This window comes from Gordonia sp. AC31, from assembly GCF_031844505.1.
Lineage (GTDB): Bacteria > Actinomycetota > Actinomycetes > Mycobacteriales > Mycobacteriaceae > Gordonia > Gordonia hongkongensis.
The window spans coordinates 1-56201 of the sequence record NZ_JAUZVK010000012.1 but is presented as its reverse complement, the minus strand read 5'-3'; the positions used below and the strand labels follow the sequence as shown (position 1 = coordinate 56201).

Sequence of the window (56201 nt, the reverse complement as noted above, 5' to 3'; positions counted from 1 at the left end):
CTGGGCGGGGGTGCGGCCGTCGCGGTCGGCGGCGGCTGTCAGGGTGTCGGGGTCGGCGGTGCCGGCCGGGCCTTGGGGCGAGTGGGGGTCGTCGGGGTTGTTGAGTCCGGGTTTGCCCCAGACGGCGAACATCATCGTCAGCCGGGCGTGGAGTTCGGGAGTGAGGGTGCCCGATATTTTGGCGGTGCCGTCGGCGCGTTGCCGGCCGATCCACAGGCCGCGGCGTCGTTTCTGGTCCGAATCGTCGGCGAGGGTGCCGTCGGGGTCGAGGTGAGCGAGCAGCCGGGCACCGAGTTGGGTGATGTCAGCAGGTGTGTGGTCGGCGGCGATCTCGGCCATCTGTCGTTCGGCGGCGACCTTGATGTCGTGGTCGATGGCGACTGGGATGCGGTCGAGGACATCCAGGGCGGCCTGCACGTGTCCGGAGCCGACCGCTCCTGCGGCGAACGCTTCAGCGAGGCACGGATGTTCGGGCTCCAGGATGTCGCCGCCGAGGCTGGTCCGGTGGGTGGTGGCGTCCATCTGCTTGCGGCGCCGCATCGGGTTGGAGACCCGCAGCCGGTGGGTCATGTACTGCATGAGTGTTCGGCAGCCGGTCTTGCGGGGGAGGTCTCGGGCCTCGGCCTGATCGATCTGCCGGTCACCGGCCACGGTCAGCCGGGCGATCGCTTTCTCGGTGTCGGCCGCCAGATCGGCCAACTCGGTATCGGTGCACGGCGCCAGGTCCACGGTCTGTAGTTCGTCGAGGATGCGGTGGAGGTCGGCCACCAGCTCGACGGCACGTGGTTGCGCCGTGGTGGTTTCGTCAGACATGGTCACCTCCCCCGAGAACCGTTGCTGCGAATGTACGTTCGAGTGTACACGGCCATCGGTCGCCGTCAATACCAAAAATGTTGTCGTGCAACAGAACTGAGCGCCTACATCTTGTCGGTGTCGTGTGATAGGCGTCCGCCGCGTGTCGTGGCCGTGCTCGCCGTGTACCGGGCCGTACCCGGATGCACCCTGCTGCTCGTTGGTGTGCGACGGTCGCAGTCAAGCGAGGGCCAGATCTACCGAGGCCCGGCAGCGGCCCGGGTGGTCCCCACTCGCCTCCTGTGGTCTCGTCGGCCGGCGGTTTCCGCGATACCCGGCTGCTGTCGGGCACAACGCGGGCGCCGCGTCGCGGGTCCCAGCGCCCGGTGGGGGCGCATCCCGGGCCGTCGGCGGCCCGTTCGCTCTCGGCGTAGACGGCGGGGAACACAGCCCCGGCCTGCGCAGTTGTACTGGGCACATCCCCGCCGCAACGGGGGATCCATGCACTCTGCGCAGGCGTTAACTGCAGGTGCACCCCAGACGACCTCTAGAGTGGAAGCAGGCTGGTCGTCGTCTATCCGCACCGGTTGTCCTCCGGGACCTCCGAGGTGGTCTCCGCGGCGGCCGGGGCGCTAGCAATGTGAGGGAGAACAATGTTCGAACGGTTCACCGACCGCGCGCGTCGGGTTGTGGTTCTGGCCCAAGAAGAAGCGCGCATGCTCAACCACAACTACATCGGTACCGAGCACATACTCCTCGGCCTCATCCACGAGGGCGAGGGCGTGGCGGCCAAGGCGCTCGAGTCGCTCGGGATCTCGCTCGAAGGGGTTCGCAGCCAGGTCGAGGAGATCATCGGCCAGGGCCAGCAGGCGCCGTCGGGACACATCCCGTTCACCCCGCGTGCCAAGAAGGTGCTGGAGCTCTCGCTGCGCGAGGCCCTGCAACTCGGCCACAACTACATCGGTACCGAGCACATCCTGCTCGGCCTGATCCGCGAGGGCGAGGGCGTCGCTGCCCAGGTGCTGGTGAAGCTCGGCGCCGACCTCAACCGGGTCCGCCAGCAGGTCATCCAGCTCCTCAGCGGATACCAGGGCAAGGAGCCGCAGGAGGCGGGCACCGGCGGTCGCAGCAGCGAGTCCGGCACCCCGTCGACCTCGCTGGTCCTCGACCAGTTCGGTCGTAACCTGACCGCCGCGGCCTCCGAGGGCAAGCTCGACCCGGTCATCGGCCGGGAGAAGGAAATCGAGCGCGTCATGCAGGTGCTCAGCCGCCGCACCAAGAACAACCCGGTGCTGATCGGTGAGCCCGGCGTCGGCAAGACCGCCGTCGTCGAAGGCCTGGCGCAGGCCATCGTGAACGGCAAGGTCCCCGAGACCCTCAAGGACAAGCAGCTCTACACCCTCGACCTCGGTTCGCTGGTTGCGGGCAGCCGCTACCGCGGTGACTTCGAGGAACGCCTCAAGAAGGTGCTCAAGGAGATCAACACCCGCGGCGACATCATCCTGTTCATCGACGAGCTGCACACGCTCGTCGGCGCAGGTGCCGCCGAGGGTGCCATCGACGCCGCCAGCATCCTCAAGCCGAAGCTGGCCCGCGGCGAGCTGCAGACCATCGGCGCGACGACCCTCGACGAATACCGCAAGTACATCGAGAAGGACGCCGCACTCGAGCGCCGCTTCCAGCCCGTGCAGGTGGGCGAGCCGTCTGTCGAGCACACCATCGAGATCCTCAAGGGCCTGCGCGACCGGTACGAGTCGCACCACCGCGTCTCGATCACCGACGGCGCGCTGGTCGCCGCCGCCACGCTGGCCGACCGCTACATCAACGACCGGTTCCTGCCGGACAAGGCGATCGACCTCATCGACGAGGCCGGCGCGCGCATGCGCATCCGCCGGATGACCGCGCCGCCAGACCTGCGTGAGTTCGACGACCGCATCGCCGATGCGCGCAAGGAGAAGGAAAGCGCGATCGACGCGCAGGACTTCGAGAAGGCCGCCAGCCTCCGCGACAAGGAGAAGCAGCTGGTCGCCGAGCGCGCCGAGCGCGAGAAGCAGTGGCGCAGCGGTGACATGGACGTCGTGGCCGAGGTCGACGACGAGCAGATCGCCGAGGTCCTCGGCAACTGGACCGGCATCCCGGTGTTCAAGCTCACCGAGGAGGAGACCACGCGTCTGCTCCGCATGGAGGAGGAGCTGCACAAGCGGATCATCGGGCAGGAGGACGCCGTCAAGGCGGTCTCGAAGGCGATCCGTCGTACCCGTGCCGGCCTGAAGGATCCGAAGCGGCCGTCGGGCTCGTTCATCTTCGCCGGTCCGTCCGGCGTCGGTAAGACCGAGCTCTCCAAGGCGCTGGCGAACTTCCTGTTCGGCGAGGACGACGCCCTCATCCAGATCGACATGGGCGAGTTCCACGACCGCTTCACCGCGTCGCGTCTGTTCGGTGCCCCTCCCGGGTACGTCGGCTACGAAGAGGGCGGGCAGCTCACCGAGAAGGTGCGCCGCAAGCCGTTCTCGGTGGTGCTGTTCGACGAGATCGAGAAGGCCCACTCGGAGATCTACAACACCCTGCTGCAGGTCCTCGAAGATGGTCGTCTGACCGACGGTCAGGGTCGCACGGTCGACTTCAAGAACACCGTGCTGATCTTCACCTCGAACCTCGGTACCTCGGACATCTCCAAGGCCGTGGGCATGGGCTTCTCGTCGAGCGACGGGACCCAGTCGAACTACGAACGGATGAAGCAGAAGGTCAACGACGAGCTCAAGAAGCACTTCCGCCCCGAGTTCCTCAACCGCATCGACGACATTGTCGTGTTCCACCAGCTCACGCGGGAAGAGATCATCCAGATGGTCGATCTCATGCTGACCCGCGTGGAGGGTGCGCTGAAGAACAAGGACATGGCTCTCGAGGTCACCGACCGCGCGAAGGCCCTGCTGGCCAAGCGCGGCTTCGATCCGGTGCTGGGTGCGCGTCCGCTGCGTCGCACCATCCAGCGCGAGATCGAGGACCAGCTCTCGGAGAAGATCCTGTTCGGCGACATCGCTCCCGGACAGATCGTCCTGGTCGACGTCGAGAACTGGGACGGCGAGGGCGACGGCGACGACGCCCGGTTCGTCTTCACCGGCTCGGAGAAGCCGCGCATGGTTCCCGACGCACCGGTCGAGCTCACCAAGGCCGGCGAGGCCGACGCGAGCTGAGCGCAGCCCGTCTGAGCTGATCTGACACCAGCGGCGGCGTCACCCGACAGGGTGGCGCCGCCGTTGTGTTGTGCCCGGCTGGTGCGCGGTTCCGCGGATTGACACAGCCGACGCGGAGTGTCCCAGCGCCCGATAGCATCGATCTGTGACGAGCGATACATCAGAGGTCGGGCGCAAGTCCCGACAGGACCAGCCCACCATCACCGTCGAGCGAGATGGGGAGATCGCGATCTTCCGGCTCAATCGACCCGACCGGCTCAACGCCTTCACCATGCAGATGGGGGAGGAACTGCGGGCCGCGTTCGACGACACCGACGCTGACGACTCCGTTCGTGCCGTCGTGCTGACCGGCAACGGCCGCGCGTTCTGCGCCGGCGCCGATCTCGAGGCGGGCGGGTCCACGTTCGACGCCTCGTCGGTGGTGGACTCAGACGAGGTTCCAGCGGACGAGGGCGGGAAGTTGACGCTGCGGATGTTCGCCTCGCTCAAGCCGATCGTGGTGGCGGTGAACGGTCCGTCGGCCGGCGTCGGCGTCACGATGACGCTGCCCGCCGACGTCCGGATCGCCGCGGAGGACGCGAAGTTCGGGTTCGTCTTCGCCGCCCGCGGCCTGGTGCCCGAAGCCGCGTCGAGCTGGTTCCTGCCGCGGCTCGTCGGGTTGCCGACCGCACTGCAGTGGACGATCGGCGCGAAGATGGTGCCCGTCGCCGAAGCCCATGAACGCGGGCTGATTCAGCAGGTGGTCCCCAAAGACCAGGTGCTCGAGACCGCGATCGCCGTCGCCCGCGAGATGACCGCGAACAGCGCCCCCGTCTCGGCGGCGCTGACCCGACAGCTGTTGTGGCGGATGGCCGGTGCGCCCAGTCCGCTCGATGCCCACCACGCCGACTCGAAGGCGATCTTCTACCGCGGGCAGTCCGGTGACGTGTACGAAGGCGTCATGTCGTTCCTGGAGAAGCGTCCGGCGACCTACCCCAACACCGTGTCGGAAGATCTACCCGAGATCTTCTGATCACTCAGTCGAGGGTCCCGGCCTGGATGCCGATCTCGAGTACCACGAAGATCATCGCCAGCTGGATGGCGCAGCACCACGCAGCGGCCGGCCAGGCCGGGAGTCCTCGGCGCACGCGGCGGACGACGAGGGTCACCGACACCGCCACCAGCACCACGGCCGACCCGATGCCCACCCCGATGGCGACCTCGGTCCAGACCGGACTCCCGCACTCCTCGTAGGCGCACGCGTCGGTGACGAAGACCGTCAGACCCGCGACGGCGATCGTGATCAGCGCCAAGACGGCGTGCACCAACCCCAGCACCACCGACGCGAACGCGTCAAGGGTCGACACGGGTGGCTGCGGAGGTGGATTCTCGGCGGTCTCCTCGGTGGGCATCCGCCGACGATAGCGTCGGACATTGTCCCGCGGGACCGGCGCGCGGTGAAAAACTCCTGCAAACAGCCCGTGTGAACTGGGTGAACATCCGAACACGCCGGACATAAACGGTGGCAGCGTCCATCGACCGCGGTTATCGTGGCGACAGAGCAGGCCCGACCAACGAGAGGAGGTGACGCAGATGTCGATGGGTGACAAGGCTTTCGCCGGCGAGTGGCGGACGGCCCCCTCCGACCGTCCGTGCGGACTGAAGTCCGACGGAAGGCCGGGACCGATCACATCACGCGTCACCAGTTCCTGAGGTCATGAACCTCGGTGGTCGGCGAACTCACTCGCCCACGCATCGAGGAGCTGTCATGACCATCTTCGTCACCAACGCCGGACTGCAGATCCTGGCGCGCGTCACCTGGCGTCGCGCCGCGGTTCTGTTGACCACCGAGGTCGCGCGGAACGTCGAGGGCACGCCGCTGGTCCGCGTCGTCCATTCGCCGACGCTGTCCCTGCCGATCCACAAGGTGGTGGCGATCAAGCGAGATGCCTACCGCCCGTTCGCCGGTAAGACGATGGACTCCTACGCGTCGAACGCGACCATCCTGCGGCGCGATCAATGGATCTGCGCCTACTGCGACGGTCCCGCCGACACCGTCGATCACATCGTCCCGGTCTCGCAGGGTGGGCCGAGCACTTTCGGAAACCAGGTCGCGGCGTGCAAGTCCTGCAACGGTTTCAAGGCCAACCGGACGCCGCGCAAGGCGGGCATGGCGCTACGGCACGCCCCGTTCGTCTACGACCCCTGGGCGGCGGACCAGAAAGAGGTGTGGGAGATGTTCATCCTGCATCCGAAGACGGACTAGACGTTCGATCCGTTGCCGCCTGCGATCAGGTCGGCAACGGATCGGCGCCACGTTCGGCGAGGAGCATGGTCATGAGGCCGATCTCGTCGCCCTGGTCGCCGATCATCATGAGCGCGAGGTCCTTCGTCGCGGAACCGGTCCGCTCGTCGTTGTATGCCGCCTGGGCCATCGACATCCCGCCACGGTGGTGCCGAATCATCAACTGCAGGAACAAGATCTCCGCCTCGCCGAGTGGCAGGGTGGAAAGGCGGCCGATCTCGTCGATACTCGCCATGCCCGGCATCGGCGGAGGGGAGTCGTCGTGATGGGTGCCCTCGTGGTGAGGGTCCCCGCCAGACATCCACGACATCGGTTCGGTTGCCGTCATCGGTTCGTCGAACCACTGCAACCAGCCACGCATCGTGGCGGTTTCGGCGGTCTGCGTGTGGACGATCCGGTCGGCGAGGCCGCGGATCTCCGCGGTGACCCCCGGTACCGCGCCGATCGTCCTCGCCATGAGGATCGCCTGGTCGTGGTGCGCCGACATGTCCTGCGCGAAGCCGATGTCGGACACGCTCATCGCGGATGAGTCGTGATCGCGTCCCTGCCACACCGCCCCGACGACGACACCCATGGTGACGAGCAGGGCCGCGGTCACGCCGAGGACCATCGCGCGCACCAGCGGGACGCCGAGGCGAGAAGCGCTCATCCGATCGAGGAGTTCTGGTCCGGCGGTGGCGTGTACACCGCGGGACTCAACCGCAACACCTGGAAGCCGCCGTCGGAACAGGTGACCCGCAGCTCGTTTCCGCGGAACTCGGGTGGGGACATGCACCAGTCCGTCGACATGTCACCGCCGACGATCATCCCGCTACGTGGACCGACCATCTCGTTCAACCGGACCTTGCCGTTCGCGATCGACATACCGAGGCTGAGGAATTCGACGGCGGGCAAGCCCATCAGCGAGCCGACGACGTGCGGCGAGTTGGGTGACTCCGCGATCGTGGTGCCCTTGCGGGCCGGCGGGTTGTAGTAGGCGATCTCGCGAATCCGGTCGAAGTCGCGGATGTCGAAGACCCGGATACCCGACGATTCCCAGCCGCACGCGAGCGCGGTGGGATCGGTCGCTCGGTCCACCGTGCAGTAGTGCGGATTGCTGCTGAACAGCGACCCGCCGGTCGACGACCGCAGATTGGTGTCGAGGTGCTCGGGGAGATTGATCTCGAGTTTGATCTGCGCGGTGTACCGGGGCTTGTTCACCCGCGTCACGTCGAAGATCTTGACGCCGCCCGAACCTGCTTCGTCGGCGGTGACGATGTGGGGCCGGCCCCGGTAGGTGATCGGGATCGAGTGCTGGTTCAGCTGGCCGTCGGGCCAGAGATAGGCCGCGGTGTGCGGGACCTGCGGGTGCGGCCGGCGCTCCTGGACGTCGCTGACGTCGAGCACGGTGACGCCGGCCATGTTGGACAGGTACATCCGGTTGCCGTCCGGGGACATGCCGAACCCGTGCCCGAGGAACGAGTGCAGACCCTGCCAGATCACGCGGGGCGACCGGGGATCGGCGATGTCGATGGCGCTGAGGTGCCCGGGGAACACCCCGGACGCCCAATAGGTGCGGCCGTCGGGGGAGAAGCCGCCCTCGTGCGAGGTGAACGGCAGGGGCGTCGACGTGCCCGGACCGGTGTTCAGGAGCTTGGGTCGGGTGCAGTCGGAGATGTCGTACACGGCGAAGAAGCCGCCGCCCCAGAGCAACGGCACCGACGTAGCGGCCAGGAGCTTGCGTTCTTTGTTGACCTTCAGCGTCTCCCACGTGCCGCCGCGCATCGCCGGATCCGTCAGGGACCCGACGACTCGCGGCGCGCTCGGGTCGGATGCGTCGATGACCTGTACGCCCGGCGGGTTCACCCAGTTGTTTCCGGGGAACAGGCTGCCGGTGTAGCTGCAGTGCTCGAAGTTCGCCGACACGATCCCGCCGCCGGCGCCGCGGACACCGCCGATCCGCGTGATGTTGCAGCGGTAGCCGCGCATGCTGCGTCCGGACAGGCGGTCCTCGGCGCTGACGTCCCCCTGCAGGCCCGGTTCGGGGAGCGAGCCCGGTCCGCAGTCCGCCTGGGGAACCGCGACCTCGGAGATGTCGGGGAAATAGTGGTTGGCCGCGCCGGCCGGGGCCGCGACCAGCATCGTCGAGAGAAGCGTCGCACCGGCCAGGAGGCAGGTGACGGCATGGCGACGACGGCGCCGGCGGACCCCCGAACGGACCCTGTGTCGCGCGTCGAAACGAGTAGGCATCATCGCATCCCCCGATCGTGATCTGAGTCAGGCTAGTGGGCGAGGCGAGACGACATCGCGGAATCGTCGAATCCGGTCTCACGAACAGAGCCGGCCCGGGTCTCCGGGCCGGCTCGTGTCGGGTGCGTCAGACGTCAGACGGCGTCGCCGCCGTCGATGCTGCCGAAGTCGCCGACCTCGACGTTGCCCTCGTCGTCGACGGCGGTGTCGAAGGTGCCGTCGCCGTCGGTGTCGGCGACGGCGATGTCGGTGTAGCCGTCGGCGTCGGTGTCGGCTTCGATGATGTCGATCTCGCCGTCGGCGTTGGTGTCGTAGGCGATGGAGTCGGCCTGGCCGTCGCCGTCGGTGTCGAGGATGGCGTCGGTGGTGCCGTCACCGTCGACGTCGGTGAGTGCGGCGTCGACGGCTCCGTCGCCGTCGGTGTCGACGAGAACGGCGTCGGCGGGGATCTCGGTGCTCATTGGTATGTCCTTCCAAGTGGGGTGAGTGCTTCTGGGCGGTTCATGTACTTGGAGGCGACGTCGAGGACGAATGTTCCCGGGGTGCCGGGAGTCGTTCGGATGACCGATCCGGCGACCGGCTACCGTTTGGTCTCGTATCACTCGACTTCGGAGGTTCACTGTGCAACAGATCGGCGTCATCGGCGGAGGCACCATGGGAGCGGGCATCGCGGAGGTGTGTGCGAAGGCCGGCAGCGATGTCGTGATCGTGGAGGTCAAGCAGGAGTTCGCCGACGCCGCGCGGGCGCGGGTGGAGAAGTCGCTGGCCAAGGCGGTCAGCAAGAACAAGCTGGCGCAGGACGACGCCGACGCCGCCCTTGGACGTCTGCGGGTGACGACCGACTACGCCGACCTCGCCGATCGCGAGCTGGTGATCGAGGCGGCCCCGGAGATCGAGGAGCTCAAGCGGCAGATCTTCGCGAACCTCGACGAGGCGACCGGCGCGAACACCATCCTCGCGACCAACACGTCGTCGATCCCGATCATCAAGGTCGCGACCGCGACCAAGACCCCCGAACGCGTTGTCGGCGTGCACTTCTTCAACCCGGTGCCGGTGATGCCGCTGGTCGAGATCATCTCCACGCTGACCACCGCGCCGGAGACGGCCGACGCCGTGAGCGCATACGTCACCGACACCCTCGGCAAGACCGCGGTCCGCGCGGGTGACCGTTCCGGCTTCATCGTCAACGCGCTGCTCATCCCGTACCTGTGCCAGGCCATCCGGATGTTCGACTCGGGCTACGCCTCAGCCGAGGACATCGACCTCGCGATGAAGGGTGGCTGCGGCTACCCGATGGGGCCGCTCACCCTGCTCGACACCATCGGCCTCGACGTGACGCTCTCCGCCGCGGAGTCGCTGTACGCGGAATTCGCCGAACCCCATTACGCGCCGCCGGCGCTGCTGCGTCGCATGGTCGACGCGGGACGCCTCGGACGGAAGACCGGTCGCGGTTTCTACACCTACTGACTGGCGCGATCGCCGACGCCGAACCCCGGCTCACCTTCGGGTGAGCCGGGGTTCGTCGTATGAGGGGGTCCTCCGGGTGCGGGATTGTCGGCCCGCGTGCGCCCCGCTAAGCTTGCAGCAATCAGACAACAAGCGTTATCAGAATGGGTGGGGGTCATGACGCAATCCGACGAGCGGATGTCGCGGGTGGAGATGGACAACATCGACAGCAGCTTCTTCGCGCGCTCGCTGCTCTCGATGGGACAGACGATGAGCACGACGAACGTCATCATGCAGCTCGCCAATCCGGCGGTCGGCTACGGTGTCGCACACAGCAAGGTCGAGAACGGGCGGCTCGACAAACATCCGGTCAAACGCGCACGGACCACCGCGTCGTATCTGGCGGTCGCGATCCTCGGCAACGCCGACGACCGGCGCCGGTACCGGCATGCCGTCAACCGCCAGCACGCGCAGGTGCGCTCGGACGAGAACAGTCCCGTGGAGTACAACGCGATGAACATCGACCTGCAGCTCTGGGTCGCGGCGTGCCTCTACTTCGGGTGGGAGGACATCTACGAGCGTGTCCACGGACCGCTGCAGGGTGCGGATCGCGAGAAGTTCTACCAGCAGGGCAAGGTCTGCGGGACGACGCTGCAGATGCCGGCCGAGGCGTGGCCCGCCACGCGCGACGAGTTCACCACCTACTGGGACGACCAGGTCTCGCGCATCGAGATCAGCGACGAGATCCGGGACTTCCTGCTCGACATCGCCAATTTCGGTTACGCGCCGGAACGCATCCAGGAGAAGTACGGTCCGGTCAAACTGCGCCGGACCATCGGCTATCTGCCGCAGCCGTTCCGCGACGCACTCCGGGTCGAGTGGACCGACGAAGATCAGAAATGGTTCGACGGCTACGTCGGCCGGCTGGTGGAGAAGGAGCGTCGCACTCCGCTGTGGGTGTCGCAGTTGGGTTTCCGGCTCCTGCTGGCTGATGTCCGGCTCCGGGTGAAGATGGGGCGGCCGCTCGTCTAGGACGCGGTACCGCTCCGGCGTGCGGCCAGGAAGGCGAGCGACCCGGCGGCCAGGCACGCGACGGCTCCGACCGCGAGACCGACACGCGCACCGAATGTCTCGATGATCGCGCCGACGATCGGGCCGCCGATGGGCGTCGAGCCCATGAACGCCACCGACCACAACGCCATCACCCGGCCCCGCATCCGCGGTTCGGAATTGAGCTGCAGGGTCGCGTTTCCCGTCGACATGAAGGTGACACTCAACCAGCCGACCCCGAAGAGCGCGCAGATCGCCGTCGGGAGGTTCGGGGCGAGTGCGGTCGCAGCGACGGCGACCCCGAAGCCGAAGGCCGCCAGCGTGAGTGGCCGCAATCCGGTGTTCCCGCGGGCCGCGACCACGAGTCCGCCGACGACCGCACCGACTCCCATCGCCGACGTCATGAAACCGAGGGCTTGTGGCCCGCCGTCGAACACGAAGTCCGCGGCGGCGGGCAGCGTGACCGGGAAGTTGTACGTCAGGGTCCCGACGAGTGCCATCGTGGCCAGCGGGATCCACAGCGCGGGGCGACTCCGGACGTATCGAAGACCCTCGCGCAGCTGACCTTTCGCGCGCGGAACCGGTGATTCCGCGGTGATCTTCGACGAGTCGAGCGCGAGCAGGGACGCGACCACGGCGATGAAGCTGACCGCGTTGATCGCGAAGCATAGACCCGAACCGACGAGGGCCAGGATCACCCCGGCCACCGCCGGACCCACCGCGCGAGCGGCGTTCACCATGACCGAGTTGAGGGTGACCGCGTTGCGGATGAGGTCTTTGCCGACGATCTGATGGATGAACGCCTGCCGCGCCGGCTGTTCGAAGGCGTGCCCGAGCCCGAGCATCACCGCCAGCACGCCGACGTGCCAGACCTGCACCACCCCGGTGAGGGTGATGGCGGCGAGCGCCGCGGCCAGCAGCCCCATCATCGACTGCAGGACGATGAGCAGGCGTCGACGATCGACGCGGTCGGCGATCACGCCCGCGTACGGCCCGATGAGCAGGACCGGTAGCGCCTGCAGGGCGACGATGAGTCCCAGGACGGACGCCGATCCGCTCAGCGTCAGCACGAGCCACGCCTGCGCCGTCGCCTGCATCCACGAACCCGTCATCGAGACGGCCATGCCGGCGTAGAACAGGCGGTAGTTGGGGATGCGCAACGACGCGAACATGCTCGTCCGGTCGGCGTCGTCGGGGCGACGACCGCCCGGTTCGCGCTCCCGCGGCACGTCTTCGATCTCGGGAACACGGTCGTCGGTCATCGCCGACCATCGTAGGCGCGTGCGCCTCCACCCACGGTCCCGCCTCCAGTAGGGTCGGCGGGATGACGCAGACGGTGATCGTGTCGGGCGGGACGGGCGGCCTCGGGTCGGCGGTCACCCGCACGTTGCTCGACGACGGATGGCGCGTGGTGGTGCCCGGGCGCACCGAAGCCGGGTTGTCACGCCTCCCGGAATCGAACCGGTTGGTCGGTGTGCACGCCGACCTCTTCGACGAGGCGTCGGTCGCCGAGGTCGTGGCGATCGCCGCGAGCGACGCGTCGGCGCCGGTGACCGCGGTGGTGAACCTGGTGGGCGGGTTCGCGATGGGGGAGCGGGTCGACGCGACACCGGTCGACGAGTTCGAGCGACTGCTCCGGCTCAACCTGCGGCCGTTGTATCTGCTGTCCGCGGCGGCCATTCCGTTGATTATCGAGGCCGGCGGCGGGTCGATCGTCGGGGTGTCGGCCAAGGCGGCGTTCGCACCCTTCTCCGGTGCGGCCGGGTACATCACGTCGAAAGCCGCGGTGTGGGCGTTCATCAGTGCGCTCGCCGCCGAGTACAAGTCCGACGGCATCCGGGCCAATGCGATCCTGCCGTCGGTGATCGACACCCCGGGCAACCGCGCTAGTCAGCCGGATTCGTCGCGGGCGGGCTGGGTGTCGCCGGAATCGATCGCGCAGACGATCTCGTTCCTGGTCTCCGACGCCTCGAGTGCGATCACCGGCGCGCAGGTCCCCGTGCCGGGCGTCGGCTGAGCTCCGCGCGATCAGCGGATCGGACGCACAGTCGACGGGTTGTGAAAGCTGTTGGGGTGCTGACGGTCAGGCTTCAGTGGTCGCGCGACTTGGCCGGGCGTGCACATACGCTTCGACGACGGTGCGCATCACCGGTTTTCCGTCACCGTTGCGCAGCTCCGCCGACGAGGTGACCAGAGCGCGGGCACGGTCATCGAACTCGATCGCGTCGATGACGGTCGACCCGGTGAGGGTGTCGCCGGGGCGGACGGGACGCAGGAATTCGACGTCGCCCAGTCGCTTGCCCGCGATCACCCGCCAATTGTTCAGCACGCCGGTGACATTGAGCCTCTGGTAGATCGACATCGTGTGCAACCCACTGGCGATCAGCCCGCCGTAGGGGCCGCGTTCGGCAACGGCCTTGTCCACGTGAAAGTCCTGCGGATCCCATGCGCGGGCGAAGTCGAGCAGTTCGTCTTCGCTGACGTGATGCGTGCCGAACTCGAAGATCTGGCCCACGGACAGGTCATCGGCCCACAAGCGGTCCGATGCGTCGCTCACCTCAGGTCTGCCGCGATCTTCGGCCAGGTGGTCTCGAGGTCGCGTTCCCAGTAACCCCAGGAGTGGGTGCCGCTCGGCCGGAAGGTGACCTCGTGCGGCACCTTGAGCGCCCGCATGCGCGACACCATCTGCTTGGTGCACTCGTTGACCGCGGCCTCGATGATGCCGCCGATGACCATCTGGTTGGCCAATGTCAGCGGATCGCCGGCGACCAGCGGTGCCTCGAGCCGGTCGAACTGTCCGGGCATGCCGGTGCCGCTGGTCATGTAGACCTTGGTGCCGCGCAGCTTGTCCGCGTGGATGTACGGGTCGTTGTCCCGCCACCCGGCCGAATTGACCGGTCCCCACATGTTGTTCAGGTTGCCCTGCCCGCGGTCGGCGACGACCATCCGGATGTAGGCCTGTCCCACCGGGTCGCTGGTACGCGCGCACCCGCTGTAGGCGGCGGCTGACCGGTAGAGCTTCGGTGCGGCGATCGCGAGGTTGAGCACCGACGTCCCGGCCATCGAGATCCCGGCGATCGCGTTGACCTTGGTGGTGTCGAATTCCTTGTCCACCAGCGGCGGGAGCTCCTTGGTGAGGAACGTCGTCCACTTGTTGCGGCCGAGTACCGGATCGTCGTGCTGCCAGTCGGTGTAGTAGGAGAACGCGCCGCCGATCGGTGTGACGACGTTGACCTCTTTGTCGGAGAAGAACTTCGCATACTGGGTCTTGGCCGCCCAGGTAGCCGAGTCCTCGCCGCCGCCGGCGCCGTTGAGCAGGTAGAGCGTGGGGCGCGGCTTGGTGGTGTCCTTGGGGCGCAACACGTTGACGGGGATGAGTTTGCGCATCGCCGCCGAGTACACGATGAGTGTCGACTGCTGGGCGGAGTCGTGGACCACGGTGTCGATGCGAGCGCGATCGGGATCGGGGGTGGGCTCGGCCAGCGCGGCCGGAGCCCATCCGGCGGTCGCGACCGCAACGGCACATCCGACGACGCACAGTCGTCGCAACCAGGAGGATCGCACCACTAGCCCCTTCTGTTAACAGAATTCTCAGACGTAACAAAGGTAGCCGAGTTCGAGTGGCGCTCCCAAGTCGAGAAGGTGCTCGTCACCCAGTTGTGACGTCACGTTCGAGGGGAGAACCCGATTACTTGACGCGATCCTTGAGCAGGAGCCGGACGGTGAGTTCGAGCCGGTTCGTGACGTCGGTCGCCGACGCGCGACGGGTCAGCCACTGCACCAGGTTCGACATCCACACATCGGAGAGGACGCGCGCGATCGCGAGATCTTCCTCGGTGGGTTCGCCGTCGTCGACGATCGCTCCGGCGAGGAGCCGGTCGATGATCCCGGCGACCTGGTCGACCTCGGCGGTCGCCGACGCGTCGGCGAACATGAACGCACGCGTCATCGCCTCGGTGAGGAGCGGATCGCGCTGCATGGCGAAGGTGATCATGTCCAGGACGTGACGGAGGCGGTCGATCGCGGTGTCGCCGCGCAACTGCGAACGATCGACCTTCGACTCGACTCGCTCGAACTCGCGGGCGAGCGCGGTGACGAGAAGGTGGACCTTCGACGGGAAGTAGCGGTACAGCGTCCCGACGGCGACGTCGGCCTTGTCGGCGACGGTGCGCATCTGCACGGCGTCGTATCCGCCCTTGGACGCCAGCGCGAGGGTGGCGTCGAGGATGCGGCGGCGGCGTTCGCGCTGCGCGGTGGAGCCGGCTTCGGGCGAGGCGGCCGACGCCGCAGCCCCGTTGGGGGCGTCGACCGCGGCGTTGCCGGGTGCAGAACGGGCCATGTGCTCTCGAACATCCTCACGTGATCAAACGTCTCAATGGGTGGATCGTGGGTGGCTACCCGATCCAAGTACACCCATGGCATATTAGAACAGGTTCTAATTATTCGTCACAACTCGACATACAGGGATTGCCAGTGACAATCGCCACGTCTTCCGAGCAGATCGCGGTCCGTGACAGCATCGCGTCCTGGGCGCGCTCCACCAGTGTGACCGACATCGTGCGGTCCGACCTCGACAAGCCGAGCGACCAGTGGACCGGTCTATTTTCGCAGATCGCCGATCTGGGCGTGTTCGCCGCAGCGGTCCCCGAGGCGTCCGACGGTCTCGGTGCGAGTTTCCTCGACGTGGCCGCCATGCTCGAGCAGTGCGGGGTCGATCTCGTCCCCGGCCCGCTCGGTCCGACGGTGACCGCGGCGATCGCGCTGGCGGTTCGCCGTTCAGATTCGGCGAAGGGTGACGACGACCCGGGTGCCGCGCTGTTGGCGGAGGTGCTGGCCGGATCGGTGCCGGTGGTGACGCCCGCGACGAGCCACGCCGGGACGGGTCTCGTCCTGGCCGACGGCGAACTCGACCTCGGGCTCGTCGCCGGCTACGTCGAGGGCTGTGCCGTGCTGGTCGAATTCGGGACCGACGATCGGGAACGGTCCTGGTGGATCATCCCGCCGGGTGCGGGAGTCGCCGACGTCACGCCGCAGACCCCGCTCGACGGAACCGCGTCGGTCAGCCACGTGACCCTGTCCGGGGTCGCCGTCGAGGACCTCGTCGAACTGGGCGACGGGACGTTCGTCGCGGGCCTCTTGTCGGCGACGCTGGCCGCCTATCAGAGCGGCGTCACCCGGTGGGCCCTCGACGCCGCCGTCGACTACGCGAAGGTCCGCACCCAGTTCGGCGTGCCGATCGGATCGTTCCAGGCGATCAAGCACATCTGCGCCGAGATGCTGTGCCGCAGCGAACGCGTCACCGCGGTCGCGTGGGATGTCGCCGGCGCGGTCGACGACGTGCTCGCGGCCGGGACGGGGGACGAGCTCGCTCCGGCGCTCGAGCAACTCGAGATCAGCAGGCTGGCGGCCGACGTCGTGGTGGGCCGCGACCCGGTCGCCAACACCAAGGACTGCGTTCAGGTCCTCGGCGGCATCGGGTTCACCTTCGAGCACGACGCTCACCTGTATCTGCGCGCCGCACTCGCCGCGCAGGCGTCGCTCGCGAACGCGTCGTCGCACGCCGCCACCCTCGCCCGGCGCGGGCTCGCGGGGGCGCGACGGCGCTTCCGTCTGGACCTCTCGCAGGTCGAGGACCGGCGCGACGAGGTCCGCACCACCGTCGCGAGGATCGCCGACGCCGAACCCGACGATCGTCGCCGTCTCCTCGCCGAGACCGGCTACCTGACCCCGCATTGGCCTGCACCGCACGGTCTGGGGGCGGATGCTGCGATGCAGCTGCTGATCGACACCGAGCTCGAGGCGGCCGGGATCGACCGGCCCGACCTGGTGATCGGCGCATGGGCGATCCCGACGATCCTGGAACACGGCACCGACGCGCAGCGCGAGCGGTTCGTCGCCCCGACGCTGGCCGGCGACATCGTGTGGTGCCAGCTGTTCTCCGAACCCGAGGCCGGCTCGGACCTGGCCGCGTTGCGCACACGGGCGGAACGGGTCGACGGTGGCTGGCGCCTGGACGGCCAGAAGATCTGGACCTCGCAGGCGCACAACGCCCGGTGGGCGATCTGCCTCGCGCGCACCGATCCCGAAGCGCCGAAGAACAAGGGCATCACCTACTTCCTCGTCGACATGGGTTCGCCGGGCATCGACATCCGGCCGCTGCGCGAGCTCTCCGGGCGGGCCAACTTCAACGAGGTCTTCCTCGACGGTGTGGTCGTGCCGGATGACTGTGTCGTCGGCGAGATCAACGGCGGCTGGCGGCTGGCCCGCACCACCCTCGCGAACGAGCGGGTGGCGATGGGCGGTACCGGCCTCGGCAAGGAGATGGAGTCGCTGCTCTCGCAGGTGCGGTCGATGGATCGGGAGCTGACCGCCGAGGAGCTAGCGTCGCTCGGCACCCAGCTCGCCGACGCCCACGTCGGCCGGGTCCTCGACGCGAGGGCGGCGACCAGGCAACTGGCCGGGCTCGACCCCGGTGCGTTGTCGAGCGTGCGCAAGCTGATCGGCGTCGAACATCGCCAATCGGTACCCGATCTCGCGCTGCGGCTCCTGGGGGTCGCGGGTCTGGCGGCGACCGAGGCGTCCGATGCGGTCCTGCAGAACCGCTGCCTCTCGATCGCGGGCGGCACCACTCAGATCCTGCGCACGGCCGCGGCGGAACGCATTCTCGGTTTGCCGCGGTAACCGGCTGCGGCGAAAGTGCCGAAACCGCAGATAAGCGCCGATTCCGACACCCTTGCGCGCGGACTCTGATACAACTAGAACAGGTTCTAGTTCTTGACGGGTTCATGGTGAGGGAGGCACAGGGTGGACTTTGCCCTGGACGGCACGGCGATCGCGGTTCGCGATGTCGCCGAGGACGTGTTCGCGCGACGACAGCCCGACTGGGAGTCGACGTTCGGTGGGCGTCATTCCGGTGGGACGGCAGCGGCCGAGCAGGAGGCGACCCGCGGCGGGTTCGAGGCCGATGGCTGGCAGGCGCTCGTCGACGCCGGACTGCTCGCCCTGCCCCTGCCGGCCTCGCTCGACGGTGACGAGGTCGACGAGTCGGGTCTGCTCCCGTTGTTCCGCCGGATGGGCCGGGCCGCGGCGGTGACGCCGGCGCTCGGATCGCTGACCGCGGCGCTAGTGTTCGCCAGGGCCGACGCCCAGGACGGCGAGGGATCGGTGTGGTCGCGGTTCGGGGGTTCGCTCACCGGCGGCAGTTGGGTGTCGGTGGCGATCGGCGAACACGGCGACGCCCTGACGGCGCATCCGCGGACCTCGGTCCGTGACGGGCGGCTCACCGGCACGAAGGTCGGCGTCCTGCACGCCGACGGTGCCTCGCTGTTCCTGGTGGCCGCCGATGCCGGTGTCGTCGCCGTCTCGCCCGCCGCCGACGGGGTCACCATCACGCGCACGCCGACCTCGAGCGGCTGGGGTGAGTACACGGTGGCCTTCGACGACGTACCCGTCGACGACGCCGACATCGTGGTCCGCGACCTCGCGATCCTCCGTGATCGCTACCGCCTGGCGCTGTGCGCCTACGCCGACGGCCTGGTCGCCGGCGCCACCCGACTGACCGCCGACCACGTCTCCACGCGCGAGCAGTTCGGCAAGCCGATCGCCTTGTTCCAGGCGGTGGGCCAGCAGCTCGCCGACATCTACGTCGTCGGCCGGTCGATGGAACTCGCGACCACCTCGGCGGCCTGGCGGTTGTCCGAAGGTCTGGACGCCGCAACCGATCTCGCGATCGCCGCCTACTGGCTGGCCGAGGAGGTCCCGCCGACCACGCGGACGATGACCCACCTGCACGGCGGCATCGGCGTCGACATCACCTATCCGCTTCACCGCTACTTCTCGCTCACCAAAGACCTCGCGCGTCTGGTGGGCGGAGCGCACGTGCGGCTCGACGAGCTCGCCGACATCACCGACGTCCCCGCCGACGACACCCGTATCGCAGAGGTGCCCGATGTTCATTGATCTCACCCCCGAACAGCGCGCGCTGCGCGCGGAACTGCGCGAGTACTTCGCCGACCTCGTCACTGCCGACGAGGCAGCGGTGATGCTGACCGAACGCCACGGCCCGACCTACCGCAAGGTCATCAAGCGGATGGGTGACGACGGCTGGCTGGGCGTCGGCTGGCCGACGGAGTTCGGCGGCAAGGGTTTCGGTGAGATCGAACAGCAGATCTTCACCAACGAAGCCGTGCGCGCCGACGTCCCGCTGCCGGCGGTGACGTTGCAGACCGTCGGGCCGACGCTGCAGGTCCACGGCACCGAGGAGCAGAGGCAGAAGTTCCTGCCCGCGATCCTGGCCGGTGATGTGCACTTCGCCATCGGGTACACCGAACCCGAGGCCGGCACCGACCTGGCGTCGTTGACCACCACCGCCGTCCGCGACGGCGACCACTATGTGGTCAACGGCCAGAAGATCTTCACGACCGGCGGTCACGACGCCGACTACATCTGGCTCGCCGTCCGCACCGATCGGGATGCTCCCAAGCACAAGGGCATCTCGATCCTCATCGTCGACACCTCCGACCCCGGTTTCACGTGGACGCCGATCATCACCGCCGACGGCGCGCACCACGTGAATGCCACCTACTACCAGGATGTTCGGGTTCCGGTGTCGATGCGGGTCGGCGAGGAGGGGGGCGGGTGGAAGCTGATCACCACCCAGCTCAATCACGAGCGCGTCATGCTCGGCCCCGCCGGTCGTATCGACGGACTCGCGGCCCGGGTGCGTGCCTGGGCGCAGCGGCCCGGTCCAGACGGGACGGTCATCGCCAAGCATCCCGACGTCCGTCGCGCGCTCGCGACCATCGACGCCTACGGCCGCATCAACGAGTTGCTCAACTGGCAGGTGGCCGCGACAGGTGAGGCCATCTCGATGGCCGACGCGGCGGCCACCAAGGTGTTCTCGACCGAACGCATCCAGACCGTCTGCCGGATGGTCGACGAGATCATCGGGCGCTACGGCGATTTCGCCGATCCGGAGACCGCGGCGCTGGTGAACTGGCTCGACGTCCAGGAGAAGCGTCACGTCGTCATCACGTTCGGCGGTGGCGTCAACGAGGTCATGCGCGACATGATCGCGACCGCCGGCCTCGGACTCCCGCGGGCCAAGCGGTGAGCGCGCCCGAGCTCGCCCGCGACGGCGTCGCCGGAGACGAGGCGATCCGAGCCGCCGCGCAGGAGATCATCGACGCCGGACCGAGCGCACCGGTCGCCGGGCGGGACCCGATCAATCAGCCCATGATCAACAACTGGGTCGAGGCGATGGGCGACACGAACCCCGTCTACACCGACGACGCGGCGGCCCGGGATGCCGGCCATCCCGGCATCGTCGCGCCGCCCGCGATGGCGCAGGTGTGGACGATGCGCGGCCTTCACGGGGTGCGGACCGCGGACGATCCGCTGGGTCGCGCGAGCGAACTCTTCGACGAGGCCGGCTTCACCTCGGTGGTGGCCACCAACTGCGACACCGTCTATCACCGCTACACCCGCCCGGGCGAGGAGGTCGCGCTGTCGGCCGAACTCGTCGAGGTCGTCGGGCCGAAGAACACCGCGCTCGGCGAGGGCTGGTTCTTCACCACCCGCAACGTCTGGTCGGTCGGCGGAGACGACGGGGCGCGTGAGGTCGTCGCCGAGATGCGGTTCCGCATCCTGAAGTTCCGCCCCGCCGCACGCGCTGCCGCCGAGCCGGTTTCCGACGCCGGGGTGCCCGACGATCTCGACCCGGCTCGCTTGCTCAAGCCGAGCGCGTCGAGAGACACCGCCTTCTTCTGGGAGGGCGTCGCCGCCCACGAGTTGCGCATCCAGCGCGACGGCGACGGTGCACTGCGGCATCCGCCGGTCCCGGCGACCTGGAAGCCGCGCGAGGCCGACGGAACCGTCCCGCCAACGGATTACGTGGTCGCGGCCGGTACCGGCACCGTCTACAGCTATGTCGTGCATCGAGCGCCGAAGGTGCCCGGGCGGCGGTTGCCGTTCGTCGTGGCCCTCGTCGAACTCGACGAGGGAATCCGTATGCTCGGTGAGCTCCGGGGCGTCGAACCGGAGGAGGTGGCCATCGGCATGCCGGTGCGCGCCACCTATCTGGATTTTCCGGCCGATGACGAGGCCGGGACCCCGGCCTGGACCCTGCACGCGTGGGAGCCGGCCGTGCCTACCGAAGGGGAGCCCGCATGACGAGCGTTGCCACCGACCCCGCTGCCGTCGGAACGACGCTGCCGGCGTTGACGATCGAGGCGACCCCGACGTTCGTCGTGGCGACCGCGCTCGCCACACGCGACTTCCAGGACGTGCACCATGATCGCGATCTCGCGCAGGCGAAGGGGTCCAAGGACATCTTCGTCAACATCCTCACCGACACCGGGCTGGTCGAGCGGTTCGTGACCGATTGGGCTGGCCCGACCGCCCGAATCCGCTCCATCGCGCTGAAACTCGGTGTGCCCTGGTACGCCTACGACACGGTCACCTTCACCGGCGAGGTCACCGCGGTCGACGCCGGGGTCATCACCGTCGCCGTGACCGGGACGAATTCGCTGGGCAAGCACGTCATCTCGACCGTCACGCTCACGATCGGTGCGACCGAACCCGACACGGTCGGTTCGCCCGCGGGTCGAGGGGAGGGACTCTGATGGGATCACTGTCCGGTCAGGCGGTCATCGCCGGCATCGGTGCCACGGAGTTCTCCAAGGATTCCGGGCGCAGCGAACTCCGGCTCGCCGCGGAGGCGGTGTCGGCGGCGATCGCCGACGCCGGTCTCACACCCGCCGACGTCGACGGTCTCGTCACGTTCACGATGGACACCAACAGCGAGATCTCCGTCGCCCGGGCAGTGGGGATCGGGGATCTGACCTACTTCTCGCGGATCCACTACGGCGGTGGTGCGGCGTGTGCCACGGTGCAGCAGGCCGCGATGGCGGTGGCCACGGGTGTCGCCGACGTCGTGGTGGCCTACCGCGCATTCAACGAACGGTCGGGACTGCGCTTCGGGCAGGTCAATTCGGCGGTGGCGAACCAGGAGAACTCCTCGGGTACTGAGAACGCCTTCACCTATCCGCACGGGTTGTCGACACCGGCCGCGTTCGTCGCGATGATCGCGCAGCGCTACATGCACGACTTCGGCGCCACCAGTGAGGATTTCGGGCGGATCGCCGTCGTCGACCGCAAACACGCGGCGGTGAACCCGGACGCGTTCTTCTACGACAAGCCGATCACCCTGGAAGACCACCAGAACTCGCGGTACATCGCCGAGCCGCTGCACCTCCTCGACTGCTGCCAGGAATCCGACGGCGGTGTCGCGCTGGTGATCGTGTCCCCGGAACGCGCGAAAGACCTGCCGCACAAGCCCGCCGTGATCGCGGCCGCCGCGGCCGGCAGTGCTGCCGACCAGTACATCATGACCAGCTATTACCGGGACGAGCTCGCCGGTCTGCCGGAGATGGGGCTCGTCGGCCGGCAGCTGTGGTCGCAGTCGGGTCTGAACCCCGACGACATGGACATGGCGATCCTCTACGACCACTTCACCCCGTACACACTCCTGCAGCTCGAGGAGCTGGGATTCTGCGGTCGGGGCGAGGCCAAGGACTTCGTCCGGGAACCGGGTGCCCTCGAGGTGGGTGGCCGGTTGCCGCTGAACACGCACGGCGGCCAGCTGGGCGAGGCCTACATCCACGGCATGAACGGGATCGCCGAAGGGGTCCGGCAGATCCGCGGGACCTCGGTCAACCAGGTCGAGGCGGCCGAGAAGGTCGTCGTGACCGCCGGAACCGGCGTTCCCACAAGTGGATTGGTGCTGACCGCATGACAGCTGCCGATCCGACGCACTTGCACTCGAATTCACTCCGTATGACCAAGGAGCGCGCACGATGAAGTTCAACCTCGCCGATGTCTTCGAGACCGTCGCCGACTCGGTGCCCGAGCGGATCGCGCTCAGCTACCAGAGTCGCCAGATCAGCTATGCCGAACTCGACACCCTCTCCAATCAGGTGGCGCATCTGTTCGCCGGCGCGGGGATCGGTGCGTTCGACAACGTCGCGCTGTTCCTGAAGAACAGCATCGAACACGTGACTAGCCTGCTGGGACTGCTGAAGGTGCGCGCGGTCCCGGTCAACGTGAACTACCGCTACACCAACGCCGAACTGCAGTACATCTTCGACAACTCCGACTCCCGCGCGATCATCGTCGAACTGCCGGAGCACCAGCGCAGCGTCGCCGCGCTGCTCGCCGAGACCCCCACCGTGCGAACGGTGTTCGTCATCGGCGACATCGTCGAGGAACTCCGTGCGGCGGTCGCCGACCTGCCCGACGGGCGCGTCGTGGAGATCGTGTCGTTCGCCGACGCGGAGTCCAAGCCCGACGGCCGGGACTTCGAGCCGCGCACCGGCGAAGAGCTGTACCTGCTGTACACCGGCGGCACCACGGGTTACCCGAAGGGTGTCATGTGGCAGCACGACGACTTCTTCCGCAAGCCGCTGTCGGGGGGCAACCCCTACGGCGAGGCCCGCAAGGACCTCGAGGAGATCGGCACGGCGGTCAAGGATTTCCCGCCCATCGCGTTCCTGCTCGCGGCACCGCTGATGCACGGCGCGGCGTCGTACTCGTTGTTCACGTTCTTCACCCTCGGTGGCCGGCTGGTCATCCAGCGCGACTTCGATCCCGAGGCGATCGTGACCGAGATCGAGAAGGAGAAAGTCAACATCGTCCTCATCGTCGGCGACGCCATGGGCATGCCGCTCGTCGAGGAGCTCGAGAAGCGGAAGGACTCCGTCGATCTGTCGTCGATGTTCTCGATCACCTCCGGCGGCGCGATCTGGTCCCAGCACGTGCGGGACCGGATGCTCGCGGTGAAACCGGATCTGGTGCTGCGCGACAACTTCGGTGCGTCGGAGTCGGGCAACGACGGCGAGATCATGATGGACGAGAACGGAAACCTGAAGGTCCCGCCGACGGACCGGATGATGGTCGTCGACGAACGGCACAACAAGATCGAGCCCGGCTCGGGCGAGGTCGGTTACATCGCGCGCATCGGCAACGTCCCGCTCGGCTACTACAAGGACGAGGAGAAGACGGCGAAGACCTTCCCGACGCTGGCCGACGGCACCCGGATCTCGATCCTGGGCGACATGGGCACCGTGGAGGCCGACGGTTCGATCGTTTTCCTCGGACGCGGTTCGCAGTGCATCAACACCGGCGGCGAGAAGGTCTACGCCGAGGAGGTCGAGGCGGTGCTGCACGCGCATCCGGCGATCGCTGACGCGCTCGTCGTCCCGGTTCCCGACGAGAAGTACGGCCAGCGGGTCGCGGCGGTGGTCAACGTCGCCGACGGGGCCGACGAGCCGTCGTTGGAGGAGATCCAGGACCACTGCCGGGAGACCCTCGCCCGCTACAAGGTGCCCCGCACGGTCGTCTTCGTCGACGAGGTCAAGCGGACCCCGGCCGGCAAGGCCGACTACCGCTGGGCCAAGGTCGCGGCCGCGGCGAACGAGGCCGCCCCGGTCTGATCAGCCCTCGAGTGCCAGGCGCACTCCGAGCCCGATCAACGCGACTCCGCCGATCGCTTCGACGCGACGGCGGATTCGTGCGCTCTGCAGCCATCCGGCGATCCGCCCCGCGGCGCCCACCAGCACGGTGAAGTACGCGGCGGTCAGCGCGATGTAGATGGCCCCCAACCCGAGGGTCGTCCATCCCGTCGAGTAGCCGTCCGGCACGAAGCCGGGCAGGAGACTGATGAACAGGATGCCGATCTTCGGGTTGAGGATGTTGGTGAGCAGGCCGGCGGTGAAACCGGAGAACAGCACTCCCGCCTTCCCGCCCGCGGGCGGCTCGACCACGTCCTGCGATGCCGCGAGATCAGGTGCGGCGCGCAGCAGCGCGCGGACCGAGCTGATACCCATCCACACGAGGTAGCAGGCCCCGACGATCTTGAGGATCTCGTAACCGGTCTCGCTGGCCTGCAGCAATGCCGACAGGCCCAGGACCGCGGCGGTGACCCAGACCATCAGTCCGCACACGATGCCGGCGGCGGTCCGGAAGGCTTCGCCGCGTCCACCACGGACCACTCCGCGCAGGACCACCAGCGTGTCCGGACCCGGCAAGAGCACGATCAGCGTCGCGGTGACGACGAAGGACAAGAGCGCGGCGAGCATGAAGGTCATGGTAGGAACCGGGGCGCGGGCGAGCGCGCCGGGGCCGGTGGCCCCCACTGCTGGTCGAGCACCGTCGACTGAGCTGCAGCGAGGCCGCGTCCCGTTCTGCTGGCCGAGCAGCGTCGACCGAGCGCAGCGAGGCCGCGGCGTCCCGTTCTGCTGGCCGAGCAGCGTCGACCGAGCGCAGCGAGGCCGCCGCGTCCGTCGAGGTCACCTGGGTCAAGCCACGGACGTCAGCCGCACCACCGCCCACAGTGCGACCACCGCGACGACGAGCGTGGCGGGAACGGTGAGTGCGCCGAGGCGTAGGTACTCGCGGGAGGTCGGGGCGCCCGTGCCCCCGCCGGAGCCGTCGCGGTGCATGATGTCGCGCCACAGCAGGTTGGCCAGCGACCCGAAGTAGGCGAGGTTGGGTCCGAGGTTGACGCCGAGGAGCATCGCCAGGACCAGGCCGGGCTCGTGGGCGACGAGCGGGATGAGCAGCAGGGTGGCGGGCAGGTTGTTCACCAGGTTGGCGAGGACCGCGGCCAGCGCGGCGACCGCGAGCAGCGCGAGGAGTGATGAGTCATCCGGGATGAGGTTGCCGATCCAGTCGCCGATCGGGCCGGTTCGCACCGGGAGGATGACGACACCGAGCACGGCGACGAATCCGAGGAACGGGATGTTCAGGGCCTGCACCGTCTCCCGCACAGTGGGCAGCGGTGCGTCGAGCAACCGCGGCACCGTGAAGGCGACCGCGCCCACGCCGGCCACCGCGGCCAACGGGACGCCCAGCGGTTCGGTCACGACGAAGGCGAGCAGCAGCAAGCCGAGCATCACCAGCATGAGGGTGGGGCGGGGCGGCGCATCCACCGGAGCCGGATCGCCGGCGGTCGAATCGGCTGCCGGGGCAGCGCGCGCGAGCGAGTCGGCGAAGTACATCCGGAAGATGAGGTATTCGACGACGATCGCGGCGATCCAGGGTGCCAGCATGACGCCGGTGAAGCCGAGGAAGGTCAGCCCGGTCGCGGAGAACGCCAGGAGGTTGGTCAGGTTCGACACCGGCATGAGGGTCGACGCGGTGTTGGCCAGGTGGGCGTTCGCGAACGCGACCGGGGTCACCGGCGCCCCGATCCGCCGCGCGGTGGCGACGGCGACCGGCGTCAGCAGGACGATCGTGGTGTCGATACTGAGGACCGCGGTCGTCGTCGCCGCGGCCAGGAAGACGATGCGCAACAACCGATGTGGCGAGGCCCGACTCCACCGGGCCAGGAGGGCGCCGATCCAGGTGAAGACCCCGGCGCGGGCACAGGCGTCGGCGATCACCAGCATCGCGGCCAGGAAGCCGATGGTCGGCGCCATCGTGGCGATATCGTCGGCGGCCTGCTCGACGTCGGCCAGGCCGAGCGCGAGGAGCAGCGCGGCGACCGGTGCGGCCACCACAACGGCCGGAACACGCTGGGCGACAACGGTCGCGACGATCACCACGAGCAGGGCGGCGACTCCGACCAGGGTGCCGGCGATGCTGTCCGCGGTGAGTACCACCGGGACAGGCTACTCAGTCGCGGGCGTAGGTGTCGTCGCGGTCCTGGTCGGGGTCGGACTCGATGGTCGGCGGCACCTCGACGATGCGTCGCGGCGTGAGCCACAGCAGCGCGACCGAACTGACGAGCATGATCCCGCCCAGGACGAGGCAGGCGTACTCGAACGGCACGTAGAACGCCTCTTGACTGCCGTCGGCGATCTTCTCCGCGAGCGATGCGGCCTGACCGGACAACCGGTCCACGACGACCGTCGCCTCGGCGAGGGATCGCTCGATCAGCGTCCCGGCCTGGTCGGCCTGGGCGACCATGGCCTGGCCGCCGGCGGTGTCGCCGGCGGCGATGCGCTGCTCACCGGCGGCGGTCAGTTGATCGCGGGCCAGTTGTGCGGTCTCGCCGATGCGCGACTGGTATCCCGCGGCGACGATGCTGCCCGCGATCGCGATACCGATCGCCGCGCCGATCTCCCGGGCGGTGTCGTTCACGGCCGAGCCGACGCCCTGGTTGTCGAGCGGGGTGTTGGACATGATGGCCGTCGTGGCGGGCGCCGACGCCAGACCGATCCCGACCGCTATCAATGCGACCACGCCGGCGAGCGTCCAATACGTCTCGTAACGGAACGATCCGAGGAGGATCAGCCCGACGCCGGACAGCAGGGCGCCGGCGGCGATGACGAACTTGAGCGAATCCAGTCGTACGGCAAGCCAGTTCGCGATGAGCGTGGTGAGGCCGACGCCGGCCACGAACGGCATCAGCGCGACCGCCGACTGCAGCGGGGTGTAATCGAAGACCAGCTGCAGCAACTGCAGCAGCAGGTAGAACATGCCGAACGAGGCGAGGAACTGGACCGCGACCGACAGCGCCCCGGACCCGAAGGCGCGGTTGCCGAGCAACCGGACGTCGAACAGCGGCGACGTCGAACGCAGTTCCACGGCGACGAACCCGCCCGCGAGCAGGACGCCGCCCACGATGCAGATCAGGACAACGGGATCCGCCCAGCCCCGATGAGGTGCCTCGAGCAGACCGAGGACGACGCCGGTGATGGCCAGGACCGAACAGACGGTCCCCGGGATGTCGAAGCGACCGGGGTCGCTGTCCTTGGAGGTGCCGATCGTCAGGCACAGCGCGGCCGCGACGGCTGACGCCGCGGCGAAGGTGATGAAGATCGAGTGCCAGGAGAAGAACTCCAGGAGAAGCCCGGTGACCAGGAAGCCGGCGATGGCGCCGCCGCCGGCGATCGCCGACCAGATGCTGATCCCGACCGCGCGTTGACCTTCCGGCATCCCGGACGTGATGAGGGACAACGTGGTGGGCATGATCAGCGCCGCAGCGGCGCCGGCGAAGCACCGGGCCAGGATCAGCTGGGTCGGGCCGTCCACCCAGATCGCCACCAGCGAGGCGATGCCGAAGAGGAGAAGGCCGGCGATCAGTACCTCACGGCGCCCCAGCCGATCGCCGATCGCGCCCGCCGGGAGCAGGAGCGCCGCGAGCGCCAGGGTGTAACCGTCGACGATCCAGGTCATCTGACCGGCGTCGGCGCCGGTGTCGATCGCGATGTCGGGCAGGGCCGTGTTGAGGGCGGCCATGGCGGCCACGACCATGCTGACCGACAGGCAGGCGACGAGGACAAGCCAGGCGGACCGGGCGTCGAGGCGGATGGCGGACGGTAATCTCATTCGGCGTCCTGCGGTTTCGGGGTCGGCATGCGGAACCGGTTCGGTCGGCACGTTCGCCGCCACCGCGGTGTTGCGGTTTCGTTATCGCGACACGCTATGTGGGCGCCGACGCTACTCGAGTAACTTGTGACACATTTATCACTGCAGTATCGATACCGGGCGAACGCGAGACCGCGCCGGTCCCCGTTGGCCCCGGACAACCGAAAGTGGTGACAGGTCATGGCCTCACCCCGAATCGCACGAACCCCCGCCGCTGCTACTCCCGCTGCCGCGACCGCGGCCGCATCGCCCGACGTCGCCCCGAACGGGACCGAGATCTCGCCCGCCCGCGTCCATGTGTGGCGTGTGCTGTCGATGCTCGCCGCACTCATCGGCGTCGTCGTGGCACTCGTGGCCATCGCGTCGTCAGCGGTCTGACCCGACCCTCTGGGGAGGTCGGTGCGACCGCCGACGACGCGCGCGCCGACTGCTAGGCGGCGTGCCGCTCGATGGCGGCACCCAGACGCGGCAGTGCCGCGATCACGTACTTCTTCCCCTTGCCGCGCAGCGAGTTGTACGCCTTCGCGAGTGCGGGCTTGGCGGTCTCGGCCTGCTGGTCGGTCACCGACAGCAGGGCCTCGGCCGCGGCATCTCCGTTGGCCGAGAGGTGATCGCCGAAGGCGACACCGGCAGGCTTGGAGTCCCAGAACGGCGCCAGCGCCTTCAGGAAGTCCTCGGCCATCTGATCGGTGGCGCTGCGCACGACACCGGGCTTCACCTTCTGCACCGCGGAGTAGGCGGTCTTCACAGCGGCGCCGCTCAGACCCGACTGGTCGGCCACCTCGGCGTCGATGACACCGACGAGGTCGGTCACCAGTGCACTGCGGTTGTCGGCGAGTAGGGGCGTCAGCGAATCGCTCATGGGCGTCTCCTCGGGGATATGCGACGTGGAACCTGCGGGCCGCCTCGCGGTCCGCGTGTGTAGCGTACTGGCCCCACGCGACCGCGTCTCCGGGCTGCGGCCCCGCTGTCGCGACGGCGGTTCTACTGGCGACGTTCGCAGACCACATTGCCGAGGGCCTTCGCGCCGTCGCGTTCGACGACGGTCGCGGTGGCCAGCAACCGGGAGCCGTCCTCCCAGACCTCGACCGCGAGGGTCTCGCCCGGGAACACCACGCCCGCGAACGACGCCGAGTAGTCGGCGACCGCGGTCACGTCGCCGTCGAGGACCGCGTCGACGATCACGCGGCAGACCGTGCCGTACGTGCACAGGCCGTGCAGGATGGGCCGGGGAAAGCCCGCGCGGGAGGCGAATTCGGGGTCGGAGTGCAGCGGGTTGCGGTCTCCGCACAAGCGGTAGAGCAATGCCTGCTGGGGGAGCGTCGCAACGGTGAGGCGATGATCCGGCGCGCGGTCGGGGTAGTCGACCTTGGCCGACGAACCGCGTTCGCCGCCGAACCCGCCCTCGCCCTTCGCGAAGATCGACGAGCGGGACGTCCAGAGGGTCTGCCCGCCGTCGTCGGTGGTCACCGACTCCTGCACGATCACCGCGGCCGAACCCTTGTCCTGGATCTCGGCGATCCGGGTGCGGGTGGTCGCCTTGCCGGCGGCCGGCAGCGGCCGGTAGGCGGTCACCTGCTGGCTGCCGTGGACGACCTTCGCGAGGTCGATGTCGATGCCGGGGAACGAGACCTTCGGGGGCTCGGTGGTGTGGAACCCGGCGGCCACGGTGGCGAAGGTGGGCAGCACCTTGGGCGTCGCGTCGTGGATGTACTCGAGCCCGGTGGTGTCCATCGGGTCCGCAGCGGCACCCACCGCGAGGTTGTAGAGGGCGGCGTCGGAGGCCGACCATTCGAAACTCACCTCGGGCAGTTCGGCACCGAGGGCGACGGAGAGGTCGATGGGCATCGGGTCAGGCTCCTGTCGATGTCGGGGTGGCGGCCTTGGCGGCGATGTCGGTGGCGGCCAGGTATCCGAAGACCATGGCCGGACCGATCGTCGCGCCCGGGCCGGCGTACGTGTGCCCCATGACCGGCGCGCTGGTGTTGCCCGCCGCGTAGAGACCCTCGATGACGGAGCCGTCGGCCCGCAGTGCCCGACCCGAGGCGTCGGCGTTGATCCCGCCCTTGGTGCCGAGATCGCCCGGGACCATCTTGACCGCGTAGAACGGACCCTTGCTGACCTCGCCGAGGCTCGGGTTGGGCTTGTTGGTGATGTCGCCGTAGTAGTGGTCGTAACCGCTTGTGCCACGGCCGAAGTCTTCGTCGACACCCTTGCGGGCAAAGCCGTTGAACCGCTCGGTGGTCGCGGTGAGCGCGTCGGCCGGGACGCCGATCTTGTCGGCGAGTTCGCTGATGCTGTCGGCCTTCACGACGACGCCCGACTCGAACCACTTCTTGGGCAACGGCTGTCGCGCGTTGATCCCGGCGAAGAGGTAGCGGTTTCGGCACCGCTGGTCGAAGATGAGCCACGACGGCACGTTCTCGCCGGGGCCCTCGCCCTGGCCGAACTCGCCGCCGTACATCTGGTGTACCGCTTCGACATACGGCAGCGACTCGTTCATGTAGCGCTGCCCGCGCGTGTTCACCATGAAGGTGCCCGGTACCGCCCGCTCCGACAGCGCGAACCACGGACCGCGTGGCAGCGGGATCGTCGGACCCCACCAGGCGTCGTCCATGAGCGACACCGCGGCGCCGATCTTGAGGCCGGCGTTGATGCCGTCGCCGGTGTTGCTGGGGGCGCCGGTGGTCCACTCCGAGCCGATCGGGTCGCGCTGGTACTTCTTGCGCATCTCGTCGTTGTGCTCGAATCCGCCGCAGGCGAGGATCACGCCGTGGCGGGCCCGGATCTCGACGCGCTTGCCGTCGGATTCGGCGATCACGCCGACGACGCGGCCGTCTTCGGTGATGAGGTCGGCGAGTCCGGTGTTCAGCCGGACCGGGACGCCCGCCTCGCGGACGCCGAGAAGGAGTTCGGCGGCCAGTGCTGCGCCCATCGCGATGAGCTTCTTGCCGCGGCTGCGCGCCCAGAAGAACCGGCTGCCGACCTTCGCCATCCGCAGCGGACCGCGCCAGTGCCGCAGGCCGGTGTTGAGCCAGCGGTAGTCCGACTGCAGGACGACCATGTTCAGCGGCGCCTTGGTGTACTGCGGGTGCAGCGTCTTCAGGTCGTCACCGAGGCGGCGCGCGTCGAACGGCCGCGGCTCGATCGACCGTCCGGCGAGCCGGCCGCCGGGCGCCTCCGGGTAGTAGTCGGAGTAGTTCTTGACCCACTCGAGGTCGAGGGGGGCGTGCGCCATCAGGAAGTCCAGCGCCTCGGGTCCGCGGTCGATGTAGGCGTCGATGCGGTGGGCGGGCGCGTGTTCGCCGATGATCGCGTGGACGTACTCGCGGGCCTTGTCCGGGGTGTCGGTCACGCCGTCGCGGCGGAGGACCGAGTTGTTCGGGATCCAGACCCCGCCCCCCGAGCGCGACGTCGAGCCGCCCCAGTACGGCGATTTCTCGATCAGGACCGTCGACAAGCCCTTCTGAGCTGCGGTGATCGCCGCGCTCAGGCCCGCAGCCCCGGCCCCGACGACGACGACGTCGAAGGTCTCGGGTCCAGGGGTCTCGGGTTGGGTACTGGTCTGTTCTGGTTCGGTCGAGCCGGCCATGGGGTCCCCTTCGTGCGCGCAGCTGGAACGTGTTCTACCTGAATTAGAACACGTTTCAGAAATGCCACGCCAGGGGTGCTCCCGTTCCCGTCGACTGTGCGCCCGAATCCGTCGACTGTGCGTCTGAACTCGTTCACTGTGCGTCTGTCCTCGTCGACTGTGCGACGGGATCGGACGCGCCGGTGATCACATGCCAAGGATCGAGGCCGCCGTCGAGGATGCGCGCCGCCAACTGCTCCGACCAGTCGTGCTCGGTCCCGTACCGGTCGCGCCAGGTCCACAACGCCGTGGTGAACCGGCCGAGGGAATGTTCGGCGGTGAACCCGATGGCCCCGTGTATCTGATGGGCCGCGGCCGCGACGTCGTGCGCGGACCGCGACGTGACGATTTTCGCGGCGGCGATCGCGTCGCGGGCCGTAGCGATGTCTTCCGACGACGCGTCGGTGGCTGCCCGGGCGGCGGTCTCCATCATCGTGCTCTGCGCGGCCATGTGCGCGAGCGTCTGTTGGATGGCCTGGAACTTGGCCAGTGGTCGTCCGAATTGGACCCGCTCCGCGGCATATCGGACCGTGCGTTCGCGGACCGCCCGTGCTGCGGCCGCCAGAGCGACCGCGTAGACGAGTGCCCCACGCGTGCGTAGATCGTCGACCGTGACCGGCGACGAGGCGGAGAACGTGACCTCGGCGTCGTCGAAGACGATGTCGCAGCAGTCCAACCCCATGAGATCGGTGCCGGGCTCGACCCGAAGCCCCGGTTCGCGACGATTGACGACCGCGATCACGGGACCGTCCGCGGTCGCCGCCAGTACCGCGATGACATCGGCCGTCGTGGCGCGTGGGACGCCGATTGCCCTGCCGCTGAACTGAATCCGATCAGCGGACCGGACCGCGGTTCCGTCGTCGACGACCGCTACGGTCGCGGTGACGCCATCGAGGGCGTGTCCGACGCTGCCCGCGAGCCAACCGGCGAGCAGTGCGTGTTCTGCATACGGGGTGACCGCCCCGGCTTCAGTGAGGGTGCCGAGAACCACGAGGGCATCGGCGAGATCGGCGCCCTGACCGCCGGCCGCCTGCGGGGCGTCGAGCGCGGTGAATCCGGCTTCGGTCAGCGCCTTCCACAGCGCGTTGTCGGCCTCGGTGGCCGGTGTCCGCAGATCGACCGGGAACCGTGCGACCATGGCGGCCGTCGCGGCGGCGAGTTCTGCTGCCAGTTCGGTCATCGCATCCCCAGTCCGCGCGCGACGATGCCGCGCAGGATCTCATTGGTACCCCCACGCAGGGTGAAAGCCGGTGTGTGCAGGACTGATTGAGCCAGCAGGCGGTCGAAGTCCGACCCGCCGGTGCGCCGCGGGATCGCGCCGGACGCATCCCGGATGGCGGTGACGAGGTCCCCTTCGAAGGTCGAACCGAGGTCCTTGACCATCGCCGCCAGTACGTCGGGTTTGCCGCCGGATTGAAGTTCGCGCGCCACCTGCATCGACATCTGGCGCAGCGCCCAGGCCTGTGCGGTCAGCTCGCCCAAAGATTTCCGCTGCTGCGGTGTCGCGCCCTGTTCGCGGAGCAGATCGGTCCAGGCGCGGAGCAACGGCAGCGTGGACAGGTAGCGTTCCGGCCCCGAGCGTTCGAAGGCCAACTCGCTCATCACCTGTCGCCATCCCTGTCCGCGTGCACCGAGCAGGGCCGAGGAGTCGACGACGGCGTCGTGGAAGATCACCTCGTTGAAGTGCGCGTCGCCGTCGATGCTCGCGAGTGGACGGATCTCGATGTCGGGGTGCGGGAGGTCGACGACGAACTGCGACAGTCCCTGCTGGCGGTCCTCGGTGGTGCCGTCGGTGCGTGCGAGGAGCACCATGGCGTGCGCGATGTGAGCACCGGTGGTCCAGACTTTGGTGCCGCTGATGGTCCACGAGTCCCCGTTGTCGGTGGCCCGGGTGCGGACCGCGGCCAGATCGGAGCCGGCGTCGGGTTCGCTCATCCCGATCGCGAAGAACATCGTGCCCGCCGAGATCCGCGGGATGTAGTGCAGCCTTTGCGCCTGCGTCCCGTTGGCGAGGATGCCGGGGGCCATCTGCCGATCGGCGATCCAGTGCGCCGCGACCGGTGCGCCGTGCGCGAGGAGTTCCTCGGTGATCACGAAACGCTCGACCGGCGTACGACCCTGCCCTCCGTACTCGACGGGCATGGTCATACCCAGCCAGCCCCGATCGCCGAGTCGTCGACTGAAGTCGGAATCGAAACCCGTCATCCAGCTGTCGACGTCGGGACGGAAAGCGCCCTCGGCGAGTTCGGTCCGAAGGAACTCGCGCACCTCGGACCGCAGGGCGCGCAGGACGTCGTCGGAAACATCCACGGCTTCCTGGCTCATGACCGGCCGGGACCGCGGGACGACCAGTTCTGCCCCTTGCGGGCCATCGACCACATCTGCATGCCACGCTCGATCTCGATCGCCGAATCCCAGGTCACCGCCGGCGGGCCCAGTTCGAGTCGTACACTGGCCATCACCCGGCGCGTCAGCTCCGGGTCGCGCGAGGCGGGTCCGGTCAGATCGGCGACGATCGCCGGGATGTCCGGAACCGGTGCGGCCGCGTACGCCAGGCCACGTTCGACCGCCTGCGCACCGGACAGCGACTGACCGCAGACGGCGAGCGCGATCGTGTCGGCCCGCCCCACCGCACGGTTCAGCAGGGTGAGGTGCCCGCCCCCGGGATGGATGCCGCGGGCGAGGAATCCGCTGTCGAGGACGGCGTCGGGTGTGGTGACGAGCAGGTCGACGGCGAGCGCGAGGTTGAGGCCCGCCCCCACGGCCCCGCCGACGACCACCCCGACCGTGGGGACCGGCAGGGACCCGACCCTGACGAACGCGCGGTAGACCGCGGACAGTTGCGCCACGGATTCCGGTGCCGCTGGATCGGCCGACGCGCCGGCCAGGATCCGCGTGTCGGCCCCGCTGCAGAAGTACGAACCGGCTGCGTCGACGACGACCGCGCCGATGTTGCCGTCCGCGGTCACCCGGTCGCAGAACTCCTCGATCGCCGCGGCCATCTCGAGGGTGATGGCGTTCTTCCGGCGTGGGTTGTTGAGCGTCAGCCGTCCTACGCCATCGTCGAAGGAGGTCAGAACGGCCTCGCCGGTGTCGTCGATGTCCGGCGAGACGGGATTCGGGGACTCGGAACTCATGACGAGAACCGTAGTCGCCCGGTGCTCGCGTCATCACCGATCTCGGCCACGCCTCGAAATGCACGACGATCGGACCGAGGACTGCCCGGAGACTGCAACGTGTTCTAAACTAGAACACGTTCACATGCGGAAGGTGAGGGCACGATGACGGTTGAGCAGGGGATTCGCGAGCAGATCGCAGCCGATCTGGCGCGGGCGGAGGCGTCGGCGGTCGCGATCGACCGGCCCACCGACGCCCACCCCGACCTCGATGTGGTGGACGCGTACGAGATCCAGCTGATCAACATCCGCAAGCGGCTCGATGCCGGGGCGAAGGTCGCCGGCCACAAGGTCGGCCTGGCCTCCGAGGCCATGCAGAAGATGATGGGCGTCGACGAACCGGATTACGGCCATCTGCTCGACGAGATGCAGTACTTCGAGCACACCCCGATCGATGCCGAGAAGCTCTGCTTCCCGCGCGTCGAGGTCGAGATCGGCTTCATCCTGGGCGAGGACCTGCCGGGCGAGGGCTGCACCAACGAGGATGTCATCGACGCGGTGGCCTGGGTGGTGCCCTCGATCGAGTTGATCGACTCCCGGATCAAGGACTGGAAGATCACGCTCTGCGACACGATCGCCGACAACGCGTCGTCGTGTGGCTGGATTCTCGGTCAGCAACGCGTCCCGATCTCTGAGATCGACACCGGTGACATCGAGGCGACGCTGACGCGCAACGGCGAGATCGTCGCGAAGGGCAACTCGTCTGCGGTACTGGGGCATCCGCTGAATGCCGTGAGTTGGCTCGCGCGCAAGGTCGAGGGCTTCGGGGTGCGTCTGCGCAAAGGTGACGTCATCCTCCCGGGCACCGCGACGCGGGCGATCGACATCTCGTCGGGTGATCACTTCGTGGCCGATTTCGCCGGTCTGGGCAGCGTCACCCTCGACTTCACCTGACCCGACGTGTCCCTCGATTCCACCGAGTCCTGAACAACTTTCACACCGAGCAAGAGGAGGAACCCGTGGCAGCCAAGCTGACCGCAGCGATCATCGGGTCGGGCAACATCGGCACCGACCTGATGTACAAGCTGGAGCGCTCCGAGGTGATCGAGCCGCGCTGGATGGTCGGCATCGATGCCGCCTCCGAGGGTATGAAGCGTGCGGCCGATCATGGCCTCATCACGATGAGTGGTGGTGCCGACGAACTGCTGGCGTCGTCGGAGCGTCCGGATCTGATCTTCGAGGCGACCTCGGCGTACGTGCACCGCGAGTACGCGCCGAAGTATGAGGAGGCGGGCATCATTGCCGTCGACCTCACCCCGGCTGCCGTAGGCCCCGCGGTGGTGCCCCCGGCCAATCTCCGCGAGCATCTCGATGCACCGAACACCAATATGATCACGTGCGGTGGTCAGGCGACCATCCCGATGGTGCACGCGGTGAGTTCGGTTGTGCCGGTGCCGTATGCCGAGATCGTCGCATCGGTGGCCTCGGTGTCGGCCGGGCCGGGCACCCGGGCGAACATCGACGAGTTCACCGCGACGACCTCGGCGGGAGTGGAGACGATCGGCGGCGCGCAGCGCGGCAAGGCGATCATCATCCTCAATCCGGCCGATCCGCCGATGATCATGCGCGACACCATCTTCTGCGCAATTCCCGCGGACGCGGACACCGACGCGATCGCCGAGTCGATTCACCGGCGGGAGAAAGAGATCCAGGCCTACGTGCCGGGATACCGGTTGCTGCAGGACCCCCAGTTCGACCCGCCGAGCGTCCTGAACGGCGGACACGCCCGGGTGTCGATCTTCGTCGAGGTCGAGGGTGCGGGGGACTTCCTGCCGCCGTACGCCGGGAATCTGGACATCATGACCGCTGCCGCCACGAAGGTCGGCGAAGAGATCGCGAAAACCAAGTTGGGAGTCCCCGCATGAGCACCAATGTGGTTCTGACACCGCGTGACCCGAAGCTGATGGCGAACGCGCGCAAGTACTCCGACGCCCTCGACATCCGCATCACGGACTCGTCGCTGCGTGACGGCAGCCACCACAAACGCCACCAGTTCACCGAGGACGAGGTTCGTGCGATCGTCGGCGCCCTCGACGAGGCCGGCGTGCCGGTCATCGAGGTGACCCACGGTGACGGCCTGGGCGGGTCGTCGTTCAACTACGGCTTCTCCAAAACCCCTGAGCAGCAGCTGATCAAAGCCGCCGCCGAAACAGCAAAGCGCGCGAAGATCGCCTTCCTGATGCTGCCGGGGCTGGGCACCAAGGACGACATCCGCGCGGCGCAGGACAACGGCGGTCAGATCTGCCGCATCGCGACGCACTGCACGGAGGCCGATGTCTCGATCCAGCATTTCGGACTCGCGCGCGATCTCGGCCTGGAGACCGTCGGGTTCCTGATGATGAGCCACAGCCAACCTCCGGAGGTCATCGCCAAGCAGGCCCGCATCATGGCCGATGCCGGGTGTCAGTGTGTGTACGTCGTTGACTCCGCCGGTGCGCTGGTCCTCGAGGACGTGACCGTTCGGGTGGAGGCCCTGGTTGCCGAACTCGGCGACGACGCGCAGGTCGGGTTCCACGGGCACGAGAACCTCGACATCGCGGTTGCCAACTCGGTCAACGCGATCCGCGCGGGCGCCCAACAGATCGACGGTTCGATCCGCCGTTTCGGGGCGGGCGCCGGCAATACGCCCACCGAGGCCTTCGTGGGCGTGTGCGACAAGCTCGGCATCACCACCGGCGTCGACTTCATGAAGATCGCCGACGCCGCACAGGATGTCGTCCGACCGGCGATGCCGTCGGAGTGCCTCGTCGACCGCTCCGCGATGATGATGGGATACGCCGGTTGCTACAGCTCGTTCCTCAAGCACGCCGAGGGCCACGCCGAACGCTACGGCGTCTCGGCGGCGGAGATCCTCCTCGAGGCGGGTAGCCGCAAACTGGTCGGCGGCCAGGAGGACCAGCTCATCGACATCGCGCTCGAGCTCAAGAAGAAGCAGGACGCGAACGCCGGGGTCTGAGCAGCGGACTGTCTGGGGCCGTCGCTGGTTGCCGCTCAGCTCCGGCTGATGTGCGCGAGAAAGTCGCGCGCGGCGCCGGCGCCGGGTTGCGGACCGGACAACCAGACCGCGCGGAGCGGCCGAGCCAGGTCGAGGTCGGCGATCGGGATGTGGGCCAGCCGGTGGCCGAGGTCGTCGGCCACCGAGAGGTCACTGAGGACCGCCGGGCCGGCGCCGGCGATCACCGCTGCCCGCACCGACGCCGTCGTGGACAGTTCCAGGACGGGTGGCGCGGCCTCTCGTCCGGGGCCGAGGGACCTGGTCAGGGCGCGCTCGAGGAACTCCCGGGTGCCCGAGCCCTCCTCACGCGTCACCAGTGGAGTGCGGGCGAGATCGGCGGCCGTGACCGGCCGCCGCAACCGCGTCCACGGATGACCCGGTGGTACGACGAGGATCAGCTCGTCGCGCGCGACGGTCCGGCTGCGCAGACCGGTCTGGACGCGTGACCCCTCCACGAAGCCGAGTTCGACGTCGCCGGCACGGACCAGGTCGTACACGTGATCGGAGTTGGTCGCGGTGAACGACACCTTGGGAGCAGGATGATGCTGTGCGGCAAACGAGACGAGCCAGCGCGGCAGGAGGTGCTCGGCGACGGTGAGGCTGGCGGCAAGGCGCAGCTGATCACGTCGTTCGAGGCGTAGGGCGGCCAGTCCGGCGTCGAATTCGCCGGCCAACGTCAGCAGGCGGTCGGCCCATTCGGCGACGAGCCGCCCGGACTGCGTCGGCACCGAACCGCGCGGAGTGCGCGTCAGCAGAGCGACGCCGAGTTGCGTTTCCATCGCGCGGATGCGCGCCGACACCGCTTGCTGGGTGATGCCGAGCTGGGTCGCGGCGGCGTTGAGGCTGCCCGTGCCGACCACCGCCTGCAGGGTCTCGAGGGACGCGAGGTCGGGCATCCGCGGACTCAGCACCATCGCTCGAGGGTACAAGCGCCGGTGGTGCCCGGGATACAAACGGCGATTGTACCCTGTCAACGTTTCGGGTTCTACCGGCGTCGTGGGTTTCGCGGGAACGTGATGGACATGACCACGACCACTGGCTCCGCCGGACTCGCAGCACCGGACCTCGGGACCGCAACAGCCCGCGCGGTGGGGCGGCGTCGCGCCTCCTACGTGCCGCCCAACTGGTTCGCCGCGGTGATGGGCACGGGGATCATTGCGATCGCCGCGCACAGCCTGCCCTGGCAGCCCACGGGTCTGGCTGAGGTGGCAACCGTTTTCTGGCTGTTGGCCTGCGCGGTGTTCGGCGTCGTGCTGGTCGCCACGGTCCGGCACTGGGTCCGCGACCCGGAGGTCGCCCGCGGTCATCACGCCCACCGCGTCGTCGCCCACTTCTACGGGGCGGTGCCGATGGCAATCATGACGGTCGGGACCAGCACGATGGTCGTCGGAGCGACGGTGATCGGCCGGGATCTGGCGTTGGGGATCGACCTCGTGTGCTGGGTCGTCGGCACGATCGGCGGGGTCGTCACCACGGTGGTCATCCCGTACCGGCATCTCATCGTCGGGCGCACGTCGGTCGGCGACGCGTTCGGCGGCTGGCTGATGCCGGTCGTCCCCCCGATGGTCTCGGCGTCGGCGGCCGCGGTGCTGACCGCGCAACTGCCCGCGGGTTGGGCATCGCATGTGGTGATGGGGATCGGTTGCGCGATGTTCATGCTGGCCGCACTCGCCTCGCTCCCCATCATGAGGCTGTTGGCGTCGCGGTTGCGCACCGGTGACGTCGGCGCCGCGCACATGGTTCCCACCTGGTGGATCGTCCTCGGACCGCTCGGCCAATCGGTCACTGCGGCGTGCCTGCTGGGCCACGTCGCACCCCATGTCGTCGACGCACCCATGGCTGAGACCCTGCATTCGTTCGCGGTCGGTTATGGCCTCGCCGTCTGGGTGGCGGCGACCCTCTGGATCGGTGTGGCTGCTCGGCTCACCGCGCGGACCCTGAGGTCGGGGATGCCGTTCGCGATGACCTGGTGGGCGTTCACCTTCCCCCTCGGCACCTACGTCACGGGTTCGAGTGCGCTGGCCCTCACCGTAGGCGGGACGGTCTTCGAGGTCGTGGCCGTCGCCGGGTTCGCAGTCCTCGTGGTGGCATGGAGCGTGGTGGCGGTTCGCACGATTCGCGGGGTCGTCACCGGCGAACTCCTCCGGGCACCCGGGGTGCGGTGAGTAGTCCCACCCGCACACCCACCCCTTTTCCGTGAACCCACCGCCTTCGGACCGGGTGGGTTCACGGAAAAGGGGTGGGTTTGTCGGAAGGGCGGGGCTACGGAGTCCCCGTGGTAGCGGGTTGCGGAGTGTGCGTGGGTCCCGTCTGCACCGGTGCCTCATGCATCCGGTCCACGACGATCATGCCCTCGAGGAACTTGCCTGCGGAGGCCAGGAGCCAGATCCGCTTCTGCATGGCGGTCATCGCGCCTGCGGTGGCGGGTGTGCCGTCCCGCCAGGTGGGGACCTCGTCGAGGTAGCTCTGCACGGAGCCGGGAGGGACGGCCGAATCGTGTGCCGACATGCGAATCCTGTTCTACGCCGACGAGTTCCACGCGATATGACGGTGAATCGTGTCTGTGGAAGTCGGACGCTACAGGGTGCCGTCGGCCATCGCGTTGCGGCGGGATGAACGTTCGACGCCGCCGATGACGTGCGCGGTAGGACTCGGTGCGCACCGAGCCCTACCGCGGCCGCACCTCACATGCCGGCGGGCGGATGTCCCAGACAGATCAGGGCGCCCATCGGATCCTTGATCGCGGCCAGCGTCCCGTACGGGGTGTCCTCGCCGGCCATGAGGATCTCCGCGCCCAGCGATTCGGCCTGCTTCACCGTGGCCGCGACATCGTCGACGGTGATGTAGACCTGCCAGAACGACGGCACCCCGGCCGGGAAGAGCTTGACCGAGTCCATGATCCCCGCGTACGACGCCTCGCCGTAGAAGATCTGGCCGTAGCTGTCGGGCCCGACGGCGTCCGGGTCGCCACCGGTGCCGACCTCCTCGATGCGCGCGCCGAGCACGGTCCGGTAGAACTCGACGGACTTGGGGTAGTCCATGCTCTGACACTCGAACCAGTAGGGCGTGCCGTGCTCGCCGAACTCGGTGTACCCCTTGTGATTCTTCGGTTGCCAGAACCCGATCGCCGCCCCCGCGGTGTCGAAGGCCATCAACATCGTGCCCTCCTCGCCGATGGCCATCGGCGGCACCATGATCGAGCCCCCGGCCGACTCGACGGCCTTCACCGTGGCGTCGGCATCCTCGGTGTGGAGGTACACCGTCCAGATGTCGGGCGGCCCGGCGCCTTCCATCACCGGACTGAGACCGGCCACCCGCTTGCCGTTCTTGTGGAAGTTCCGATAACCGCCCATCTCCTCGTCGGGGGCCTCGGCCTCCCAGCCGAAGATCGCGCCGTAGAACTCCTCGGCCCTTGCGGTGTCACTGCTCATCAGGTCGAACCAGATCGGTGCCCCGGAGGGGGCTGCATACTCGGCCATTGCTGGGTCCTCTCTCTTGCTCCGCGGAAATCAATGGACAGCTGCCTGTCGACACCCTTCTGACTGCCAGGGTCGCGCAAACTCATCGGTCGCGGACCGCGTTGTCGGCGAGTCGACTCATATCCACCGGTATCGAGCCATGGCACCCTGGTCGGATGACGACGCATCCGGTGACCGTCGAACGACTTCGCGGCCTGGCGTGGCCCGTGATGCTGGCGGGTGGGCTGCTATTGGTGCTGTTCGCGCAGGTGCAGTGGGGCAGTACCGATGAGGGCGTGGAGCCGTCGATCACCGGGTTGGGACGCGTCACGATCCTGGGCGCCAGCGACGACGATGTCGCGTTCTTCTTCGAGGACAACACCGGCCGCCCGGGCCTGAGCGTGGTGGTGCTCGGTGCCGTGATCGCGGTGGTCGCCGCCCTCGGCTGGTGGCGCCCACGCCTGCGCCCGTCCGCCATCGGCCTGATCGGGCTGGCGTCGGTCATCGTGCTCGTCGTCGGCCTCCGCACGCTGAGCGACCCCGCCGCGCATCTGTTCTCCGACCGCGTGTCCGAGGCGCTCGACGCCGACCTCCCCGACATGCAGGCGGGTTACGGACTGATCGGGACCGTCGTGGTCGCGATCCTGCTCCTGGTCGTCGTCGGATTCTGGGCGCTGAGCACCGCGTGGCCGCGTGCGGGTGCCGCCGACCGAGTCGAGATCAACCGAACCGACGAATCGTCTTGATGTAGCCCATGTCCTTCAGCTTCGTGAATCCGATGGGGACGCCGTTGGGGCCGTAGGCGTTGAACACCCGACCGGCGCCCGCGTAGATGCCGACGTGCCCGGCGTCGCGACCGAAGATGATGATGTCGCCCGGTGCGAGGGCGCGGAACGGGATCGCGTGTCCGACCTTCGCCTGTTGCTGGCTGGTCCGGGGGAGGTGGACGCCGGTCGTGTAGAACGCCCACCGCACCAGCCCGGAGCAGTCCCACGAATGCGGGCCGACGCCGGCCCACTTGTACGGCTTGCCGATCTGGGTGATCGCCGCCCCGAGCGCGTTGAGGCCGACGGTGGTCGGGATCGGCAGATAGATCGGGACCGAACCGGAGGAATCCGACGACCCCGCGGCCGCGGCGTGACCGGTGTCGAGGAGTGGGGAGCCGGCAAGGGGAACACCGACCGACAACGCGGCAGTGAGTGCGATGGTGCAGGTCACGCGCCTGGCGCGCGTCATCGAAACGGACATGACGACAGCTTGGCCGAGGCGGGACGGCGTGTCGTCGGTCGTTCCCCAGGTGTGACGAACGTGTGACCGGTGTGATGCCTGGGGCTTGTGTTATCTAATGGTGCTTAGGTTTCGGTTAACCGATCACCAATAGCCGTCGGGATCGGTGGCGGGCGACTCGGCCGGGATGATGCCCTCGGTGACCCCGTGGTCGATGCTCGCCGACAGCCGGGCGCACGTCGGCATCATCGCTCCGGGTAGCAGCGGGCCGTTCCCGTCGTCGCCGCCGGCGCGCATCTGCTCGAGGCCGAGGCAGCGGTCCCGGGCGTCGGCGTTCCACTGCACGCTGGTGTGGAACGAACTGGTCTTCTTCACCAGCACACAGGCGTGGCATGCCCGGCACTCGATCTCGCGCATCCCGCCCTGCAGGTAGTGCTCGCGGTCGCGGCGGGTGGCCTCGTGAACCCGGGCGAGCCGGTCCGGATCGTTCTGGAAGTCGGGCGCCTTCGCCCAACGGTCGGAACCCCCGGGAGCCCCTGCCATCCGAACCCCTGCCGCCCGGGTCACGTCAGACCTCGGCCTTCTCCGTGGTCTCCGACGCCGTGGATTCCGCAGCCTTCTCGGCCTCCTGGCGGCGCAGGTTCTCCTGGATCTCCTCGTTCCAGCTCTCGAGGGCCTTGGAGGTGTCGATCTCGTACTCGAACCGGCCGGTCATCTCGTCGGTGACGTCGGCCTTGTCGACGTAGAACTGGTCGTACCAGCGGCGGAGCTGGTAGACCGGGCCGTCCTCCTCGACGAGGAGTGGATTGTCGATGCGGGTCTTGTTCTTCCAGATCTCGACGTCCTGAAGGAAGCCCACCTCGACGCCGGCGCTGATCTTGGTGGCCATCTTCGACGCCTGTTCGGCGGTCAGGCCGTCGGGGACCTTGGCCATCACGCCGTACATCAGGACGAAGGAGTTCTCGTCGATCGGGTAGTGGCAGTTGGTGAGGATGGTCTCGACCGCGTAGCCGCCGTAGTACTGGATCATCGGGTTCAACATGTACGACGGGCCGTAATACGCTGCGATCGATTCGAGGCGGCTGTCGCCGTAATTGGTGCCGAGGGTGACGTCGGGCCGGCCGTGCGAATTCATGTACTGCGCGGCGATCTCACCCTCGAAGACGTTCTTGAAGTAATCCGGAAGAGCGAAATGCACGTAGTAGAAGTGCGCCATGTCGACGACGTTGTCGATGATCTCGCGACAGTTGGAGCCCTCGATGACGATGCGGTTCCAGGTCCAGGGCGTCCACTCGTCGGACCCGAATTCCTCGAGTTCGGGGATGATGCACTCATCCGGGGGCGGATTGCCTTCGGGATCGTTGTAGACGAAGATCTGGCCGTTGCGGACCATCGACGGCCACGAGCGCGTCTTGGCGAGCTTCGGGTTGCGCTTGGCGTAGGGCACGCCGGCGCACCGTCCGTTGCCCTTCCACAGCCAGCCGTGGAACGGGCACGCGACGTTGTCGCCCGAGAGCTTGCCCTGGGAGAGGTCGCCGCCCATGTGCCGGCAGAACGCGTCGAGCACGTTCACCTCGCCCTTGGTGTCGACCCAGACCACCAGCTTGGTGCCGAAGATCGTGACGGAGTGGGGCTTGCCGTCGTCGAACTCCTCGTGCAGGCCGAGGCAGTGCCAACCGCGCGCGAAGCGGGTGGGCGGCGCACCCGTGTCGATCTCCCGGATACCCACATCGGCCCCGTCGGAGGCGGCGGCTGCGCTCGGCGCGCCGGGGCTGCTCGGGGTCATCGTCTCGGGTCCTGAAGACATGTGCCCTCTCCTGTCTGTGGCTGGTGTCGCGTCGAAGAACTGTACCCAATACTAGAACACGTTTCAGATTTGTCAGCCCGATCGTCGTCCCGAACGCCGATCGGGCCTGTACATGGGCATAAAGTCCCAGTCCTCGACAGAAATGAGAACGTGTTCTAATCTCGAACTCGATGGGTACAGCGGCCGGCTCGTCCGGCCGAGGAGAGACGAGTAGGAGCAGGCGAGATGCCAGCACAACGGAGCGAAGCCGCCGAGCAGGTCCTGGAGAAGATCAACGTCCTGCTCCCGGAACTCGAGCAGCGTGCGCAGTCGACCGAGGATCTGCGTCGAATCCCCGACGAGACCGTCTCGAGCCTCGAGACCGCCGGCTTCTTCCGGCTGTTGCAGCCCGAGCAGTGGGGTGGCTACCAGGTCGACCCGGTCACCTTCTACGAAGCGGTCCGCCGGATCGCGTCGGCCTGCGGGTCCACCGGCTGGGTGTCGGGCATCATCGGCGTCCACAACTGGCACCTCGCCCTCTTCGACCAGCAGGCGCAGGAAGACGTGTGGGGTTCGGACACCAATGTCCGGATCTCGTCGTCGTACGCGCCGATGGGCATGGGTGAGGTCATCGACGGCGGCTACAAGGTCAACGGTTCGTGGGCGTGGTCGTCGGGTTGCGAGACTGCTGACTGGGTCTTTGTCGGGGGTCCGGTCATCAAGAACGGCAAGCCCGTCGACTTCGTCAGCTTCCTGATCCCGCGTGAGGACTACACGATCAAGGACGTGTGGAACGTCGTCGGTCTGCGCGGCACCGGGTCCAACACCATCGAGGTCAAGGACGTGTTCGTGCCCCGGCACCGCATGCTCAGCATGCGCACGATGTCGATGGGGCAGAGCCCGGGCCTGGAGCGCAACACCGCGCCGGTCTACAAGATGCCCTGGGGCACCATCCATCCCAGCACCATCGCGACGCCGATCGTCGGCATGGCCTACGGCGCCTACCGCGCCCACGTCGAGCACCAGGGCAAGCGGGTCCGGGCCGCCTACGCGGGCGAGAAGGCCAAGGAGGATCCGTTCGCCAAGGTCCGGATCGCCGAGGCCGCCAGTGACATCGACGCCGCGTGGCGCCAGCTGTCGGGCAACCTGCAGGCCGAGTACGACCTCATCCTCGCCGGCGAGGAGGTCCCGATGGAACTGCGGCTGTCCGCTCGACGCGACCAGGTGCGTGCGACCGGACGTGCGATCGCCGCGATCGACCGACTCTTCGAGAACTCGGGCGCCCACGCGCTCGAGAACGGGACACCGATCCAGCGCTTCTGGCGCGACGCCCACGCCGGCCGCGTGCACGCCGCGAACGACCCCGAGCGCGCCTACGTCGCATTCGGCAACGGCGAGTTCGGGATTCCCATCGGCGACACGATGGTGTGACCCTTCGTGACGCTCGCAAGCTCGCTCCTCAGGGAGCAGGGACAAGACAGGATTGATCGAGATGAGTGACAGTCCGATTCGCTCGTTGGGGTACATGAGGATCGAGGCCACCGACATCGAGGCGTGGCGCACCTACGGCCTCAAGGTCCTCGGCATGATCGAGGGCTCTGGTCTCACCGACGGTGCCCTGTATCTCCGGATGGACGATTTCCCGGCCCGTCTGGTCATCGTGCCGTCCGAGCACGACCGGCTCGCCTGCGCGGGCTGGGAGGTCGCGAACGCCGCTGAGTTGCAGGATGTCCGGGATCGGCTGTCGCGTGCGGGTGTGGTCTTCCGTGAGGGCAAGGACGAGGAGGTCGCCGACCGTCGGGTCGCCGAGATGATCGTCTTCGACGACCCGGCGGACAACACCCTGGAGGTCTTTCACGGCGCCGCGCTGGAGCACCGGCGCGTCGTCAGCCCGTACGGGCATCGCTTCGTCACCGAGGAGCAGGGTCTGGGCCACGTGGTGCTCACCTGCTCCGACGACAAGGCGGCGCTCGAATTCTACCGGGACGTCCTGGGATTCAAGCTCCGTGACTCGATGCGCCTCCCGCCGCAGGTGGTCGGCCGCGAAGAGGGCGACGAGGTGCCGTGGCTGCGTTTCCTCGGCTGCAACCCCCGGCACCACTCGTTGGCGTTCCTGCCGATCCCGAACAGCACCGGCATCGTCCACCTGATGGTGGAGGTGGAGAACGCCGACGACGTCGGCCTGTGCCTCGACCGCGCGCTGCGCAAGAAGGTGCCGATGTCGGCGACCCTCGGCCGACACGTCAACGACCTCATGCTGTCCTTCTACATGAAGACACCCGGCGGCTTCGACATCGAATTCGGTTGTGAGGGACGCACGGTGAAGGACGACGAATGGATCGCCCGCGAGAGCACGGCAGTGAGTCTGTGGGGGCATGACTTCAGCGTCGGGTTCAAGGGCTGAGATGCCCTTGTCCGAGATGCCCTCCGGCGCCGCGACCCAGCAGTCCACGCGTTCGCCCTACGGGTCCGCCGATTTCGACTCCCGTCAGTTCCGAACGGCGATGGGCCAGTTCTGTACCGGGGTCACCGTCATCACGACCCTCGACGACGCGGGTAAGCCGGTCGGGTTCGCGTGCCAGTCGTTCGCCGCGTTGTCGCTCGATCCGCCGCTGGTCCTCTTCTGTCCGATGAAGACCTCCCGGAGCTGGAAGGTCATCGAGAAGACGGGCAAGTTCTGTGTGAACGTCCTGTCGAACCGCCAGCAGGACGTCAGCGCCGCCTTCGGCGCCCCCGGCGACGACAAGTTCGCGAACGTCATCTGGGACCCGTCACCGGCCGGTCTCCCCGTCATCCGGCACAGCCTGACCTGGGTCGAATGCGACGTCGAGACCGTCACCGACGGCGGTGACCATCACATCGTCATCGGCCGCGCACTGACTCTCGGAGAAGTGCTGCAGGACAAGCCGTTGCTGTTCTACCGTGGCGGCTACCTGTCGACCGAACACCCGCGGGTCACGCCCGCACAGGCAGAGTTGGAAAATTTCCTCACATGGACGGGCGGGGACACCTGGCTATGACCGTCGACGACGCGACGAGTACCGAGACAGCGACGACCGAGACATCGTCAACCGAAACAACGAGTGGCGCACCGCTGGTCACGCAGCCCCTCCTCGACGCGATCGCGGAGGCCGAGAAGCTGGTCGCATCGGCCGATTTCGCCGAGACCGACCAAGATCTCGCCGAAGGCTACGACTACCTCGCGGGGAGTATCGCCGCCATCGTCCAACTGGTGCGCGCCCGGTCCATCTCCCACCCGAACTTCGTGACGTCCACCGGGCCGTCGACGAAGATGGGCCTGGACAATCCGGACACGCTCTATTATCACGCCGACGTCGAACCCACCGGGACATACCGGGTACGCGGGCGGCGCGGTACCACAACCGATCTCAGCTTCCAGGTCCTGCGCGGCGACTACACGGCCTCGTCGGTACCGGGCGGCGAGGATGCGTTCGACGACCGGCGGCTGACGATCGCCGACGACGGGTCGTTCGAGCTGACCTTCGGCCCACCCATCCCGGATGCGCCGGACGACTACTTCCCGCTCGGCGAGGGCGCGTCGATGCTCGCGGTGCGCGAGGTCTACTCCGACTGGTCCGAACGCAAGGGGTCGATCACCATCGAACGGGTCGACACCATCGGGACCGCGCCGCCGGAGCCGGACCTGGCCCGGGTGTCCCGCCGGTACGCGACGGCCGGCAAGATGCTGACGGCTCGCATCAACACCTGGTTCAACTTCCCGAAGTGGTTCTACCTCGACGAGCCGGTCAACACGTTCACCGAACCGCGGCAGACCCCGGGCGGCCTCAGCACGCAGTTCTCCTCCGTCGGACACTTCCGGTTGGGGCCCGACGAGGCGATGGTGATCACCATTCCGCGGTCCGACGCCCCGTACCAGGGATTCCAGCTCGGCAGCATGTGGTACATCTCGCTGGACTACGTCAACCACCAGACCAGCCTGAACTCCGCTCAGGCGCAGGTGGATCCGGACGGCATGATCCGCATGGTGGTGTCGCATCGTGATCCGGGCGTCGCGAACTGGATCGAGACGACGGGACGGTCGAAGGGCATCCTGCAGTTCCGCTGGCAGCGCAGTGATTCGCCGATCGGCCCGGACCTGGGCCCGACCGCACAGGTCGTCGCTTTCGACGAAGTCGCCGACCATCTGCCGCACCTCGAGCACAACAGGATCGACGCCGACGGCTGGGCGGAGCGGATCGCGGCGCGTCAGCGAGGGTTCGCCGAGAGGATGCTGGGATGAGCGCACAGGGGGGTCTGCTCGCGGACAAGGTCGTCGTGGTCTCGGGTGTCGGTCCGGGACTCGGGCGGTCGATCTGTCTGCGCGCGGCCGCGGAGGGGGCGCGGGTTGTCCTCGCCGCCCGTACGGAATCAAGGCTGAAGGAGGTCGCCGCCGAGATCGACGCCGCCGGCGGGACCAGCCTCGTCGTCCCGGCCGACATCACCGACGACGCCGCCGTCGAGAACCTGGTGGCCACCACCGTCGCCGAGTTCGGCCGGGCCGATGTACTGGTCAACAACGCCTTCGCCCTCCCGTCGATGAAACCGTTGTCCCGCACCGACTTCGATCAGATCGCGAGCAGCATCGACGTCACCGTGCTGGGCACGTTGCGGGTGATCCGCGCGTTCACCGACGCGCTGGGCGAGTCCGACGGCTCGATCGTGAACATCAACTCCATGGTCATCCGGCACTCCGAACCCCGTTACGGCAGTTACAAGATCGCGAAGTCGGCGCTGCTGGCGATGTCGCAGTCGCTGGCCTCCGAACTCGGCGACAAGGGGATTCGCATCAACTCGGTCGCACCGGGTTACATCTGGGACGACCAGCTGAAGTGGTACTTCGGCGAGGTCGCCAAGAAATACGGGATCTCACCCGACGACGTCTACGAGCAGACGGCGTCGAAGTCCGACCTCAAGCGATTGCCGGAGCCGGACGAGATCGCCGACGCCGTCGTGTTCCTCGCCTCGCCGATGGCGCGCGCCATCACCGGGCACACCCTGGACGTGAATTGCGGTGAATACCATGACTAGTGCGGCACGCACTGACGTCGGCACGATCGAAGACCTGCATTCCTCGGCCACTCGCGCCACCGGCCTCGACGACTTCGGGGACACCGAGTACCTGGAGCCGTTGGGCATCCTGCTCGACTCCTACCGCTCCGAGGCGGGGCTGACCGAGATCGGCAGCAAGATGTTCCGCTTCTTCCTCAAGGGCGCGTTGGTCGCCCGGTTGCTCAGCGAGGCGTCGTGGAAGGCGAACCCGGGGTACGCCGACGTCGAGGTGACGCGGCCGATCTTCGTGACCGGCCTGCCGCGCACGGGAACGACTGCGCTGCACCGACTCCTGGCCGCCGATCCGGCGCACCAGGGCGTCGAGATGTGGCTCGCCGAGTTCCCGCAGCCCCGGCCGCCGCGCGACACCTGGTCCGACAACCCCGTCTACCAGCAGATCCAGGCCGGATTCGAGCAACATCACGTCGAGAATCCCGAGTTCATGGGGTTGCACTACATGGACGCCGGCGAGGTCGAGGAGTGCTGGCAGCTGCTCCGCCAGAGCGTCATGTCGATCTCGTACGAATCCCTCGCGCACATCCCGACCTACTCGAGGTGGCTCGCCCAACAGGACTGGACGCCGGCGTATCTCCGACACCGCAAGAACCTGCAGCTGATCGGGCTCAACGACCCCGGCAAGCGGTGGGTGCTCAAGAACCCCAGCCATCTGTTCGCGCTCGACGCGCTCATGGCGGCGTACCCGGATGCCCTGGTGATCCAGACGCACCGGCCGCCCAGCACTCTCATCGCGTCGATGTGCAGCTTGGCCGAACACGCCACCCCGGGATGGTCGACGACGTTCACCGGCGAGCAAGTGGGCCAGGACCAGCTCGAGCTGTGGTCACGCGGACTCCGTGAGTTCTCCACCGCACGGAAGCGGTACGACCCGGCCCAGTTCCTCGACATCGACTTCACCGATCTGCGCAACGACCCGATGGGCACCGTCGAGCGGGTGTACGCGGCGCTGGACACCCCGATGTCGGAGGACGCGCGTGCGGCGGTGACCGCGCTCGACGAGGAGAGCCGGTCGGGTGCGCGCAAACCGAAGCACCGGTACCAGCTCGCCGATTACGGACTCGACGAGGCAACGGTCGAGGCGGCCTTCGCCGTCTGACCCACAGGCCGCCCGTCGGTCGTTCTACAGTGCTTCGCATGGCAGAACCGGAGAACCGACAGTCGGCAGAGGGACTGAGCCGGCTCATCGCATTCGCCGACGCGGTGGTCGCGATCGCGCTGACCCTGCTGGTGCTCCCGCTCGTCGACATCGCGAACGACCTGCGCGAGGATTCGTCGGTCGCGGACGTGGTGTCCGACAACTCGATCGAACTGGTCAGCTTCATCATCAGTTTCGGCGTCATCTGGATTTTGTGGCGCCAGCACCATCAGACGATGGAGTACTTCCGCGCCTACGACCGCACGCTGATCAACCTCCACTTCATCTGGTTGCTCACGATCGTGGCGCTGCCCTTCGCGACGGCCCTCATCGACGGCGCCCACATCGAACAGGCCAACATCCTCTACATCGGTGTGCTGGCCGTCTCGGTCGGCTCGCTCATCGGGATCGCCGAATGGGGCCGTCGGCACCGGGAACTGCTCGCCGACGACGACGCCACCGACCGATGGGTTGCCTCGTCGAGCGGAGTCGCCACTTTCATCATCCTCGCGGTCGCACTGGGCGTCGCGATCGTGTTCCCGCGCAGCGGAAATCTGCCGCTGTTCCTACTGCTGCTGACCGACCCGGTCGAGCGGCTGCTCGCCCGGTGGCGGCCGCGGCGACACTGAGGTCGGTCAGCGCAGTGCGCGGGCCGCTTCGGTCACCGCGGTGTGCGGGGCACCGAACATCTGCGACGTGGCCTGTGCGCGTTTGAAATAGAGCTGGATGTCGTGCTCCCAGGTGATGCCGATGCCGCCGTGCAGCTGGATGGCCTCGCCCGCGACACGACGATAGGCATCGGAGCAGTACACGTGGGCGGCCAGCGCCAGATCGGCGGCATCCGGGTCGTCGGCGGCGAGGGCGGCCACGGCGGCGCGGGAGATCGACCGCGCCGTCTCGACCAGCACGTACATGTCGGCCATCCGATGCTTGAGGGCCTGGAACGAGCCGATGGTGCGCCCGAACTGCTTGCGGGACTTGGTGTAATCGACCGTGAGGTCGAGCGCTCGCTGCGCGCCCCCGACCTGCTCGGCGGACAGCAGGGCCCAGGCGAGCGCACGGAGCCGGGACGCGAGATCGTCCGGCGCGGGGATCGCCGCGGACGCCACCTCGTCGAAGCGCACCGAGGACAGCGCCCGGGTCGGGTCGAGGACGGGCATCGGCGACACCGAGACGCCGTCCGCATCGGCGGCCACCTCGTGCAGGGTCAGGTGTGTCCCGGGGCCGGCCGCGAGCACGAGGAGCACGTCGGCCGACTCGCCGTCGACGACGAAGTGGGCTGTCCCGGTGAGGAGTCCGGCGTCGGCACGCACACCGGGGGTCTGCCAGCCGCGTTCACCGGCCCAGCACACCGCCGCGGTCCGCTCGCCGGCGGCCAGGGCGGGCAGAAGTCGCGACGACGCGTCGTCGTCACCCGCGAGCAGGATCGTGCCGGTGGCGAGTGCGGAGCCGAGCGCGGGGACGGGACTCAGTGCGGCGCCCAGTTCTTCGAGCACCGCGGCCGACTCCATCCATGACGCCCCGGCACCGCCGAATCGCTCGGGGACAGCAAGCGCGGCGACCCCGATCTCGGTGCACAGCGTCTGCCACAGGGTCGAGTCGATGCGCCCGGGAGCGCACATGGCCGCGCGGACCGTGGTCGAATCGCCCCGGCGACGCAGGAGATCCCGCACCGTCTCGACGAGTGCCTCCCGTTCCTCCGCGCCGATGGCCGGGCTTTCGATGCCGGTACTGACGGTCACAGCGTCTCCAGGATGCGTTGGCGGTGTACGGCAGGGGAGCCCCAGGCGTTGAGCAGCGCCCGGGTCTTGGTGATGTACAGCGAGATGTCGTGCTCGGCGGTGTACCCGATCGCCCCCATCACCTGCAGCGAGCGGCGGGCCGACAGGTCGGCGGCCTCGGCGGCCGCGACCTTCGCCGCCGAGATGTCGCGCGAGACGTCGGTGCCCTCCGGCACCTGGCCGTCGACGCCGAGGGCGGCTGCGTGAACGAGGGGGCGGGCCATCTCGATGGCGATCGCCACGTCGGCGAGATGATGTTTGACGGCCTGGAACGACCCGATCGGTCGGCCGAACTGCTTGCGCGACTGCGCGTATTCCGAGGCGATGGACAGCATCGCCTGACCCAGGCCGAGCAGCTGAGCAGCCGTGGCCAGTGCGCCCGCGTCCGCGGCGTCGGACGCATCGACCCCGGTGGCCAGGACGTCGCCGGCGGTGACCCGCGACAACGTCCGGGTGCTGTCGATCGAGGGCTCGGTGCTCTGCACGGTGGCCCGCGAGAGCACTCCGTCCTCGACGAGGTAGACATCGGCGGCGGCGGTGTCGGCGGCCAACGGCTGGAGCGGTCCGATCGCGCAGGTCGCCAGCCGTCCCTCGGCGAGGTCGCTGAGCGGGCCCAACACGTCGGCGTCGTGCAGCAGGATCGGCAGCACGGCGACGCTCTCGACGATCGGGCCCGGGGCACAGTGGCGTCCGAGTTGCTCGACGGCGACGACCATCTCGACGGCCCCGGCGCTGCTGCCGCCGTGTGACTCGTCGATCAGGAGTCCGCTGATGCCCGCGTCGGCCAGCTGTGAGTAGACCTTGGCGACGGCCGCGCGGTCACCGGCCGCCCAGGCGCGCGTGGCGGTCGGCATGTCGGCCTTGCCCAGCATGGCGTCCACCGTCGAGGCGAGGTCGGTGTGGATGTCGGAGAGTCGGAAGTCCATGATGATCACCGATCTCCACGGGGAAGGCCGAGCAGGCGCTCGGCGATGACATTGCGTTGGATCTCGTTGGTACCCGCGTAGATCGGCCCGGACAACGAGAAGAGGTAGCCGTCGGTCCACCGGTCGTCGAGCTCGGCGGCCGGGCCCTGCAGGTCGAGGGCGGTCTCGTGGGCGGCGATGTCCCACTGCGACCAGAACACCTTGTTGATCGACGACTCCATGCCGAGCGAACCACCGGCCGCAAGACGACTCACCGTCTGATACGTGGACAGCTCGTAGGCTCGCGACCCGATCCACGCATCTGCCACGCGCGCATCGGTGTTCGCCGTCGACGGGACGTCGTCCCGGTTCGACCGCCACAGTTCGACGAGGCGGTCGGTGGTGGCCAGGAACCGGCCGGGTGCGCGCAGCGACAGCCCGCGTTCGTTGGCGGCGGTGCTCATCGCGACCCGCCACCCGTTGTCCACCTCGCCGATGACACCCGACTCGCCCGGATTCGACGGATCGTCGGGGACGAAGACGTTCTCCAAGAACAGCTCTGCGAACCCGGCCTCGCCGTCGAGCTGTGCGATCGGCCGGACGGTCACGCCCTCGCTGCGCAGGTCGAACATGAAGTAGGTGAGACCTTTGTGGCGCTGCGCCTGTTTGTCGGTGCGGAACAGGCCGAAGGCCCGATCGGCGAAACTCGACCGCGAACTCCAGGTCTTCTGACCGTTGAGCAGCCAGCCGCCGTCGGTGCGAACGGCGGTCGACCGCAGCGAGGCGAGGTCGCTCCCGGCCTCGGGTTCGCTCCACGCCTGACCCCAGATGTCGTCGGCGTTGGCCATCCGCGGCAGGATGCGTTCCAGCTGAGCAGGACTCGCGTGCTCGAACAGGGTGGGTGCGAGCAGGAAGATGCCGTTCTGGCTCACGCGTCCGGGAGCACCCGAACGGTAGTACTCCTCTTCGAAGATGACCCAGTGCAGCAGCGGGGCATCGCGGCCGCCGTATTCCTCCGGCCAGCTGACGACCGACATCCGGTCGGCGGCCATCGTCCGCTCCCATTCGCGGTGCGCCTCGAATCCCTCGGCGGTGTCCATCGACGGAAGCGGTTCGCGCGGAACATGATCGGCCAGCCAGGCGCGGACCTCGGCGCGGAAGGCGTCGGCGGCGTCGTCGAACAGCAGGTCCATGTCAGCTCCCCGATCCCGCGGCGGCGCCGGTCGACGCCGACGCCTTCATCGACTTCGCGTCCATCCCGCCGAGGGAGTCGCCACCCGCCTCGGAGTTCGCCGCGTGCGCGAAGTGGTGCCAGCCGAACACCGAATCCATCGAGTTGCGCAGTCCCATCTGGTCTTCGCAGATGTTGACGGCCTTCTTGCTCAGGAAGAGCCCCTGCATCGGCATGGCGACGGCCTTCTCGGCGATCTCGTTGACCTTGGTCTCGAGGGCGTCCCGGGGAACGACGTGGTTGACCATGCCCCAGTCGGCCGCCTGCGTCGCGGTGAAACGTTCACCGGTGAAGAGGATCTCCTTCGCCCGGCGCGGGCCGAGCACGAAGGCGTGGGCGAAGTACTCGACGCCGGGGATGCCCATGCGGGCGACCGGGTCCGAGAAGAACGCGTCATCGGAGGCGACGATGAAGTCGCAGATCCAGGCGAGCATGAGACCGCCGGCGATGCACGCGCCATGGACCTGGGCGATGAGGGGTTTGGGGATGTCGCGCCAGCGGCGGCACATCCCCATGTACACCTCCATCTCGCGGGCGAGACGCTGGTCGGCACCGGTCTTGTCGGTGTGGTCCCAGTGCAGGACGGCCGCGTTCTCGTAGTAGGTGTCGAAGTCGCGTTCGGGGGTGCCGATGTCGTGTCCGGCCGAGAAGTGCTTGCCGTTCGCCCGCAGCACGATCACCTTCACCGAGGCGTCGTCGACGGCCTTGCGGAACGCGGCGTCGAGCGAATAGGTCATCACCGAGTTCTGCGCGTTGCGGTACTCCGGGCGGTTCAGCGTCACATAGGCCACCGCGCCGTCGGGGCCGCCGGTCTCGTAGGCGACCGGTGAGGTATCCGGGCCCAGATCGTCGGGTCCGAGCGGAGGTGGGATGACGGCGTCACTCATGCCCCCGAGACTAACCTAGCAAGTGCTTGGTTGGTAGTCGGTGTGGGTGATCGCCGGGGTCAGAAGTGCGGTGTGGGGCGATAGGTGAGCTCCTGGATCCGGCCGTCGAGGAGGCGGCTGTCGTCGGCATCATCTCGGCGAACTCGCGAAACATGTTGGCGACGATCACCATTCGATGTTTCCTCTGCTGTTCAGCCCTAAAGAACTCCATAACCCCTGCTCCCTGAGGTGTGAGGAGCGCAAGCGACGAGCCACGAAGGGCGGGCGAGCATCGAACATGGCCCTTCGTGGCTCGCTTCACTCGCACCTCAGGGAGCATGAACAGAACGCTCTCGAGCGTTGTCTGCCGGTCACATGTCGGGGCAGCGCAAGTTCCGTCGAAGTGGCGCCGTTGTGTCGGCCTGCAGCGTTGCAGGTCTTGCGTGGACTACGAAAGAACACTCTTAAGCGTCCACATCTCTGCTCCCTGAGGTGCGAGCGAAGCGAGCCACGAAGGGCTCCGCAACCTGTCTCACCAGGCCCTTCGTGGCTCGTCG

The 56201-nt window shown here is 68.0% G+C and carries 54 protein-coding genes (1 of these 54 running past the window's edge); 26 read left to right on the top strand and 28 right to left on the bottom strand.

From position 1 onward, the window contains the following. A protein-coding gene (locus Q9R39_RS15370; protein ID WP_311277726.1) for a DUF222 domain-containing protein crosses the window boundary here: on the bottom strand, nt 1–813 show its 5' portion. Its footprint begins 810 nt before the window's first position; the window shows 813 of its 1623 coding nt (coding positions 1–813); it begins with the start codon at nt 811–813; the stop codon falls past the left edge of the window. A gap of 632 nt (nt 814–1445) precedes the next feature. Here Q9R39_RS15370 and Q9R39_RS15365 point away from each other — a divergent pair. Both Q9R39_RS15365 and Q9R39_RS15360 read left to right on the top strand, forming a co-directional pair. Continuing rightward, nucleotides 1446–3986: an ATP-dependent Clp protease ATP-binding subunit gene (locus tag Q9R39_RS15365; RefSeq protein ID WP_058251205.1), complete on the top strand. Its 2541-nt coding sequence runs from the start codon at nt 1446–1448 to the stop codon at nt 3984–3986. Nucleotides 3987–4131: 145 nt separating this feature from the next. Continuing rightward, on the top strand, nt 4132–4998 hold the full coding sequence (locus tag Q9R39_RS15360) for an enoyl-CoA hydratase-related protein (protein WP_311277725.1): 867 nt from the start codon (nt 4132–4134) through the stop codon (nt 4996–4998). Nucleotides 4999–5002: 4 nt separating this feature from the next. Here Q9R39_RS15360 and Q9R39_RS15355 read toward each other — a convergent pair whose 3' ends face one another. Further along, nucleotides 5003–5377 carry a hypothetical protein gene (locus tag Q9R39_RS15355; RefSeq protein ID WP_058251203.1) on the bottom strand — a complete coding sequence of 125 codons (375 nt, stop codon included), beginning with the start codon at nt 5375–5377 and terminating at the stop codon, nt 5003–5005. Between the two features lie 356 nt (nt 5378–5733). On the opposite strand from Q9R39_RS15355, the gene Q9R39_RS15350 reads away from it, so the two are divergent. After that, a complete protein-coding gene (locus Q9R39_RS15350) occupies nt 5734–6231 on the top strand; it encodes an HNH endonuclease (protein WP_058251202.1) in 498 nt (165 codons plus the stop codon). A 25-nt stretch (nt 6232–6256) separates the two neighbouring features. Here Q9R39_RS15350 and Q9R39_RS15345 read toward each other — a convergent pair whose 3' ends face one another. The 3 genes from Q9R39_RS15345 to Q9R39_RS15335 form a co-directional block, all read right to left on the bottom strand. After that, nucleotides 6257–6919 (bottom strand): DUF305 domain-containing protein, encoded by a 663-nt coding sequence (locus Q9R39_RS15345; RefSeq protein WP_311277724.1) that lies wholly within the window; start codon nt 6917–6919, stop codon nt 6257–6259. Beyond that, a complete protein-coding gene (locus Q9R39_RS15340) occupies nt 6916–8502 on the bottom strand; it encodes an LVIVD repeat-containing protein (RefSeq protein ID WP_396275674.1) in 1587 nt (528 codons plus the stop codon). The genes Q9R39_RS15345 and Q9R39_RS15340 overlap by 4 nt, the downstream gene beginning before the upstream one ends. 131 nt (nt 8503–8633) lie before the next feature. Next, complete coding sequence (locus Q9R39_RS15335; RefSeq protein ID WP_078113060.1) at nt 8634–8960, bottom strand: hypothetical protein; 327 nt, start codon at nt 8958–8960, stop codon at nt 8634–8636. A gap of 160 nt (nt 8961–9120) precedes the next feature. Here Q9R39_RS15335 and Q9R39_RS15330 point away from each other — a divergent pair, with 160 nt between their 5' ends. Beyond that, entirely contained in the window at nt 9121–9966 is an 846-nt protein-coding gene (locus tag Q9R39_RS15330) for a 3-hydroxybutyryl-CoA dehydrogenase (RefSeq protein WP_137810213.1), read from the top strand. Between the two features lie 156 nt (nt 9967–10122). Beyond that, complete coding sequence (locus Q9R39_RS15325) at nt 10123–10977, top strand: oxygenase MpaB family protein (RefSeq protein WP_311277723.1); 855 nt, start codon at nt 10123–10125, stop codon at nt 10975–10977. On the opposite strand, the gene Q9R39_RS15320 is transcribed toward Q9R39_RS15325, so the two are convergent. Next, nucleotides 10974–12257 carry an MFS transporter gene (locus Q9R39_RS15320; RefSeq protein WP_311277722.1) on the bottom strand — a complete coding sequence of 428 codons (1284 nt, stop codon included), beginning with the start codon at nt 12255–12257 and terminating at the stop codon, nt 10974–10976. The genes Q9R39_RS15325 and Q9R39_RS15320 overlap by 4 nt on opposite strands. Before the next feature lie 62 nt (nt 12258–12319). Here Q9R39_RS15320 and Q9R39_RS15315 point away from each other — a divergent pair, with 62 nt between their 5' ends. Further along, on the top strand, nt 12320–13012 hold the full coding sequence (locus Q9R39_RS15315; RefSeq protein WP_311277721.1) for an SDR family NAD(P)-dependent oxidoreductase: 693 nt from the start codon (nt 12320–12322) through the stop codon (nt 13010–13012). Between the two features lie 66 nt (nt 13013–13078). Here the strand turns inward: Q9R39_RS15315 and Q9R39_RS15310 are convergent, their stop codons facing one another. From Q9R39_RS15310 to kstR, 3 genes are all read right to left on the bottom strand, one after another. Beyond that, on the bottom strand, nt 13079–13552 hold the full coding sequence (locus Q9R39_RS15310; RefSeq protein WP_065629123.1) for a MaoC/PaaZ C-terminal domain-containing protein: 474 nt from the start codon (nt 13550–13552) through the stop codon (nt 13079–13081). Next, the gene (locus Q9R39_RS15305) at nt 13549–14559 is read right to left on the bottom strand and encodes an alpha/beta hydrolase family protein (RefSeq protein ID WP_058251408.1); all 1011 of its coding nucleotides are present in this window, start codon (nt 14557–14559) and stop codon (nt 13549–13551) included. The genes Q9R39_RS15310 and Q9R39_RS15305 overlap by 4 nt, the downstream gene beginning before the upstream one ends. A 124-nt stretch (nt 14560–14683) precedes the next feature. Then, nucleotides 14684–15334, bottom strand: coding sequence for a cholesterol catabolism transcriptional regulator KstR (gene kstR / locus Q9R39_RS15300; RefSeq protein ID WP_058251190.1), 651 nt, complete (start codon nt 15332–15334; stop codon nt 14684–14686). A gap of 134 nt (nt 15335–15468) precedes the next feature. On the opposite strand from kstR, the gene Q9R39_RS15295 reads away from it, so the two are divergent. The 7 genes from Q9R39_RS15295 to Q9R39_RS15265 all read left to right on the top strand — a co-directional run bounded on the left by Q9R39_RS15295 (nt 15469) and on the right by Q9R39_RS15265 (nt 24485). After that, entirely contained in the window at nt 15469–17676 is a 2208-nt protein-coding gene (locus Q9R39_RS15295; protein ID WP_058251189.1) for an acyl-CoA dehydrogenase, read from the top strand. Between the two features lie 123 nt (nt 17677–17799). Next, nucleotides 17800–18954 (top strand): acyl-CoA dehydrogenase family protein, encoded by a 1155-nt coding sequence (locus Q9R39_RS15290; protein WP_058251188.1) that lies wholly within the window; start codon nt 17800–17802, stop codon nt 18952–18954. Continuing rightward, on the top strand, nt 18944–20107 hold the full coding sequence (locus Q9R39_RS15285; RefSeq protein WP_068970485.1) for an acyl-CoA dehydrogenase family protein: 1164 nt from the start codon (nt 18944–18946) through the stop codon (nt 20105–20107). The genes Q9R39_RS15290 and Q9R39_RS15285 overlap by 11 nt, the downstream gene beginning before the upstream one ends. After that, a complete protein-coding gene (locus Q9R39_RS15280) occupies nt 20104–21165 on the top strand; it encodes a bifunctional MaoC family dehydratase N-terminal/OB-fold nucleic acid binding domain-containing protein (protein WP_058251186.1) in 1062 nt (353 codons plus the stop codon). Before Q9R39_RS15285 ends, Q9R39_RS15280 begins: the two co-directional genes overlap by 4 nt. Beyond that, nucleotides 21162–21617, top strand: coding sequence for a MaoC family dehydratase (locus Q9R39_RS15275; protein ID WP_058251185.1), 456 nt, complete (start codon nt 21162–21164; stop codon nt 21615–21617). Before Q9R39_RS15280 ends, Q9R39_RS15275 begins: the two co-directional genes overlap by 4 nt. After that, nucleotides 21617–22789, top strand: a complete 1173-nt coding sequence (locus tag Q9R39_RS15270; RefSeq protein WP_065629128.1) for a lipid-transfer protein — start codon at nt 21617–21619, stop codon at nt 22787–22789. Before Q9R39_RS15275 ends, Q9R39_RS15270 begins: the two co-directional genes overlap by 1 nt. A 61-nt stretch (nt 22790–22850) precedes the next feature. Beyond that, the gene (locus tag Q9R39_RS15265; RefSeq protein ID WP_211538940.1) at nt 22851–24485 is read left to right on the top strand and encodes an acyl-CoA synthetase; all 1635 of its coding nucleotides are present in this window, start codon (nt 22851–22853) and stop codon (nt 24483–24485) included. On the opposite strand, the gene Q9R39_RS15260 is transcribed toward Q9R39_RS15265, so the two are convergent. From Q9R39_RS15260 to Q9R39_RS15250, 3 genes are all read right to left on the bottom strand, one after another. Continuing rightward, a complete protein-coding gene (locus Q9R39_RS15260) occupies nt 24486–25130 on the bottom strand; it encodes a LysE family translocator (protein ID WP_211538938.1) in 645 nt (214 codons plus the stop codon). A gap of 219 nt (nt 25131–25349) precedes the next feature. Beyond that, entirely contained in the window at nt 25350–26654 is a 1305-nt protein-coding gene (locus Q9R39_RS15255) for an SLC13 family permease (protein ID WP_211538936.1), read from the bottom strand. A gap of 13 nt (nt 26655–26667) precedes the next feature. Next, on the bottom strand, nt 26668–28326 hold the full coding sequence (locus tag Q9R39_RS15250; protein WP_205333422.1) for an MFS transporter: 1659 nt from the start codon (nt 28324–28326) through the stop codon (nt 26668–26670). A 219-nt stretch (nt 28327–28545) separates the two neighbouring features. Between Q9R39_RS15250 and Q9R39_RS15245 the strand changes: the two genes are divergently transcribed. Next, nucleotides 28546–28743: a hypothetical protein gene (locus Q9R39_RS15245; RefSeq protein ID WP_065629132.1), complete on the top strand. Its 198-nt coding sequence runs from the start codon at nt 28546–28548 to the stop codon at nt 28741–28743. Nucleotides 28744–28795: 52 nt separating this feature from the next. Here Q9R39_RS15245 and Q9R39_RS15240 read toward each other — a convergent pair whose 3' ends face one another. From Q9R39_RS15240 to Q9R39_RS15215, 6 genes are all read right to left on the bottom strand, one after another. Beyond that, nucleotides 28796–29227 (bottom strand): DUF6918 family protein, encoded by a 432-nt coding sequence (locus Q9R39_RS15240; RefSeq protein WP_058251180.1) that lies wholly within the window; start codon nt 29225–29227, stop codon nt 28796–28798. Nucleotides 29228–29349: 122 nt separating this feature from the next. Then, complete coding sequence (locus tag Q9R39_RS15235; RefSeq protein ID WP_078111652.1) at nt 29350–30213, bottom strand: MaoC/PaaZ C-terminal domain-containing protein; 864 nt, start codon at nt 30211–30213, stop codon at nt 29350–29352. Nucleotides 30214–30217: 4 nt separating this feature from the next. After that, on the bottom strand, nt 30218–31957 hold the full coding sequence (gene kstD / locus Q9R39_RS15230) for a 3-oxosteroid 1-dehydrogenase (RefSeq protein WP_311277720.1): 1740 nt from the start codon (nt 31955–31957) through the stop codon (nt 30218–30220). A 133-nt stretch (nt 31958–32090) separates the two neighbouring features. Continuing rightward, entirely contained in the window at nt 32091–33176 is a 1086-nt protein-coding gene (locus Q9R39_RS15225) for an acyl-CoA dehydrogenase family protein (RefSeq protein WP_311277719.1), read from the bottom strand. Next, complete coding sequence (locus Q9R39_RS15220; RefSeq protein WP_247451345.1) at nt 33173–34321, bottom strand: acyl-CoA dehydrogenase family protein; 1149 nt, start codon at nt 34319–34321, stop codon at nt 33173–33175. The genes Q9R39_RS15225 and Q9R39_RS15220 overlap by 4 nt, the downstream gene beginning before the upstream one ends. Then, nucleotides 34318–35133 (bottom strand): enoyl-CoA hydratase/isomerase family protein, encoded by an 816-nt coding sequence (locus tag Q9R39_RS15215; RefSeq protein ID WP_311277718.1) that lies wholly within the window; start codon nt 35131–35133, stop codon nt 34318–34320. The genes Q9R39_RS15220 and Q9R39_RS15215 overlap by 4 nt, the downstream gene beginning before the upstream one ends. Nucleotides 35134–35277: 144 nt before the next feature. Between Q9R39_RS15215 and Q9R39_RS15210 the strand changes: the two genes are divergently transcribed. The 3 genes from Q9R39_RS15210 (at nt 35278) to dmpG (ending at nt 38128) form a co-directional block, all read left to right on the top strand. Then, nucleotides 35278–36066, top strand: a complete 789-nt coding sequence (locus Q9R39_RS15210) for a 2-keto-4-pentenoate hydratase (RefSeq protein WP_159370110.1) — start codon at nt 35278–35280, stop codon at nt 36064–36066. A gap of 65 nt (nt 36067–36131) precedes the next feature. Next, nucleotides 36132–37037, top strand: coding sequence for an acetaldehyde dehydrogenase (acetylating) (locus Q9R39_RS15205; protein WP_277244215.1), 906 nt, complete (start codon nt 36132–36134; stop codon nt 37035–37037). Continuing rightward, on the top strand, nt 37034–38128 hold the full coding sequence (dmpG, locus tag Q9R39_RS15200; RefSeq protein ID WP_277244214.1) for a 4-hydroxy-2-oxovalerate aldolase: 1095 nt from the start codon (nt 37034–37036) through the stop codon (nt 38126–38128). Before Q9R39_RS15205 ends, dmpG begins: the two co-directional genes overlap by 4 nt. 35 nt (nt 38129–38163) lie before the next feature. On the opposite strand, the gene Q9R39_RS15195 is transcribed toward dmpG, so the two are convergent. Beyond that, the gene (locus tag Q9R39_RS15195; protein ID WP_277244213.1) at nt 38164–39081 is read right to left on the bottom strand and encodes a LysR family transcriptional regulator; all 918 of its coding nucleotides are present in this window, start codon (nt 39079–39081) and stop codon (nt 38164–38166) included. 102 nt (nt 39082–39183) lie between these two features. Between Q9R39_RS15195 and Q9R39_RS15190 the strand changes: the two genes are divergently transcribed. Continuing rightward, on the top strand, nt 39184–40332 hold the full coding sequence (locus Q9R39_RS15190; protein WP_311277717.1) for a TDT family transporter: 1149 nt from the start codon (nt 39184–39186) through the stop codon (nt 40330–40332). A 97-nt stretch (nt 40333–40429) separates the two neighbouring features. On the opposite strand, the gene Q9R39_RS15185 is transcribed toward Q9R39_RS15190, so the two are convergent. Both Q9R39_RS15185 and Q9R39_RS15180 read right to left on the bottom strand, forming a co-directional pair. Then, nucleotides 40430–40675: a hypothetical protein gene (locus Q9R39_RS15185; protein ID WP_311277716.1), complete on the bottom strand. Its 246-nt coding sequence runs from the start codon at nt 40673–40675 to the stop codon at nt 40430–40432. Between the two features lie 176 nt (nt 40676–40851). Continuing rightward, nucleotides 40852–41646 carry a VOC family protein gene (locus tag Q9R39_RS15180; RefSeq protein WP_311277715.1) on the bottom strand — a complete coding sequence of 265 codons (795 nt, stop codon included), beginning with the start codon at nt 41644–41646 and terminating at the stop codon, nt 40852–40854. Between the two features lie 155 nt (nt 41647–41801). Here Q9R39_RS15180 and Q9R39_RS15175 point away from each other — a divergent pair, with 155 nt between their 5' ends. Beyond that, a complete protein-coding gene (locus Q9R39_RS15175) occupies nt 41802–42371 on the top strand; it encodes a hypothetical protein (RefSeq protein WP_311277714.1) in 570 nt (189 codons plus the stop codon). Here the strand turns inward: Q9R39_RS15175 and Q9R39_RS15170 are convergent. The 3 genes from Q9R39_RS15170 to Q9R39_RS15160 all read right to left on the bottom strand — a co-directional run bounded on the left by Q9R39_RS15170 (nt 42346) and on the right by Q9R39_RS15160 (nt 44659). Continuing rightward, nucleotides 42346–42873: an NlpC/P60 family protein gene (locus Q9R39_RS15170; protein ID WP_311277713.1), complete on the bottom strand. Its 528-nt coding sequence runs from the start codon at nt 42871–42873 to the stop codon at nt 42346–42348. The genes Q9R39_RS15175 and Q9R39_RS15170 overlap by 26 nt on opposite strands. Nucleotides 42874–42996: 123 nt before the next feature. After that, nucleotides 42997–43395 carry a hypothetical protein gene (locus Q9R39_RS15165; RefSeq protein ID WP_065629138.1) on the bottom strand — a complete coding sequence of 133 codons (399 nt, stop codon included), beginning with the start codon at nt 43393–43395 and terminating at the stop codon, nt 42997–42999. Between the two features lie 25 nt (nt 43396–43420). Then, on the bottom strand, nt 43421–44659 hold the full coding sequence (locus Q9R39_RS15160; protein WP_311277712.1) for a Rieske 2Fe-2S domain-containing protein: 1239 nt from the start codon (nt 44657–44659) through the stop codon (nt 43421–43423). A 225-nt stretch (nt 44660–44884) separates the two neighbouring features. Between Q9R39_RS15160 and hsaA the strand changes: the two genes are divergently transcribed. The 7 genes from hsaA (at nt 44885) to Q9R39_RS15125 (ending at nt 51490) form a co-directional block, all read left to right on the top strand. Next, nucleotides 44885–46069, top strand: coding sequence for a 3-hydroxy-9,10-secoandrosta-1,3,5(10)-triene-9,17-dione monooxygenase oxygenase subunit (gene hsaA, locus Q9R39_RS15155; RefSeq protein WP_078111642.1), 1185 nt, complete (start codon nt 44885–44887; stop codon nt 46067–46069). Between the two features lie 61 nt (nt 46070–46130). Further along, nucleotides 46131–47042, top strand: a complete 912-nt coding sequence (hsaC, locus tag Q9R39_RS15150) for an iron-dependent extradiol dioxygenase HsaC (protein ID WP_058251167.1) — start codon at nt 46131–46133, stop codon at nt 47040–47042. A 16-nt stretch (nt 47043–47058) separates the two neighbouring features. Next, nucleotides 47059–47658, top strand: coding sequence for a 3-hydroxy-9,10-secoandrosta-1,3,5(10)-triene-9,17-dione monooxygenase reductase subunit (hsaB, locus tag Q9R39_RS15145; protein ID WP_058251400.1), 600 nt, complete (start codon nt 47059–47061; stop codon nt 47656–47658). Continuing rightward, on the top strand, nt 47655–48899 hold the full coding sequence (locus Q9R39_RS15140) for a hypothetical protein (protein ID WP_078111641.1): 1245 nt from the start codon (nt 47655–47657) through the stop codon (nt 48897–48899). Before hsaB ends, Q9R39_RS15140 begins: the two co-directional genes overlap by 4 nt. After that, nucleotides 48896–49687 carry an SDR family oxidoreductase gene (locus tag Q9R39_RS15135; RefSeq protein WP_078111640.1) on the top strand — a complete coding sequence of 264 codons (792 nt, stop codon included), beginning with the start codon at nt 48896–48898 and terminating at the stop codon, nt 49685–49687. The genes Q9R39_RS15140 and Q9R39_RS15135 overlap by 4 nt, the downstream gene beginning before the upstream one ends. Continuing rightward, nucleotides 49680–50822, top strand: a complete 1143-nt coding sequence (locus tag Q9R39_RS15130; RefSeq protein ID WP_078111639.1) for a sulfotransferase — start codon at nt 49680–49682, stop codon at nt 50820–50822. Before Q9R39_RS15135 ends, Q9R39_RS15130 begins: the two co-directional genes overlap by 8 nt. A 38-nt stretch (nt 50823–50860) precedes the next feature. After that, nucleotides 50861–51490: a TMEM175 family protein gene (locus tag Q9R39_RS15125; RefSeq protein ID WP_068969863.1), complete on the top strand. Its 630-nt coding sequence runs from the start codon at nt 50861–50863 to the stop codon at nt 51488–51490. A 6-nt stretch (nt 51491–51496) separates the two neighbouring features. Here Q9R39_RS15125 and Q9R39_RS15120 read toward each other — a convergent pair whose 3' ends face one another. From Q9R39_RS15120 to Q9R39_RS15105, 4 genes are read right to left on the bottom strand one after another with little or no spacing between them, the layout of a single operon-like run. Continuing rightward, entirely contained in the window at nt 51497–52603 is a 1107-nt protein-coding gene (locus Q9R39_RS15120) for an acyl-CoA dehydrogenase family protein (protein WP_311277711.1), read from the bottom strand. Continuing rightward, nucleotides 52600–53568, bottom strand: a complete 969-nt coding sequence (locus Q9R39_RS15115) for an acyl-CoA dehydrogenase family protein (RefSeq protein ID WP_311277762.1) — start codon at nt 53566–53568, stop codon at nt 52600–52602. The genes Q9R39_RS15120 and Q9R39_RS15115 overlap by 4 nt, the downstream gene beginning before the upstream one ends. A gap of 5 nt (nt 53569–53573) precedes the next feature. Continuing rightward, a complete protein-coding gene (locus Q9R39_RS15110) occupies nt 53574–54740 on the bottom strand; it encodes an acyl-CoA dehydrogenase family protein (protein WP_239400093.1) in 1167 nt (388 codons plus the stop codon). A gap of 1 nt (nt 54741) precedes the next feature. Next, nucleotides 54742–55665: an enoyl-CoA hydratase gene (locus Q9R39_RS15105; protein ID WP_065629146.1), complete on the bottom strand. Its 924-nt coding sequence runs from the start codon at nt 55663–55665 to the stop codon at nt 54742–54744. Between the last annotated feature and the right edge of the window lie 536 nt (nt 55666–56201).

Excerpts from the sequence above, each read along its gene's own strand:
- Q9R39_RS15325 (WP_311277723.1), top strand. The coding sequence starts at position 10,123 with ATGACGCAATCCGACGAGCGGATGTCGCGGGTGGAGATGGACAACATC.
- hsaB (WP_058251400.1), top strand. The coding sequence starts at position 47,059 with ATGCCCTCCGGCGCCGCGACCCAGCAGTCCACGCGTTCGCCCTACGGG.
- Q9R39_RS15125 (WP_068969863.1), top strand. The coding sequence starts at position 50,861 with ATGGCAGAACCGGAGAACCGACAGTCGGCAGAGGGACTGAGCCGGCTC.
- Q9R39_RS15245 (WP_065629132.1), top strand. The coding sequence starts at position 28,546 with ATGGCCTCACCCCGAATCGCACGAACCCCCGCCGCTGCTACTCCCGCT.
- Q9R39_RS15320 (WP_311277722.1), bottom strand. The coding sequence starts at position 12,257 with ATGACCGACGACCGTGTTCCCGAGATCGAAGACGTGCCGCGGGAGCGC.
- Q9R39_RS15235 (WP_078111652.1), bottom strand. The coding sequence starts at position 30,213 with ATGCCCATCGACCTCTCCGTCGCCCTCGGTGCCGAACTGCCCGAGGTG.
- Q9R39_RS15140 (WP_078111641.1), top strand. The coding sequence starts at position 47,655 with ATGACCGTCGACGACGCGACGAGTACCGAGACAGCGACGACCGAGACA.
- Q9R39_RS15175 (WP_311277714.1), top strand. The coding sequence starts at position 41,802 with ATGACGACGCATCCGGTGACCGTCGAACGACTTCGCGGCCTGGCGTGG.
- Q9R39_RS15180 (WP_311277715.1), bottom strand. The coding sequence starts at position 41,646 with ATGGCCGAGTATGCAGCCCCCTCCGGGGCACCGATCTGGTTCGACCTG.
- Q9R39_RS15190 (WP_311277717.1), top strand. The coding sequence starts at position 39,184 with ATGGACATGACCACGACCACTGGCTCCGCCGGACTCGCAGCACCGGAC.
- Q9R39_RS15105 (WP_065629146.1), bottom strand. The coding sequence starts at position 55,665 with ATGAGTGACGCCGTCATCCCACCTCCGCTCGGACCCGACGATCTGGGC.
- Q9R39_RS15340 (WP_396275674.1), bottom strand. The coding sequence starts at position 8,502 with ATGATGCCTACTCGTTTCGACGCGCGACACAGGGTCCGTTCGGGGGTC.
- kstR (WP_058251190.1), bottom strand. The coding sequence starts at position 15,334 with ATGGCCCGTTCTGCACCCGGCAACGCCGCGGTCGACGCCCCCAACGGG.
- Q9R39_RS15250 (WP_205333422.1), bottom strand. The coding sequence starts at position 28,326 with ATGAGATTACCGTCCGCCATCCGCCTCGACGCCCGGTCCGCCTGGCTT.
- kstD (WP_311277720.1), bottom strand. The coding sequence starts at position 31,957 with ATGGCCGGCTCGACCGAACCAGAACAGACCAGTACCCAACCCGAGACC.
- Q9R39_RS15260 (WP_211538938.1), bottom strand. The coding sequence starts at position 25,130 with ATGCTCGCCGCGCTCTTGTCCTTCGTCGTCACCGCGACGCTGATCGTG.
- Q9R39_RS15130 (WP_078111639.1), top strand. The coding sequence starts at position 49,680 with ATGACTAGTGCGGCACGCACTGACGTCGGCACGATCGAAGACCTGCAT.
- Q9R39_RS15115 (WP_311277762.1), bottom strand. The coding sequence starts at position 53,568 with ATGGACTTCCGACTCTCCGACATCCACACCGACCTCGCCTCGACGGTG.
- Q9R39_RS15285 (WP_068970485.1), top strand. The coding sequence starts at position 18,944 with ATGTTCATTGATCTCACCCCCGAACAGCGCGCGCTGCGCGCGGAACTG.
- Q9R39_RS15225 (WP_311277719.1), bottom strand. The coding sequence starts at position 33,176 with ATGACCGAACTGGCAGCAGAACTCGCCGCCGCGACGGCCGCCATGGTC.
- Q9R39_RS15215 (WP_311277718.1), bottom strand. The coding sequence starts at position 35,133 with ATGAGTTCCGAGTCCCCGAATCCCGTCTCGCCGGACATCGACGACACC.
- Q9R39_RS15185 (WP_311277716.1), bottom strand. The coding sequence starts at position 40,675 with ATGTCGGCACACGATTCGGCCGTCCCTCCCGGCTCCGTGCAGAGCTAC.
- Q9R39_RS15345 (WP_311277724.1), bottom strand. The coding sequence starts at position 6,919 with ATGAGCGCTTCTCGCCTCGGCGTCCCGCTGGTGCGCGCGATGGTCCTC.
- Q9R39_RS15335 (WP_078113060.1), bottom strand. The coding sequence starts at position 8,960 with ATGAGCACCGAGATCCCCGCCGACGCCGTTCTCGTCGACACCGACGGC.
- Q9R39_RS15350 (WP_058251202.1), top strand. The coding sequence starts at position 5,734 with ATGACCATCTTCGTCACCAACGCCGGACTGCAGATCCTGGCGCGCGTC.
- Q9R39_RS15195 (WP_277244213.1), bottom strand. The coding sequence starts at position 39,081 with ATGGTGCTGAGTCCGCGGATGCCCGACCTCGCGTCCCTCGAGACCCTG.
- Q9R39_RS15265 (WP_211538940.1), top strand. The coding sequence starts at position 22,851 with ATGAAGTTCAACCTCGCCGATGTCTTCGAGACCGTCGCCGACTCGGTG.
- Q9R39_RS15135 (WP_078111640.1), top strand. The coding sequence starts at position 48,896 with ATGAGCGCACAGGGGGGTCTGCTCGCGGACAAGGTCGTCGTGGTCTCG.
- Q9R39_RS15365 (WP_058251205.1), top strand. The coding sequence starts at position 1,446 with ATGTTCGAACGGTTCACCGACCGCGCGCGTCGGGTTGTGGTTCTGGCC.
- Q9R39_RS15240 (WP_058251180.1), bottom strand. The coding sequence starts at position 29,227 with ATGAGCGATTCGCTGACGCCCCTACTCGCCGACAACCGCAGTGCACTG.
- dmpG (WP_277244214.1), top strand. The coding sequence starts at position 37,034 with ATGAGCACCAATGTGGTTCTGACACCGCGTGACCCGAAGCTGATGGCG.
- Q9R39_RS15275 (WP_058251185.1), top strand. The coding sequence starts at position 21,162 with ATGACGAGCGTTGCCACCGACCCCGCTGCCGTCGGAACGACGCTGCCG.
- Q9R39_RS15355 (WP_058251203.1), bottom strand. The coding sequence starts at position 5,377 with ATGCCCACCGAGGAGACCGCCGAGAATCCACCTCCGCAGCCACCCGTG.
- Q9R39_RS15170 (WP_311277713.1), bottom strand. The coding sequence starts at position 42,873 with ATGTCCGTTTCGATGACGCGCGCCAGGCGCGTGACCTGCACCATCGCA.
- Q9R39_RS15220 (WP_247451345.1), bottom strand. The coding sequence starts at position 34,321 with ATGAGCCAGGAAGCCGTGGATGTTTCCGACGACGTCCTGCGCGCCCTG.
- Q9R39_RS15110 (WP_239400093.1), bottom strand. The coding sequence starts at position 54,740 with ATGGACCTGCTGTTCGACGACGCCGCCGACGCCTTCCGCGCCGAGGTC.
- hsaA (WP_078111642.1), top strand. The coding sequence starts at position 44,885 with ATGCCAGCACAACGGAGCGAAGCCGCCGAGCAGGTCCTGGAGAAGATC.
- Q9R39_RS15270 (WP_065629128.1), top strand. The coding sequence starts at position 21,617 with ATGGGATCACTGTCCGGTCAGGCGGTCATCGCCGGCATCGGTGCCACG.
- Q9R39_RS15160 (WP_311277712.1), bottom strand. The coding sequence starts at position 44,659 with ATGTCTTCAGGACCCGAGACGATGACCCCGAGCAGCCCCGGCGCGCCG.
- Q9R39_RS15315 (WP_311277721.1), top strand. The coding sequence starts at position 12,320 with ATGACGCAGACGGTGATCGTGTCGGGCGGGACGGGCGGCCTCGGGTCG.
- Q9R39_RS15165 (WP_065629138.1), bottom strand. The coding sequence starts at position 43,395 with ATGGCAGGGGCTCCCGGGGGTTCCGACCGTTGGGCGAAGGCGCCCGAC.
- Q9R39_RS15210 (WP_159370110.1), top strand. The coding sequence starts at position 35,278 with ATGACGGTTGAGCAGGGGATTCGCGAGCAGATCGCAGCCGATCTGGCG.
- hsaC (WP_058251167.1), top strand. The coding sequence starts at position 46,131 with ATGAGTGACAGTCCGATTCGCTCGTTGGGGTACATGAGGATCGAGGCC.